Below are 57,671 nucleotides of genomic sequence, written 5' to 3' on the forward strand. Positions count from 1 at the left end.
GACGCGACAGCCGGGCCATCAGCGTGCCCGCCACCGACCCGAACAACCGAAACGGCCCGCCGAAGAAGCCGACGGACCGTCACGAAAGATCGAGGCTAATAGTCCAGCCGCGGGACCGTAAATCGTTCGACTCTGGCTCACATCCGGTGGTGACGCACGGCGACGATAGTCACGCGCAGCGATACGCCCATTCGACTCGTCGTTCAGGGCTCCGCGACTCTGGACGTGTGGGTGGAGAGGCAGCTGGCCCGGGTAGGCATCCACCGGCTCGACCAGCACTCTCGGTCGCCACCGAATGCAGGCCAGAGCCAGTTCGATTGACATACCCGACCTGATCGCCCTCCTGAGCAGCAACGACTCCACCGTCCGGGAATGGGCGGCGATGGCCCTGGCGAGCCTGGAGATCGAAGGCGCGGTCGAGCGCCTACCGTGCCTGCCTGGAACGGGCGACACCGCCGGACTGGAGCGAGCCCGCCCGACATCCGCTGGGCCCTGACCGAACTCGGCGCACGCAGCCCTGTCGCCCCTCCGCTCACAGCACGCCTCCGAGCGACCGCTACAGATGACGTCCCCGGCTGCCCTCGGCCCACTTCACCGAGATCATCAACGACCTCGCCGACCACACCCAGGTGATCCTCTACTCCCAGTTCTGGCAGGTGTACGCCAGCCGCACGTACGTCATCTCCGGCACCGATCTGGACTGGGAACCCGCATGGACCGCGCCCTGGGAGCACCTGGTCGAAGAGTCCCGCACCTGGCCCCTGCTGGGTGCCTCCGCCCCCGCCTGAATCGACCGTACCGACCTGTCCCCGGCGAGGTGGCCGATGCCGTTCCGGCACCCGCGGAGACCAGCTGCGGCTACGTAATCGAGCACTGCGACTTCGTGAAGGACGGGACCCCGCCCATGACCCCATCGCTCTCGAACACTTTGTTCCGATCATGGTCAATCCCGGTCACTCCGAGGAACGGGCGGGGAACAGCGAAGAACGAAAGAGGCAACGGGCAACACCGCCAAACCCCGATTCTCCAGACGAGGGTCGTGCCAGACTCAGTTTCGGACGCGAAGCGAAACGACGCCGTTACAGCAGGTGTTCACCGCCGGGTTTCGCGTCGATCGGTGATCGTCTGATGACGGCTCCCGTGAGGGCGGACGGCTCTCGCGGTCACTGTTCAAGGGGAGGTTGATGATGAGCACGACTTTACGTTTTGGCCCGGAACTTCGCCGTTTACGAGTGGAAGCGGGGCTGACTCTTACCGAGTTCTCCGTGGCGCTCAACTACGACAAGGGACACCTCAGCAAGGTCGAACGCGGAGAGCGTTCCCCGTCCCCCGAACTGGCCCGGCGGTGTGACGCCTTCCTCGGCGCGGACGGCGAGCTGCAGCGCCTGGTCGCCCGCCCCGAAGCAGACTCGGACTCGAGCTCCGCCGAGTCCCCCGCCGGTCCGAGCCGCTGGCTCGTCGGGCGTCGGGCAGTCCTCTCGGCGGGTACGGGAGTGCTGATCGACCTCGGCCTGAAACTCGGCGGTCAGGCGTTGTCCTCCGCCGACGACCCCCTCCTGGGCTCCTACCGCATGCAGTTCGACCAGCTGCGGAAGCTCGGCCAGTCCACCGCTCCCAAGGTCCTGCTGCCCCTGCTGGAGACACAGACCCGCATGGTCGCCGGGCTCGCCTCCGGCGCCCGGTCCGCCTCCCAGGCCCCCGCGTTTCTGCTCGCCTCACGGTTCGCGGAGTTCACCGGCTGGATGGCCCAGGAGGCCGGGGACAGCGACGCGGCACTCGGCTGGACAGGCGAGGCCGTCGAACTGGCGCGCGCCGGGGGTGACCCATACCTCAGTTCCTACGCACTGGTAAGGCGCGCCCTGGTCACCATGTACGGCGGTGACGCCGCCGGCACCGTCGCCCTGGCCCGCCGCGCCCAGAGCAGCGAACTCCCACCGCGCATCAGGGGACTCGCGGCCCAACGAGAGGCCCAAGGGCACGCGCTCGTCGGCAACGAAGTCGAATGCCTCCGCAGCCTCGACAGGGCGCGGGAACTGCTCGCCGCCGACGACGCCCTCAACGGCGCCGAACCCGTGATCGGCACCTCCCACGTGAGCGATCCGGCGGCGATGTCGACCGGCTGGTGTCTGCACGACCTCGGGCGCCCCAAGGCCGCTGCCGAGGTGCTCGACCGGGAGTACCGCCGCCTCCCGCCGCACGCGCTGCGTACCCGCGCCCGGTACGGCTTCCGCAGGTCCCTGGTACATGCCGCCTCCGGGGAGGTAGAGCACGCGTGCGCGATCGCCGGGGAGCTCCTGGGAATGATGCCGGCCGTGCCCTCGGCGACGGTGAACAGCGACGTCCGACGCCTCGCGCGGGAACTGTCCCGGTTCCGGAGCAGCCGCGCCGTACGTGATCTGCAGCCCGCGCTGGCACGCGTACTCGCCCCCGCGCACAGCTGACAGTCGCTCCACGACCGAGACGGACTCGAGCCGCCCGGCTCGCCCCACTACCCGCCCCCTCCGGCCCTCCGGATCCCATGATCCCCGCAGGCCTCTCTGGTTCCCGCCCGACGCGTCGCATCGCGCCTTCCGGCTTCTCCGGGCTGCCCGCAGCCAGTGACGCACAGCCGGTGCCCCTCCATTTATATGCCCTCCCGTGGACGCGCCATGCCGTCACACGGTCGGGACCCCTGACTCGGCGAACCGGAACCCCGGTCCACAGCCCCGTGTCCGTTCATTCGTTTTTCTCTCACGAAGGGAACCTTCATGCCCGACGTCTTCGTCAACTACCGCACAGGGGACGAGGAATCCGCCGCGACCATGATCGCCCGGGAACTCGCCCGGAGGTTCGGCGACGAGCGGATCTTCTTCGCCAGCAATTCGATTGATCCCGGACGCCGTTTCCCGGCGGAACTGGTCAGGGCGGTGGAGGAGTGCGAGGCGCTCCTCGCCGTGATCGGCCCGCGCTGGGCGGAGGTACGGGGGACCGACGGCCGCCCCGCGCTCGAAGCCGAACAGGACTGGACCCGTCGCGAGATCCAGACCGCGCTCGACCGCGGGATCCTGGTGATTCCCGTGCTCGTCGGAAAGGCCACGCGGATCGACCGCACCGTCCTTCCTGACGATCTGCTGGAGCTGGCGGACTTCCAGTACAGGCGGTTCGACCACCGCAACGCCGAGTCGGACCTGACGACGCTCGGGGACACCCTCGCCCGGCTGCTGCCCGAGCTGAGCAGGGCGGACCGCGAAAGCCGTGCGGCAAGGGAGCGGACGGAGGCGAAGTCACGCGAGAAGTCGGCCCGGGACACCGGGCACATCAGGATGCGGACGCGTGACGTCGAACAGCGCGTGCGCGGCGGCATCGGAAACCTCAACGGAGACATGTTCGGCACCTTCGTCAACGAGCCGCAGGGGCCCGTGAACACCGGCCGGGGCCACCAGTACAACGCACCTCACTTCGAGGGCGACAACACCGGGGTCCAGTTCACCGCCGGCGACAACAGCGGTACGGTCCACCAGCGCTTCGAGCGCGAGCGCCGGCGCTCGGACGACGGGCGATGACCGAGCAGGACCGCGTCACCGTCAACGATCCGCGCGGCCCGGTGAACAACGGCGAGGGGCCCCAGTACGTCTTCTACGGCGCCGCCACAGACTGGATGACCCGCAAAGGGGTCGAGTCCCTCCGGATCGCCCGCGAGGACCGGGTGCGCCTGGCCAACCGGTTCGTTCCCCCCAGGGGCTACCGCATCGCCGCCGACCACCTGGAGAAACCGGGGTCGGTGGTGCTGCTGGAGGGCCCGCCCGGCAGCGGCCGCCGTGCCGCGGCGATCATGCTGCTGCACGGGTTCGGTGAGGACAGGAGCGCCGACGAGGAAAGGGTCCGGGTCGAGGAGCTTCCCGCCACGGCCAAGGACGAGAACAGGAACGACAAGCCACTCACCCCCGGTGAGGGGGACCGCTTCCTTCTCGACCTCTCCGGGATCACCGACGAAGAGGAGTACACCAGGGCTCAGCACCATCTGGCCGTGCACCGGTCGAAGGTCCAGGAGGCGGGGGCCCACATGGTCGTCGTCCTGCCGTCGGTCATGGAGCACGCCCATGCGCCGGACTTCGAACCGCACAGGGTGAAGCTGGAGCGCCCCCGGGGCGTCACTGTCGTCACCCGGTACCTCCGCATGGACCGGATGGCCTTCCACCCTGCGGATCTGAGGAGCGCCGACCTCCAGCGCCTGTGTGACCGCTCCCCCATGCGGGAACTGGCGCGACTCGCGGGGCTGGTGAAGGCCGCCCGCGACAGTGGCCGATTCGGATCCGACTTCGCGGGATGGCTCGACCAGGCGATACACGCGGTGACCGACCGTGCCGGTGAGGTGGGTCAGCAGATGGTCGCGGTCCGCACCGCGCCCGAGCGGGCCCTGCTGCTCGCGGCGGCAGTGTTCGAGGGAGCTCGCGCCGACACCGTTTACGAGGCATGGCAAGGCCTGTTGAAGGAGGTGGGGCACAAGGAGGAGGTGACCTCCGAGTTCGCGCAGGCGGACTTCGGGGAGCGGTTGAAAGCGCTCGGGATCGAACGGGCCCCGGACGGGCGACTCCGCTTCGAGCGGCTGGCCTACGCCGACGCGGTGCGGACGTACTTCTGGGCGAACTTCCCCGGGGTGCGCAACGGCCTCAGGGACTGGATCGGCTCTGCCGCCGAGCTGGACGGCCTGACCACCGACGACCAGGTGGACGTCGTCGTCCGCTTCGGCGAGCGGTCCCTGGCCGTCCGGCGGCCCGACGACCTCTTCGGCCTCGTGGTGCGCTGGGCGAACGACGCGGCCAGGGCGTCCGGCGATCCGCGAGCCGCGACAGCTCTCGAACTCGGTCTCCGCCACGAGGAGTTCGGGGGTTGGTTCCGCAGGCGGATATACGAGTGCGTCACGAGGTCCGGCTCCTTGTCTGACGGCCTGGCCTGTGTCCTGACAACCGCCTGTCACCAGAGCCTCGGCGCGACGCACCCAGATCAAGCAGTGGTGCGCCTCCACCACCTCGCCGTACGGAGGGAGGGGGCAGCGCACGGGGCCCGGAAAGCGCTTCTCGACCTCACCGGCCGTGACCGTCGGCTCTACCGGCTGCTGATCGACCGCCTGCGGGACCGGGCCCGTCAGGAACAACCCGGGGCACATTCCCATCTCCACCTGCTCGCAGAGCTGTTGAGGAGCGACCGAGCGCCGGACCCACCCCGCTGGCCGGACCTGTTCCTGGGCTGGAAGACGGTGTTCTCGCAATCGCCGACGGAACTCTGGAACCCGCTGGTGAACAGCTGGCTGGACGCCGTGGCGGACGACCGCACGCAAGAGATGGCGCTGACCGTGATGGTCAGGGCGACGCACGGCCGCACGGCCGCCCTCCACCGCCTCTACGTCATCGCCTGCGGCTGGGCACGGTCTGCGCGCCACCCATCCCGGGCGGCCGTCGCCGCCCTCTTCTGGCGGCACATCGAGAGGTTCTTGAAAACGGAGGGGCTGGACGAGGCTGCCGACGAGATCAGGCGGGCCTTTGGCCTGGGTCCCGACGAGAGCCCGGAGGACGAGCCTTCGGGCGAGGGGAACACCGCCGGCCCCTGGCCGCCCCGCTCACCGTCCCCCGAGGGCCCGCCGTTCACCGACCCGGACGCGGCCCCTGGTGCGAGCACGTTCACACCGAGGACGGCAGGGGGCAGCGCAAACGCCGAGGACCGGGGTCGAGGTCGGTGGGAGACGGGCGAGGAAGATACTCCGTCTCCGCACTTCTGGGACCTGTCTCACAGCCCGCACCGGCCCGCCGAACCTGGCCCATGGGACGAGGACGACGAGAACAGGATCTGATCCGGTAGACGGTCGGCTCTCCGAGGCTCCCCTTCGCCGCACACCGCGGCAGGGGAGCGTCCACCCGCCCCCAGTCCCCTTGCGCACAGCCACGAGAAACGGCGATGCAAAGACAGAGGTCCGAGGAGCAGGATTCCCGGCACGGGAAACAGCAGGGGGCCGGCTCCCTGAAGGCCGGTCCCCCCGTCCTCCGCGAACACAACGAAGGGCCTGACTTGCAGTAACGCTGCGATCACACGTTGAAGCGGAACTCCACGACATCGCCGTCCTGCATGACGTACTCCTTGCCCTCCATGCGGGCCTTGCCCTTCGAGCGGGCCTCGGCGACCGAGCCGGTCTCGACGAGGTCGGCGAAGGAGATGACCTCGGCCTTGATGAAGCCCTTCTGGAAGTCGGTGTGGATGACACCGGCCGCCTCGGGGGCCGTCGCGCCCTGCTTGATCGTCCAGGCGCGGGATTCCTTCGGGCCTGCCGTCAGGTAGGTCTGGAGGCCGAGGGTGGCGAAGCCGACGCGGGCGAGGGTGGCCAGGCCGGGCTCCTCGGCGCCGACGGACTGGAGGAGCTCCATGGCGTCCTCCTCGTCCAGCTCGGCCAGGTCCTGCTCCAGCTTGGCGTTGAGGAAGATCGCCTCCGCCGGGGCGACCAGCGCGCTCTGCTCCGCCTTGAAGGCGTCGTCCGTCAGCTCGTCCTCGTCCACGTTGAAGACGTAGAGGAACGGCTTGGCGGTGAGGAGGTGGAGGTCGTGGAGGAGCTCCGCCTTCTCCGAGCCCTGGACGATGCCCTGCGAGAAGAGGGTGTCGCCCTTCTCCAGGATCGCCTGGGCGGCCTCGACCGCGGCGACCTTGGGCGCCACGTCCTTCTTGATGCGCACCTCCTTCTGGAGGCGCGGGAGGACCTTCTCGATCGTCTGGAGGTCCGCGAGGATCAGCTCCGTGTTGATCGTCTCGATGTCGTCCTTCGGCGAGACCTTGCCGTCGACGTGCACGACGTTCTCGTCCTTGAAGGCGCGGATGACCTGGCAGATCGCATCCGACTCACGGATGTTCGCCAGGAACTTGTTGCCGAGACCCTCACCCTCGCTCGCGCCGCGCACGATGCCCGCGATGTCGACGAAGTCGACCGTCGCCGGGAGGATGCGCTGGGAGCTGAAGATCTCCGCGAGCTTGGTCAGGCGGGCGTCGGGGACACCGACGACGCCGACGTTGGGCTCGATCGTGGCGAACGGGTAGTTGGCCGCCAGCACGTCGTTCTTGGTCAGGGCGTTGAACAGGGTCGACTTGCCGACATTCGGCAGACCGACGATTCCGATCGTGAGCGACACGGTGGCGACTTCCTGAAGTGTGGACGGGGGGCCGATCCCCCAGTTTACGGGCGGGCCGAACCGGCCAGTGACGCCGACCTTCGGTCGTTCTCGGGCGCAAGGTCACCCAAAGGGCGTGTCCCGGACCCGGTTCCCGCCCTCTCCCGACCTACGTTGGTGGAGTGGAGCAGCACAGGACAAGTCAGCCGCAAGGCCGCCGACGGCCGCAAACCCCCGTCACGCCGCCCGTCACGCCACCGGCCGCGCTCGTGGAGGGCGCGACCGTGTACCGCGTGACCGGCCGGACCCGGCGGGGTCCCGGTGGCGCCCGTGTCCAGCGTGCCGGAGCACCCGGAGTGCCGGGGGGACCTTCCGCGCGACGGCCCGTGCCGCCCGTCGTCCTCGCCCTGCGGCGCCTCCCCCAGCCCCGCCTCACCGGGCTGGGCGCCGGGCTCTTCGCCTCCGCCGTCATGCTGACGCTCGGCTTCCTCGACCTGCTGCTCCTCGACGGCTCCCCCGTCGTCTACGGGCTGCTGTTCCTGCCGGTCAGCGCTCTGACCGCGCTCTGGGTGCGTACCGCCGACCTGGTCACCGCGCCCATCGGCGTGCCCATCGCCTTCGCCGTCGGCGTCGTCCCCATCGCGGGCGGCACGGGCGGCTTCGGCGGCCAGGCCATGGCCGTCGTGACCGCCCTCGCCGTGCACGCCGGCTGGCTCTACGGCGGCACCCTCGTCGCCGGGCTCATCGCGAGCGTCCGGAAGGTGCGGGAGATGGGCCGGCGCCAGCACCTCGCCCGGTCGTCCGCCGCCGGTGCCGGTGGGGCGGCCGGTACTGCCGGGGCGCCTTCCGTGGCCGGTGAGGCCCCGGGCGGCCGTGGTGGCCCGGGCGGAGCCCCCGCCCGCCGCCGCCCCGTCGCCTAGCCGGTACGCACGCCGGGACCGTCCGTGAGGCCGGTCCCGTACGGCTCCCTAGACCGCCCCCGCCGCCATCCCCGCCCCCACGATCCCCGCGTTGTTCTGGAGTTCCGCCGGGACGATCTCCGCGCGGATGCCCTCGATGAGCGGCAGGAACCTGTCCGCCTTCCGGCTCACGCCGCCGCCGATGATGAACAGCTCAGGCGAGAACAGCATCTCCACGTGCGCGAGGTACTTCCGGACCCGGCGGGTCGCCCAGTGTTCCCAGCTGAGGTCCTCGTCCTCCTTGGCCTTCGTCGACGCCCTGGTCTCGGCGTCGTGGCCCTTGAGCTCCAGATGGCCCAGTTCCGTGTTCGGGACGAGGCGGCCGTCGACGAAGACGGCCGAGCCGATGCCCGTGCCGAGGGTCAGCATGATCACGGTGCCCTTGCGGCCCCGGCCCGCGCCGAAGGTCATCTCGGCGATCCCGGCGGCGTCGGCGTCGTTCAGGACCGTCACGGGGAGGCCGCCCAGGCGGGTGCCGATGAGCGCGCCGGCGTCCACGCCGATCCACGACTTGTCGACGTTCGCGGCCGTACGGATGGTGGAGCCGGTCACCACCCCGGGGAAGGTCACCCCCACGGGTCCGGTCCAGCCGAAGTGCTCCACGACCTCCGCGACGCAGCCCGCCACACCGTCGGGTGTGGCGGGCTGCGGGGTCAGCACCTTGTGGCGCTCCTCGGCCAGCGCCCCGCGCTCCAGGTCCACGGGAGCGCCCTTGATGCCCGAGCCGCCGATGTCCACTCCGAAGACGTTCATGGAATCCACGGTACGGGCTGGGGCGCGGTGCTACTGCTCGACTACTCCTGGACGCGCGCGCCCGTGCCGAGCTTCTCGGCGACGGCCCGCAGGTCCTTGTTGCGGAGCTCCTTGGGCAGCGAGAAGGTGAGGGACTCGTCGGCCGTCTTGACGATCTCCACGTCCGCGTAGCCGCGCTCGGAGAGCCACTCCAGGACCTCCTGCACCAGGATGTCCGGGACGGAGGCGCCGGAGGAGAGGCCGACGCTGGTGACGCCCTCCAGCCAGGCCTCGTCGATCTCGCTGGCGAAGTCGACCAGGTACGCGGCGGGGACGCCGGCCTGCTTGGCGACCTCGACCATGCGGATCGAGTTGGAGGAGTTCCTGGAGCCGACGACGATCACCAGCTCGGCCTGGCCGGCCAGCTCCTTGATCGCGATCTGGCGGTTCTGCGTGGCGTAGCAGATGTCGTCGGACGGCGGGGAGATCAGCTGCGGGAACTTCTCCTTCAGCGCGTCGACCGTCTCCATCGTCTCGTCGACCGAGAGCGTGGTCTGGGAGAGCCAGACGACCCGGGAGGGGTCGCGGACCTCGATCTTGGCCACGTCGTCCGGGCCGTCGACGAGCTGGATGTGGTCGGGGGCCTCGCCGGACGTGCCGATGACCTCCTCGTGGCCCTCGTGGCCGATGAGGAGGATGTCGAAGTCCTCGTTGGCGAAGCGGACGGCTTCCTTGTGGACCTTGGTGACCAGCGGGCAGGTGGCGTCGATGGTCGCGAGCCGGCCCTGACGGGCCTCCTCGTGGACGGCCGGGGCGACGCCGTGCGCGGAGAACATCACGATGTTGCCCGGCGGCACCTCGGTCGCCTGGTCGACGAAGATCGCGCCCTTCCGCTCCAGGGTCTGGACGACGTACTTGTTGTGGACGATCTCGTGCCGGACGTAGATCGGCGCCCCGTACTGCTCCAGGGCCTTCTCCACCGCGATCACGGCACGGTCCACGCCCGCGCAGTAGCCGCGGGGAGCGGCGAGCAGGACACGCTTCGGGCGGTTCGTCGCGGAGGCGGAATCGGGCGTCGGCGCGGGCGTTGCAGTCATGCGTCCCATCGTAAGGCCGCGTCGGTGAGCGGTTTGATCGGCACCGTGGCCGAAACTGTGGCCATGGCCGAGGAATCGCAGGTGGCGGCACACGGGGAAGACGCGGAACACACGGGGCTCCGCCGGAACCTCGGGTTCCGAGATCTGGTCGTCTACGGACTGCTCTTCATCGCTCCCATGGCCCCCGTCGGCGTCTTCGGCACGCTCGACGCGAAGTCCGGCGGCGCGGTCGCGCTGGTGTACGTCGTGGCCACGGTCGCCATGGCGTTCACGGCGTTCAGTTACGCGCAGATGGTGCGGGTCGCACCGCAAGCCGGCTCCGTCTTCACGTACGCGCGCAAGGGCCTCGGAGAAGGGCCGGGATTCATCGCCGGATGGATGGCGATGCTCGACTACCTGCTCATCCCGGCCGTCGCCTATCTCTTCGCGGGCATCGCGATGGAGGCACTGGTCCCGGAGGTGGACCGGTGGGTGTGGACCGGGATCGCCGTGGTCGTCACCACCCTGCTCAACCTCTGGGGCGTACGGGCCGCGGCCCGGGTCGGCTTCACGGTGCTCGCGATGGAGATCGTCGTCCTGCTGGTCTTCGTCGTCTCGGCCGTCGTGGTCCTCGTCCAGGACGGGACGCGGCGCGACTGGTGGTCGCCGCTCACCGGCGACGCCTCCTTCTCGCTCGCCGCCGTGGTGGGCGCGGTGTCGGTGGCGGTCCTCTCCTACCTGGGCTTCGACGCGATCGCCTCCTTCGCCGAGGAGGTGACGGGCGGCTCGGCGAAGGTGGCGCGGGCGGTGCTGTTCTGCCTGGCCCTCGCGGGCGTCCTCTTCGTCGCCCAGTCCTGGCTGGTGGCGCTCCTCGAACCGGTCTCCTCGGCCGAGCTCGCGGCGGACCCCGGGAAGCAGGGCTCGGCCTTCTACGACGCCGTGGACATCTCGGTGGGCGACTGGCTGCACGACCTGGTCGCCGTCTCCAAGGCGATCGGCGCGGCCTTCGCGGCGCTCGCGGGGCAGGCGGCCGGCGCCCGGCTGCTCTTCGCGATGGGCCGCGACCGGCGCCTGCCGCACCTGCTCTCCCGGACGGACGGGGGCGTGCCGCGGGTGGCTCTGCTGGTGGCGGCGACGGTGACGATGATCGCGGCCGTGTGGGCGGCCCGCCGGGACGACGGCCTCGACCACCTGGTGTCGGTGGTCGACGTGGGCGCCCTGACGGCCTTCGTCCTGCTGCACGCGAGCGTGGTGGGCTGGTTCGCCGTGAAGCGGGCCGAGGGGCCGCCGGACAAGCTGAAGCACATCGTCCTGCCGGTGATCGGCGCGGCGATCCTGATCGCGGTGATCGTGGAGGCCTCGGTCGCCGCGCAGGTGGTGGGTGTGGTGTGGCTGGGGGTGGGCCTGATCGTCCTGGCCGTGCAGGGGACGACGCGAGCGCCCGCGCGACGCTGAGCTGGTTGTGGCTGGGCTGGGCTGGGCTGGCCGTGGCGGGCTCGCCCGGGCCGGGGTGGCGCGCGGTCCTGACGTTGTCGTACGGCGCGGTTACGCTCGGTCCATGGCTTTGACTACGTCCGCCGAAGCACCGCTTCCCGTCGGTGAGGTCTCCCGGCTGATCGGGGGGTGGATCGACCGGCTCGGGGCGATCTGGGTCGAGGGGCAGATCACCCAGCTGTCCCGCCGCCCGGGCGCCGGAGTCGTCTTCCTGACGCTGCGGGATCCCTCGTACGACATCTCCATCGGCGTCACCTGCTACCGCCAGGTCTTCGACGCCGTCGCGGACGTGGTGTCGGAGGGCGCGCGGGTCGTCGTGCGCGCCAAGCCCGAGTGGTACGCGCCGCGCGGGCAGCTGTCGCTGCGGGCGGTGGAGATCAAGCCGGTCGGGATCGGCGAGCTGCTCGCCCGGCTCGAGCAGCTGAAGCGGAGCCTGGCGTCTGAGGGGCTCTTCGCGCTGGACCGGAAGAAGCCGCTGCCGTTCCTGCCGCACCGGATCGGGCTCGTCTGCGGCCGTGCGTCGGCGGCGGAGCGGGACGTCCTGGAGAACGCGCGGCGGCGCTGGCCGGCCGTCGCCTTCGAGGTGCGGAACGTGGCGGTGCAGGGCGTGAAGGCCGTGCCACAGGTCGTCCAGGCGGTCCAGGAGCTCGACGCCCACGAGGACGTCGACGTGATCATCGTCGCCCGGGGCGGCGGCAGCGTCGAGGACCTGCTGCCGTTCTCGGACGAGCAGCTCGTCCGGGCCGTCGCCGAGTGCCGTACGCCGGTGGTCTCGGCGATCGGGCACGAGCCGGACGCGCCCCTCCTCGACCTGGTGGCCGATCTGCGCGCCTCGACGCCGACGGACGCGGCCAAGAAGGTCGTCCCGGACGTCGGCGAGGAGCTGGACCGGGTGCGGGGGCTGCGGGACCGGGCCCTGCGGACCGTACGGGGGCTCCTCGACCGGGAGGAGCGCGGACTCGCGCACGCGCTCGCGCGGCCCGTCATGGAGCATCCGCAGCGCATGGTCGAGGTCCGCGAGGACGAGCTCGTCGCGCTGCTCGCGCGGAGCCGGCGCGTCCTCGGGCATCTCCTGGACCGGGCGGACTCCGAGCTGTCGCACACGCGGGCGCGGGTCCGGGCGCTGTCGCCCGCCGCGACGATGGAGCGGGGGTACGCGGTGATCCAGCGGGCGGACGGCACGGTGGTCCGCTCCCCCGAGGAGGTCGCGGAGGGCGAGGAGCTGCGGGCCCGGGTCGCCGAGGGCGAGTTCGCGGTGCGCCGCGTGGCCGACCCGGCCTGAGCGGGACCTCGAACCGGCGCGGGCCGGTTCGCCGAAGACATGAGTGGGAACCGGACACGGAGGGTGGAGCGGCAGATGGCAGCGGCAACGGGTACGGACGAGGCGGCGCTCGGGTACGAGCAGGCGCGCGACGAGCTGATCGAGGTCGTGCGGCGGCTCGAAGCGGGCGGGACGTCCCTGGAGGAGTCCCTCGCGCTCTGGGAGCGCGGCGAGGAGCTGGCGAAGGTCTGCCGGCGCCGCCTGGAGGGGGCGCGGGCCCGGCTGGACGCCTCGCTCGCGGCGGAGCGCGCGGCGGAGGAGACGGACACGGCGGGCGGCGACGGGGACGAGTAGCCGCGTCCCGGCCGGGACGAGCGGCGGTGGTTCCGGCCCCCCGGCTCGCGCTGTCGCACCGGCTCCGGCCCGGGACCCGTGACCCTGCGCCGGTCTCTCTCCCCCCGGCCCCGTCCCCGTTCCCGTCGTGGGTCCCGCCTCAGCCCCGTCGCGGTCCCGCCCCGGGCCGGTCGTGGTCCCGCCCCCGGCCCCGTCGTGGTCCGGCGTAGACTCCCAAGTGAAGCGGATCACTATCCGGATGGATTAGTTGAAGTTTCACCAATCATCGGCGTACTGTCGAGGACATCGCTTGAAGCTCTACGAGCGAGCCCCCGTTTTGCAGTCCGGAAGGTACGCAGCATGTCTCTCGCCCTTGACGCCGCCGCTCAGGATCTCCTTTTCCGTGAGGCCCGCACCGCCAACACGTTCTCCGACGAGCCGGTGACCGACGAGCAGATCCAGGCGATCTACGACCTGGTGAAGTACGGCCCGACCGCCTTCAACCAGACCCCGCTGCGCATCACCCTGGTCCGCTCCCCCGAGGCCCGCGAGCGCCTGGTCAAGCACATGTCCGAGGGCAACCGGCCCAAGACCGCCACGGCGCCGCTCGTCGCGATACTCTCCGCCGACAACGAGTTCCACGAGGAGCTCCCGGCCCTGCTCCCGCACTTCCCGCAGGCCAAGGACATGTTCTTCGCCGAGCGTCCGGTCCGCGAGCAGTCCGCCGTCCTGAACGGCGCCCTCCAGGCCGCGTACTTCATCGTGGGCGTCCGCGCCGCCGGCCTGGCCGCGGGCCCGATGACCGGCCTGGACTTCGCCGGCGTCCAGAAGGAGTTCCTGGACGCCGACCACACCCCGCTGATGGTCGTCAACATCGGCAAGCCGGGCGAGGACGCCTGGTTCCCGCGCGCCCCGCGCCTGTCCTACGACGAGGTCGTCACCACCGTCTGAGCCGACGGCACCCGCCGGACGGCACACGAAAGGCCCCGCACTCCCCGAGTGCGGGGCCTTTCCCGTAGCGCTGTCCGGACCCGCCGCGGAACCCGCTCCGGGCCCGCCGCGGATCGATCGTGTCTCAGACCTTCTTCGACTGGAGCGAGCCCGCCATCTCGGCGAGCCGCTCGAACGAGGCCGTGCCGGTCACCACCGTCGTCGCCCCGCCGTCCACCCGGACGAGGGCGTCGTACTTCGGCCCCTCCCAGCGCTGCCAGACCTGGCCGGCCACCGTCTGCGTCTTCCCGGTGTTCTTCGCCCGGTGGGTGACGTCCGGCACGTACGTGCCCGGCGCCGCCGTCGACTGGTGGATCGCCACGTACTGGGTGTCCGGGGAGAGGAAACCGAGCTGCCAGGCGTTGGAGTTCTCGCGCTTGTACGAGACGACCGTCGCCTTCCAGCCCTCGCCGAGGCCCTCGGGGGCCAGCACCGGATACGGTGCCGCCCGCTGAGCCGTCAGGAGCTCGACCCGGTAGTCCTTCGCCTTGACCGGTTCGGCGCTCTCATCGTGCGGAATGAAGAGATACATCACTCCCGCGGCGACCAAGATCACCCCGAGGGACTGGAACATCCCGCGTACCGTCTGCCTGCCTCGCATACCTGCCACGCCCCCCATGGTCGCATCATGGTGTTGTGCTCATACGTGGGCCCCTCTGCTCATTTTGTCGACGTACCGATAGAGTCGCAGCACCCTCTTTTTTCTTCACGGCCGTCGCCGTACAGAAAGGTGCGCTCCGATGACCGAGCACTCCCTGCCGTCCGAGCTGGAGGTCTCGCCCGAGGCCCCCGACCGCAACCTCGCCCTTGAGCTGGTCCGCGTCACGGAGGCCGCCGCCATGGCCGCCGGCCGCTGGGTCGGCCGCGGCGACAAGATCGGCGCGGACGGCGCCGCGGTCAACGCGATGCGGACGCTGATCTCCACCGTCTCGATGAACGGCGTCGTCGTCATCGGGGAGGGCGAGAAGGACGAAGCCCCGATGCTGTTCAACGGCGAGCGGGTCGGCGACGGCACCGGTGCCGAGGTCGACATCGCCGTGGACCCGATCGACGGCACCACGCTCAACGCCAAGGGCATGCCCAACGCGATCGCCGTCCTGGCCGCCGCCGACCGCGGCACCATGTTCGACCCGTCCGCGGTCTTCTACATGGACAAGCTGGTCACCGGCCCCGAGGCCGCCGACTTCGTCGACATCGACGCGCCCGTCTCGGTCAACATCCGCCGGGTCGCCAAGGCCAAGCGCATGTCCCCCGAGGACGTCACGGTCGTGATCCTGGACCGCCCCCGCCACGAGGGCATCGTCAAGGAGATCCGCGAGACCGGCGCCCGGATCAAGTTCATCACGGACGGTGACGTCGCGGGCTCGATCATGGCCGTCCGCGAGAACACCGGCGTGGACCTGCTCCTCGGCATCGGCGGCACGCCCGAGGGCATCATCTCGGCCTGCGCCATAAAGTGCCTGGGCGGTGTCATCCAGGGCAAGCTGTGGCCCAAGGACGAGGCCGAGCGTCAGAAGGCGATCGGCGCGGGTCACGACCTGGACCGCGTGCTGTCCACGAACGACCTGGTCAGCGGCGAGAACGTGTTCTTCGTCGCCACCGGCATCACGGACGGCGAGCTGCTGCGCGGCGTCCGCTACCGCTCGGAGACCGCGACGACCTCGTCGCTGGTGATGCGCTCCAAGTCCGGCACGATCCGCCAGATCGACTCCACGCACCGGCTCTCGAAGCTGCGCGCCTACAGCAAGATCGACTTCGATCGCGCGAACTGACCGGTCCGCGCCCGGAGCGCGGGAGCGTTCCGTGGCCGTCGAGGCCACGGAACGGGACGGTACGAAGAGGGGCGCCCCCATGTGCGGTGGGGGCGCCCCTTCCCGTACGGAACGACGGACGTGTCCGCGCTCCCGTCGGTCCCGTCAGCCCGCCTGCGCGATCCGGTCGGTCGCGGCCGCCTTCCGCAGCTCCACCTCGCGGCGCCGGCGCCGGGCCAGGGCGACACGGCGCTCCGCCGCCGTGAGCCCGCCCCATACGCCGTACGGCTCGGGCTGGAGCAGCGCGTGCTCCCGGCACTCGACCATCACGGGACAGCGCCCGCAGACCCGCTTGGCCGCCGCCTCACGCGCGAGCCGCGCGGCGGTCGGCTCCTTGGAGGGGGCGAAGAACAGTCCCGCCTCGTCCCGGCGGCACACCGCCTCCGCGTGCCAGGGGCCGGCCTCGTCCTCCCGGGCAGGGGCGCGCCGAGGGGGCACGGCGGCGACCTGGAGGGGCTGATGCGGCAGTTGCAGCACGGTCTACTCCTGACGACGGCTTCGCGAGAGCGGCGATGCACCAGCCCTACCCGCTGTGCGCGCGCCTATGCACTGCGTGCCGCCCCGTTCCGCACTGCGGATACCCGACGGCGAATTCCGGTCAGTCCTTGATCGGACACCCGGAAGTCACCGGAAGTCACCGGGAGTTGGCCGGGGTCAGTGGCCGAGATGCTTGCGCAGCCGGTCCTGGAGATCGGTGATCCACTTGCCGCGCTTGGGCCGCGCCTCGACGTTCCCGAAGACCGAGTAGCCGTTGATGACGACGATCGGGGCCTGCGGGTCGACTCCCTCCAGGGTGACGACCTCGAAGTTGCCGAAGATCCCGCTGCCGCTGCCGCGCAGGCTGATGTTCTCCGGGACCCGCACCTCGACGTTGCCGAAGATCGACGTGGCGTTGATGGTGGTCAGACGCTGCGCGAAGATCGCCTCGGTGAGGTCGATCTCGATGTTCCCGAAGAGCGCGAAGGCGTTCGTCCGGCGGCTCACCCGCCAGCGCCCCCGGCGGGTGTTGCTGGAGAAGATCGCGACGAGGTTCTCCGGGGGTCCCTCGGCGCCGTCCTGGCCGTACCCGTAATCCGGCACGGACTCCTGGTGGGTCCGGGCGCCCGGCAGGTCGCGGACGATCGGCTCCAGTTCCCCGACGGTCTTCGCCCGGTACACCGCGTCGATCCGGTCCGAGTGCTCCTCCGGGTCGAGCCGCCCCTCCGCCAGGGCGTCCCTGAGGATGTCCGCGATCCGGTCCCGGTCCGCGTCCGAGGCCCGCAGCGAGCCCTGCGGGTCGGCGAAGACGGTCTCCGCGGGGGCGGTCTCGGCGGGCGAGACCTGCCGCTGCGACTGCGGCTGCTGTTCGGGTTCGGGCTGCTTTTCGAGGTCCACGGAGCCAGCCTAGCGAAACGCGATAGATCGCGACCAGGGGGCGGGGCCGAGGCCTGTGGACGAAGACGCGAACGCGCCACTCCGGCGCGGTCGCGGTCCCAAGTGAGCCTTACCTCACAGGACCGCGCCCCGGCCAGCGTTCTACGCTGGAGGGCGCACTGCCAACGGAGGCGGTGCGCCGTCTTGCCGAGTGAGGAATGGCCCCCATGCCAGAGTTTTCGTACTCCGATCTGCTCCCCCTGGGAGAGGACACCACGCCCTACCGCCTGGTGACCTCCGAAGGTGTCTCCACCTTCGAGGCCGACGGCCGTACGTTCCTCAGGGTCGAGCCGGAGGCGCTGCGCACGCTGGCCGCCGAGGCGATCCACGACATCCAGCACTTCCTGCGCCCGGCCCACCTGGCCCAGCTGCGCCGGATCATCGACGACCCGGAGGCGTCGGGCAACGACAAGTTCGTCGCGCTCGACCTCCTGAAGAACGCGAACATCGCCGCCGCCGGTGTCCTGCCCATGTGCCAGGACACGGGCACCGCGATCGTCATGGGCAAGCGCGGCCAGAACGTGCTGACCCCGGGCCGCGACGAGGAGGCCCTGTCCAAGGGCATCTACGACGCGTACACCAAGCTGAACCTGCGGTACTCGCAGATGGCCCCGGTGACCATGTGGGAGGAGAAGAACACCGGCTCGAACCTGCCCGCGCAGATCGAGCTGTACGCGACCGACGGCGGCGCGTACAAGTTCCTCTTCATGGCCAAGGGCGGCGGCTCCGCCAACAAGTCCTTCCTCTACCAGGAGACGAAGGCCGTCCTCAACGAGGCGAGCATGATGAAGTTCCTGGAGGAGAAGATCCGTTCGCTCGGTACGGCGGCCTGCCCGCCGTACCACCTGGCGATCGTCGTCGGCGGCACCTCCGCCGAGTTCGCGCTCAAGACCGCGAAGTACGCCTCCGCGCACTACCTGGACGAGCTGCCCTCCGAGGGCTCGGCCGAGACGGGCCACGGCTTCCGCGACAAGGAGCTGGAGGAGAAGGTCTTCGAGCTGACGCAGAAGATCGGCATCGGCGCGCAGTTCGGCGGCAAGTACTTCTGCCACGACGTCCGCGTCGTCCGCCTCCCCCGCCACGGCGCCTCGCTGCCCGTCGCCATCGCCGTCTCCTGCTCGGCCGACCGCCAGGCCGTCGCGAAGATCACCGCCGAGGGCGTCTTCCTGGAGCAGCTGGAGACGGACCCGGCGCGCTTCCTGCCGGAGACCACGGACGAGCACCTCTCCGAGGAGAGCGACGTCGTCACCATCGACCTGAACCAGCCGATGGACGACATCCTCGCCGAGCTGACCAAGTACCCGGTCAAGACCCGTCTCTCCCTCAACGGCCCGCTGGTCGTGGCGCGCGACATCGCGCACGCCAAGATCAAGGAGCGCCTGGACGCGGGCGAGGAGATGCCGCAGTACCTGAAGGACCACCCGGTCTACTACGCGGGCCCCGCGAAGACCCCCGAGGGTTACGCCTCCGGTTCCTTCGGCCCGACCACGGCCGGCCGGATGGACTCGTACGTGGAGCAGTTCCAGGCGGCGGGCGGCTCCAAGGTCATGCTGGCCAAGGGCAACCGTTCGGGCCAGGTCACCGCCGCGTGCGGCGCCCACGGGGGCTTCTACCTCGGCTCGATCGGCGGCCCGGCCGCGCGTCTCGCGCAGGACTGCATCAAGAAGGTCGAGGTCGTCGAGTACGAGGAGCTCGGCATGGAGGCGGTCTGGAAGATCGAGGTCGAGGACTTCCCGGCGTTCATCGTGGTGGACGACAAGGGCAACGACTTCTTCACTTCGCAGGAACCGGCTCAGCCGACCTTCACCACCATCCCGGTTCGGGGCCCCGGTCTCGCCTGAGACGCCCCCTGAGCCCACCCAGAGCCCCCGGCCAGCGTCGGGGGCTCTCCCCTTGCCTCTGACGGCGCGAACCGCGTACAGGCGCCGGGCGCAACCGTGCCGACGGCAGGGCGATCACGCCCGCGAGCCTCGGTCTACCCGACTACGCGAATATTCGCGTGACCGCGTAGATCCTCGGCGCGCGCGTCCGTAACGTCTTGCCCGAGGGCCCCAACAGGGGCCAGACACAAGGGGGTTTCAGCATGGCCCGCGAGGAACTGACCCGGCTCACCGGCAACGGAAACGGCAACTGCGGAAAGGACGACTGCCCCAACGTCTACCGGACCGCATCCGGCTCGTTCGTGGTCCAGGGCGACGTGTCCGACGCCTTCACGCCGCCGAACGGCGAAGGGCTCGTCGAGATCCCCGAGCACATCCTGAGGGAGGCCATTCGTGCTCTTGGCTGGTGAATCGTGGGCGGCGCGATTTGAGGGCTTCCAGCAGGAAGCGTGGCGTCTCGAAACTCTCCCTCAATACCTCATGCCGCAAGAGCTCGAGGAAATCGAGGCGTGGCGCAATGGTGCCCGCGTAAACCCTCACACGGTGGCGAACGAATACACCGACCGGCTTCGCCGGCAGGTTGCCGAGGGGCGCACGCAGGGACGCGTACACGTCGTCACGCGACCGCTCTCCGAGTACCTCAGATTCGAGTTCCACCAGTACTACGCGGCTCACGCCCTGGCAGGGGAACAGATTCGCATTCTCGATGTAACCAACCGGGCCAACCCCCTAGAAGGCGTCCAAGACTTTTGGATGTTCGACTGCGTTGAGGTGGTACTCATGAACTACCACCTCGATGGCAGGCAGATCAGCCGCGAGGTTTTCGAGGGGGACGTTTCCCCGTTCATCGAGTACCAGCGAATCGCGGTAGCCGAATCAGTCCCGTTCCAGGAGTACGTGAAGGGCATTGACGTTTGAGCCCGAGAGGCTAGGTCAGTCAAGGTCAGACCTAGCAGAAGCACTTCGTAGCGCGCGGAAGCGAGCCGGGAAGACTCAAACCTGGCTCGCCCGCCGCTGCAACATGTCACAAACCAAGATCAGCAACATCGAGGGCGGCAAGCTTACGCCCGCCATGGTTGACATCGAGCTGATCCTAGAGGCACTCGAAGCTACCGGCCCGGAGGCCGATAGGCTTCTCGCTCTAGCCCGTTCAGCAAACACCGAGTGGCAAGACCACTGGTCCTCTCGCCGTCGAGGCTTGGACAAGAAGCAGAATGAGCTGGCAAAGCTCGAAGCAGTCTCGACCGAGTTCCGATTCTTCCTGCTCTCGATGATTACCGGCCTGCTGGCCACGCCCGAGTATGTGCGCGCCAGCATCGCCGACGTTCCCGGAGACCAGGCTAAGACCATTGCCAGAAAGCTAGAGCGGCAACAGGTTCTCTACGACTCCACGAAGTCGTTCACGTTCATCCTCACTGAGCAGGCGGCGAGATGGCCGCTACTTCCCCCCATGGCGATGGCGATGCAGCTTGACCGGCTTGTGTCCGTCTCACGCCTTCCGAACGTCCGGCTAGGCGTAATCCCGTTGAGTGGACATGTGCCCGAAAGGCCGCTCAACACATTCACGGTCTACGACAGGCGGCTAGCCACCGTGGAAACAGGCACGGGCGCGTTGATCCTTCGAGACCACCGCGACGTTACGGCCTACCGAGAAGACTTCAGTCGATACGAGGGATACGCACTCTTCGGTGACGGCTGCCGGGAACTCCTCGCCGAGTGGTCGGCATCGTTTACCCGACCACGCCAATAATCCTCGCCTCTCACGACAGCTCTTCGGCACCCTGACACGACAGTCATGGAGCCGAGGGGCAATCGATGCTTGAAGGAAAGCCGCACGCTGAAACGGGGAACAGACCGGCGCCCCAGAACGAGTTGGAGCCGTTCGGCGTCGAAGGGTGCATGACGTGCGCCGCTCTCGCCGCTTCCCGTGGGATGGCCCGGGAAGCTGGCGTGGCTCAGGCCGTGGCGGGCGCGAATCGAGAGATCAGCAACCACCCCCACTACTTCGTGGGGAAGGGTCGAAGACTCCCGGCGACGGCCGTGTGGGGGGTGGTGGTGTGAGCACCCAACAGCGAAACCCGGAACCCCCTATCGATCTCCCCATAGACGCATGGCTGTACGAAGCACACCCCGTGGCGGGCTGTCGTGAATGCGCTTCAGCTATGCGGGAGTTAGAGCGGGCAAAGCAGGGCGGCGATGCGTCGAAGCGTTTTGAAGCCTCCCGCAAAGTACGTGCTCACCCGCACCGGGAGAGCCAGTGACAACGGCCCCCGATCGCCCGAAGAAGCGGGCGGGGCGGACTGGCTACGCCAACTTCGGGCGCCCGGGGCTAGTCGCCTGGCTGACCGATATCTCCACGGTCTGCGCAACGTGCTTCGGCCACCGTGTCGCGTGGTGTGGCGACTGCCTGGGCTTCAAGGGATGCGACGCGTGCAACCACGCAGGAAAGGTTTCATGTCCGCAGTGCGTAACCGAAAGGTAAGGCCCGTCGGATGGTGAAGCCTCCTCGGCGGAAGCTTGTCAGCGCCTGCTGGCTGATCTGCACGCGTGCCGTGAAGGTCGTCTGCGGATCAGTAACCGTCGTGATCAAGGGTCGAAATCCCGATGACAGCTGGCCTGGTTACGCACAGAGCCCCCGGTTCTCTCGGGGGTTCTGTACTCCGAAGGGCTTGAAGCCCACGCAGCCCCTTCACTCTAACGACGCATGCAGCACGCGGAAAGCTTGCTAGTAGTTCTACCGTTCACTCCAGGGCGCAGCAAACCTGGAGGGCGAACCGTGGTCGGGGTTATCGAGGAAATCAGTGCTCAGGACTACGCAATCAGGGCAGTTAGGGTGATCAGCGCCGACGCGCTTTGGACGAGGACGCTGCAAGGCTCAGAGCTAAGCGTGGCGGAGATCGGCGAGCTTGCCTACATGGCACGGAGTGAGATCCTTGAGGGCTGGCTCCATGTGGCCGATAGTGAAGTGGTGAAGCCTCTTCAGGATGTGATTAACACTCACATCGAAGAAGTGAAAGCCAGAGTGTCAACGATCCTGCCGCAGGGCACCGAACGTCAAGATACGGATCAGCGCCTCGCCACTCCTGAGGCTTTCCTCCAGGCCCTCACGGAAGCGTTCTCCGACCTCATGGAGAGCCGCCACAGGGAAGCTGAAATTCTGACAGCGAAGATCAAAAATATCGAATCTGGCAACTGGGTGCCGGGTGACTTGACTCCACCGAGCCTTTGCAACTTGATCTTTGCGGCATCCGCCGCAGCAGCCATCACGGGTGATTTCCCAATGGGTAGCTATCTCCTAGCCCTTTGGACGATGATGGGTTGCGCCGCCGAAACTGCATCTTAGGCCGTTCCGTCCCACGTTCTGATCAGGATGGGACCCTTCGAGTCGTACACGCACATATCGAGCGCGCGGCCGAGAACGTCGCCCCCTTCGAGCCCCGTCCGTCTGTCGTTCCCCCGTGGCAGATGGGCGGGGCTTCTTCACGCCCGGTACGGGAATGCGAAAAGGCCCCCGCTCCCCTTTCGGGGGCGGGGGCATAAGCGCAGCCGGCCTAGTAGGACCAAAGCCAATCAATCAATGTCCCTCGATCGTTGCTTGAGGACTCTGTCTACAGCGGCACCCCTGGCGGTTGCAAGAAGACCGTTTAAACGCTGCCCTGCCACCGAAGAAATGCCAGGGCAGCCCATGACGAGACATGAAAATGCCCCCGCCGCGTAATCGCAGCGGGGGCATTTATACACCCGACTCGGGATCTACTTTCGCGTGTAGGGAATTCGCGCCGGGAAGGTGTATTCAGAAACGGGCTCCGTCCACACGTACCCTTCGGGAACGTGAAGCCCGGTCTCCTCGGCGATCTCCGCCAGCTCAGGCATTTTGCAGGTTACGCGCCGACTTTCGTCTTCGGCGATTCCGACAGTTACCGTCATCCCGTGCCGTTGCAGAAATACGCGCTTCTGCTCATCATCCTTAGCGGCCCATTCCTCGGCATAGGATCGGCCGGTTTCCCTCCACGCAGGGGCAGACTCGGCGGCCTTGATCTCCCCTCTCAGACGCTCCACTTTGGCGGACTGAAATTCGTGCTGAATCCAGTACCGTTCGATCTGAACGTCAGTCTTGTATCGTCCGGCCCGGTAATCCGACTCCAGCCTGTCGAGCGTGGCCCCGGATTCGGCAAGCTCGGTCTTGGCTTGACTGATGGAGTTCTTCACCCGCTCCATGACAGGAAGTGAACCAAGGGTCACATTCACGAACTGATCAACGGCCATATCCAGAAGGTCCCGCCGAATACGGCTGGGATAGGGACACGTACCCATGTTCACGTTGTTGCAACTGTAGTAGTGGTGTACTCGCCCGTTGGTCTTGACCTTCTTGTTCGACGACATGCGACCCTTGCAGTTATTGCAGATGGCCACACCCCCTAGCATGGACCGCGACGGCGTCGCCCGTCGCACGGGACGGTCACTCTTGAGGGCGGCCACAAACTCCGACCACTCCGCAAAATCCATCAGGGGACGATCGGTGATCTGGACATGCTCACCATTCTCGTCGACGACGTTCTCACCCTTGTGGGTATAGATGCCGGCGACGGTCGGATTCATGATGATGGCTCGAATGGCATTGGCGGTCCATGCAATTCCCCTCGACTCTTCTTCCTTAACGATCCGAAGGTGGTCCCGCCACGTAGGAACTCCGCGCTTGTTCAGATCAAGCGCGATCTTGTAGGCCGTCCAGTCGCCCTTCAGTCGCCCGATGATTTCCCGGAACAGCTCCGCATAGGTCTCGTCCTGTACGAGCTTCTTTCCGCCGTCCTCCTGGCGCTCGAAGTGGTAGCCGTACGGCTCCACGCCGCCGATCCACACCCCCTTCGCCTTCCGTGCAGCCGACCCGGAGAGCGCGCGGGCACGGATGGTGTCCAGCTCGCCTTCGGCGAAGGCCGCGATGATTTGGGCGAACATCTTCCCCATCGGGGTGGACATGTCGATGCCCTCGGTCACGGACACGATGGCCTTGCCGTGCTTCTGGCACCACTCGAAGACCTCGGCGAAGTGCCCGGCCTTCCGGCTGAGGCGGTCGAGCTTCCACACGGCCAACACGTCCCAGTCGTCGGCGCGTTCGTTGAACCAGGGGCCGAGGCCGGGGCGCTTGAAGGGGTGCATCGCTCCAGACACGTCCAGATCTTCAGCCCATCCCACCACCCGCCCGTCGACGGCGGGCCCCACCGCCCAGTGGTCGACGGCATTGCGCTGCTTCTCGGGACTCGTCGTGTCGTCCTTCAGGATCGACAGTCGGACGGCGCCCAGGACCCTCGGGTTAGAGATCATGCGTCGGATCGTATGAGAGTCCCTATGAAATGAACAAGCCGAACGACTTCTTCCAGAACCCGACCCCCGAGCCGACGTTCACTCACATCCCGGTGCGGGGTCCCGGTCTCGGCCCTGTACTCCCGAAGCTGCCGCGAAGTGGCAAGTAGCTCTCTGTAGCCGATCTGACGGCCTGTTGTCCTGGTTTCCGGCATTCTGACCCTGACTCTGTTGTACTCGCGTCACCTTGGTCGCGTTGTGGTGATCAAGGAGAGGAGCGGGGACGTGCGTCGGGAGTGGGAACCGGAGGATCTGATCGAGGTCTGGACGCTGCTGGAGGAGGACCAGGAGCGGCTTCGGAACAAGTCGGGAGCCAACCGGCTGGGCTTCGCGCTGCTGCTGAAGTTCTTCGAGGTGGAGGCGCTTTCCGGAGGATGCGGCGGAAGTCCCGTCGGCGGCGGTGTCGTACGTGGCCCAGCAGGTGAAGGTGCCGGCCAAGGAGTGGGGCGCCTACGACTGGTCGGGGCGGGCGATCAAGCGGCACCGGATGGAGGTCCGGGCAGCGTTCGGGTTCCGCGAGTGCACGCAGGAGGACCAGGTCCAGCTCGCGCAGTGGTTGGCGGCGGAGCTGTGCCCGGTGGAACTGAACCGGGACCGGCTGGCTGAGGCGGTGGTCGCGCGGTGCCGCAACGATCGTCTGGAGCCGCCGGCACCAGCGAGGGTGACGCGGCTGGTCGCCTCGGCGGTGAACACCTTCGAGGAGGGGTTCTGCGCGACAACGGTGGAGCGGTTGTCCGCTGCCTCGCGGTCCCGGCTGGATGACCTGGTGGCCGTGGACGACGGGTATGAGGGCAGCGTGGGCGGGGGCCGAACGTTCTTCACCGAGCTGAAGGCGGACCCCGGCGCGCTGGGCTTGGACAGCCTGCTGACGGAGGTGAACAAGCTGCAGCGGGTCCGGCAGCTGGAGCTGCCGCCGGAGTTGTTCGGGGAGTGCTCGGAGAGGCTGGTGTCGGCGTGGCGGGCGCGAGCGGCGAAGGAGTACCCGTCCGACCTTGTCGCGGCGCCGGGCCCGGTGCGGTACACGCTGCTGGCGGCGCTGTGCCACGTGCGCGAGAGCGAGATCACCGACTCGCTGGTCGACCTGTTCATTCAACTGGTGCAGAAGATCAATACGCGGGCCGAGAAGAAGGTTGAGGGCGAGTTCGTCAGGGAGCTGAAGAAGGTCCGCGGCAAGGAGGCGATGATGCTGCGGGTCGCCGAGGCCGCTTTGGCCGAGCCGTCCGGCACGGTTCGCAAGGTGATCTTCCCGGTGGTCGGCGGGGAAAAGACGCTCAAGGCGCTGGCGGCCGAGGCGGCGGCGAACGAGGCCAAGTACAAGGCGCGGATCCGCACCGTGCTGCGATCCTCGTACTCGGCGCACTGGCGGCGGATGCTCTCGCCGCTGTTGTCGGCCTGGGAGCTGAAGAGCAACAACACCGCTTACCGGCCGGTGATGGACGCGATCGATCTGCTCAAGCGCTACCTGGACCAGCCGATCAAGGACGGGGCGTTCTTCGACGCGGAGGAGAGGGTGCCGCTGGAGGGGGTGGTGCCCGAAGCAGTGGCGGGCCGCAGTGGTGGACGACAAGGGCCGGGTCGAGCGCATCCCCTACGAGCTGTGCGTGCTGGTCAGCCTGCGGGACGCGCTGCGCAGGCGGGAGGTCTGGGTGGCCGGGGCGAACCGCTGGCGTAATCCGGAGGACGATCTGCCGCCGGACTTCGAGGACAACCGGGACGTGCACTACTCGGCGATCCGTCAGCCGCAGGACCCGCAGGAGTTCATCGCCGCCCTGCAGAGGCGGCTGCGCGACGCTCTCACGGGCTTCGACACCGCGTTGGAGCTGGGGACCACGGGCGGGGTGGAGATCACCAAGCGGCACGGCGAGCCGTGGATCAAGGTGTCCCCGCTGGCCAAGCAGGAGGAGCCGGAGAACCTGGTCGCCCTGAAGGCCGAGATCCAGCGCCGTTGGGGGACGATCGACCTGATCGACATCCTCAAGGAAGCCGAGTTTGCCACCGGATTCACCTCCGAGTTCGCCTCGGTAGCCTCGCGCGAGGCGGTCCCACGTGACGTCCTGCGGCGCCGGCTGCTCCTGGTGCTGTTCGCGCTGGGCACCAACATGGGCATCAAGCGGGTGGTGGCCACCGGCAAGCACGGCGAGTCCGAGGCGGTCCTGCGCCGGATCCGGCACTTGTTCGTGAACCGGACCAACATGAGGTCCGCGCTGGTCAAGCTCGTCAACAACACCTTCGCTGCCAGGGACGAGGGCTGGTGGGGCGCGGGTACCGCCTGCGCCTCCGACAGTCGCAAGTTCGGCGCCTGGTCCAGCAACTTCATGACCGAGTGGCACCAGCGCTATCGGGGCCCCGGCGTGATGATCTACTGGCATGTTGAGCGCAAGTCGGTGTGCATCTACTCCCAGCTCAAGCACTGCTCGGCGTCCGAGGTCGCCTCGATGATCGAGGGTGTGCTACGGCACTGCACCGACATGGAGGTCGACCGGCAGTACACCGACACCCACGGCGCCTCCATCGTCGGGTTCGCGTTCGCGCACATGCTCGGTTTCAGCCTGCTCCCCAGGCTGAAGAACGTCGGCTCGGCTCGGCTGTACCGCCCCGCCGCCGGCGAGGACGAGCAGTGGCCCCAGCTGGGCCCGGTGCTGTCCACCAAGACGATTGACTGGGAGCTGATCCGCCAGCAGTACGACCAGATCGTCAAATACACCACCGCCCTGCGCCTGGGCACCGCGGAGGCCGAGCAGGTCCTGCGCCGGTTCACCCGCGGCGGGCCCAAGCACCCCACTTACCGGGCCATCGAAGAGCTGGGGCGGGCCGTGCGCACGGCCTTCATCTGCGACTACCTCGCCGACGCCGACCTGCGCCGGGAAATCGACGAAGGACTGCAGGTCGTCGAGAACTGGAACAGCGCGAACCACGACCTGTTTTACGGCAAGGACGGCGAACTGACCGGCAAGGACAAGGAGAGCCAGGAGATCTCGATGCTCGCTCTCCACCTCCTCCAATCGGCCCTGGTCCACGTCAACACGCTCCTGGTCCAAGAAGTCCTTGCCGAGCCGAAGTGGGCGAACAAGCTCACCGATGCAGACCGGCGCGGCCTCTCACCGCTGTTCTGGACACACGTCAACCCCTACGGCAGGTTCGAGCTGGACATGAGCCGCCACCTGCACCTCGGCCCGCTCCTCCCGCACCAGCGCACCCCGCAGGACCACTCCGCGCGAACCGAGGATGCGACGGCACCTTGATCCTTTCGTTCCCTGCCTGTTCAATCAGCGCAAGTCTCAGCTGTCTCCAGAGGGGCGACTATGCAGTTCAAGTCCGAAGCGGATGCCGGAAGCGCCGAACGGGACGAGTGGTCCTATTCGCCGGCCGTCGGCGTCGGACCGCTCCGGTTCGGTATGACCGTCGACGAAGTGGTCGAGGCGGTTGAGATGCTCGGCCAGTCGAGCGTCAGCGAGTTGGCGCGGGACCATGCGATCTTTTCGCCGACGTGGAAGATCGAGGTCCACCGTCGGGGCGTGGCCCCTTCTCCGCCTGCCGTCACGGCATATGTGAGTCAAGCTGTAGGGCTGTTCTGCGTGGCTGCCGACGCCGTGCACGGTCCCCAGGTCGCGTACGACGGACTCACGCTTGTCGGAAGAGACCTGTCGGAGCTGGAGTGCGACGCCATCGCGTATGCCGAGGCAGTGGACGGGCACTTTCGCTACACGCCCGAGGGCTACGCAGGACCGGATGATCCGGGGGTCGTGATGCGCGGGCAACTCGTCGGGCAAGTCCTTCGATCGCGTCCCCTGTTCATGGTGACGCGCGACGGCGCCAATACCGAATGGGACTCGCTGCCGCGCGAGGAGTACCGCAACGGCCAGTTCCACGCCTGACGTGTTGTGACTCATGAGGCGGAGCAGCGCGGCACGATTCCGCAGTGGGAGCTGAGGCAGGTCGACGGTGCCGCTCGCGGATCTCGTCAAGGCGCCGGTGGCCACCGCGTCAGGGCCCTGACCGAGGCTGTCGGGTGTGTCCGCTTGGGGAACCCTCAACGAACTATCGTGATCTTGCCCGGCCGAGAGGATCCACCTGGGCTGACGGTGTCTCATTTAGGGTGTCCGGTGATCTGTGCGGTGAGCGGGGGCTTACCGTACGCTCCGGGCATGAGTGAACGCGTCGGCTACGCGAGATGCAGTCTGGACAAGCAGGACCTCACCGCCCAGCACGAGATCCTGATCAGCCTGGACGTCCCGGAGGACCGGATCTACCTGGACCACGGGCTGACCGGAACCAACCGCGACCGGCCCGGCCTGGCCCAGGCCCTCGCGGCGGTCCGCGCCGGCGACACCCTCGTCGTTCCCAAGCTCGACCGCCTTGCGCGCTCGGTACCCGACGCCCGCGACATCGGCGACTCCCTCACCGCCCGCGGCGTCAAGCTCTCGCTCGGTGGCACCCTCTACGACCCCGCCGACCCGATGGGCAAGATGTTCTTCAACATCCTGGCCACCTTCGCCGAATTCGAGGTCGATCTCCTGCGCATGCGCACCCGTGAAGGCATGGCGGTGGCGCGGGCCAAGGGCAAACTCAAGGGGAAGCAGCCCAAGCTCACCGCCCGCCAGCAGAGCCACCTGGTCCAGCAGCACCAGTCCGGCGAGCACACCATCGCCGACCTCGCCGAGCTCTTCTCCGTCAGCCGCGCCACGGTCTACCGCGTCCTTCAACGCCACCAGAACGCAGCCACGCCGTCGACTCCCGGCGGGCAGTGACGTGCTGCCCTACATCTATCAGGTCACCAAGTACGACCCTGCCGATCGCGACCAGCACGGCCACTACGCCGGCACCGAGGACACGACCAGCGACCACGGGCCGGTCGAAGCCGCCTACCTACAGGCCGTCGCCGCCTTCGCCGAGGACAGCGGCGTCGACCAGCTGGCCATCCGCGAGCCGCAGCTCGCAGGCTTCGCCCACTTCGGCCTGGAGCCACCGGTCGAAGGCCACGGCCTGGCCGGCCTCTTCCCCGCTGGCCCCGCCGGGTTCCACGACGGCGCACTGGTGCCGATCGACGTCAGCTTGGAACTCGTCCGGGCGATGCTCCGCGACAACGGCGCCTGGTGCCGGCTTGAGGTCGATGGAGAGTTCACGGTGCACGTCGGCTGGGACCAGTACCTCTACCTCGGCAGCAGCCGGCCCTGCGAAGCCGCGCTGACCCGCACCCGAGCACTCGGCCTGTTCACGCAACGCCTGGACGTATCGCCGTACGACTTCACCCCCGACGACCCCGCATACGTGCAGCGCCCGGCTGACGCCGACTTCTGGGCCCGCGTTGGCTGGACCGTCAGCGCCCACCGCGCCACGTTCCTGGAGGAGACCTTCGCCTTCAACGCCACCCGGTGGCACCGCCTGAGCCGCGACAACATCAAGACCGTGCGCTCCCAGCTGAACCCACGCGCACAGTTGACCGTCTGGCCGGACCTGCTCACCGACGTCGACACGGCCGTGGCTGCCCTGCCCGACGAAGGGCTAGTGGAGATCATCTGGGAGAAGGAAGACGGGCAGATCACCAGCACGGTCGTGGACGAGACCCAGTTCGAGGACGTGACCTCCCAGCTTGCCAGCGCGCGTGCTGCCGGCGTCGTATCCATGTACGCGGGTGAAGATCTTCCGCTGTTCACCGCTGTGCTGCCCGACAGCGACGGGGTACTCCGCGCGCGCTGGCAGACCGACCCGACACCCAGCGACCGGGACTGGGCGTTCCTGAAGACCCTGCGCCGCGGCCAGGTCGTCACCGGCTCGGTGACGACCATCGCCAGCTTCGGCGTCACCTTCGTGGACATCGGCGGCTTCACCGCGATGATCAACATTCCGGAACTCTCCTGGCGTCCCTTCAACCACCCGTCCGACGTCGTCAGCGTCGGCCAGGAGGTGACAGCTGAGGTCCTCGACGTCGACATGGTCAGGGAGCGAGTGCCGCTGTCGCTTCGAGCAGTGCAGGAAGACCCATGGCCGCAGGTAGCACAGAGGATTGGCCAGGTGGTCACAGGGCCGGTCACCAAGATCGTGCCGTTCGGTGTCTTCGTCCGCATCGAAGACCGAGAGGACGGCCTCGGGGGACTCGTGCACACCGACGAACTGGATCAATCGCCACAGGACGTCATCGAGGTCGGCGACGCTCTCACCGTGAAGATCATGGATGTCGATCTCGTACGGCGCCGCATTGCCCTGTCGCAGAGGCAGGCCGACCGGTGACGACGTGGATGCGGTGCTTCTGGGACGAGGAAGCCATCTGGTTCTACTTCGAGGTCGACGCCAGCGGCTGGGTGACCCGACAGGTCGAACTCCAGGGTTCCGAGCTGACTCCGATTGCGGCTGCGTCCCTGGACGAATGGCAGCGTGCCCAGCAGGCAGGGGGTCTGACCGAGCACGAAAGGACGTTCGGGGTTACCGCTGGGCTCCCGGTCTCACAGTGGGAGGGGCACGAACCCGATCAACTGACCGCGCAAGAATTCGAGGCGGTCTGGGATGCCGCCCGTCGTGCGATCACAGCCCGCCACCCGGTTGACCAGGGGCAGAACGCTGAGGCCCTGGCAGCAGTACGTCAGGTCGACTACTGAGAGCTACTTGTCACTTCGTGGCAGCTTCGGGAGTACAGGGCCGTCTCGGCTGATCACCCGACGCTCGGCGTCCGCCCCTCGGTCCTCCGGACCGGGGGGCTTCGTCGTCCGCTCAGAAAGTGGCTACCGACCGGTAGCCAACTCGTTGCCTACTGTCCAGTATTGAGCGCGAGCATGCCAAAGTCCTGAGCCGGTCGACCAAGGAGCCCCCCATGCCCGCCACGCCCTTCCGCAGGCGCGCCGCCGCCGGAACCACCGCCACGCTCGCACTGACCGCCTTCCTCGTCGTCGGCCCCGCGCCCACCGCCTCCGCCGCCGACCCGGACAGCCACAGCACGTCGACCGCGGCCTTCAAGGACGTCGACTACCGGACCTGGCTCCGTGACGTGGCGACCGTCGTCGCCGAGGCCCGCCCGTACGTCGAGGAGCGGTCCGGGAACGCCGGCCGCGAGAAGCAGGCGATCGTCCTGGACATCGACAACAGCTCCCTGGAGACGGACTTCCACCCGTTCTGGGAGCTGCCCACCCCGGCGATCGCCGAGGTGCGCGACCTCGTCCGGGACGCCCACGACCGCGGGGTGGACGTCTTCTTCGTCACCGCCCGGCCGGGCATCATCCACTCCCTCACCGACTGGAACCTGCGGAAGGCCGGCTACCCGGTCGACGGGCTGTACGTGCGCTCGCTGCCCGACCTGTTCGCCGAGGTCAGCGCGTACAAGACGGAGAAGCGCGCGGAGATCGAGGCCAAGGGCTACACGATCATCGCGAACATCGGCAACAACACCACCGACCTGGTCGGCGGCCACGCCGAGCGCACGTTCAAGCTCCCGGACTACGGCGGCAAGCTCTCCTGACCGAGAGGTCACCCCTGGGGACGTCCTGCCGGCGAGCCCGGCCCGACCGGCAGGACCGACCGGACAGGACCGGCAGGACCGGCAGGACCGGCAGGACCGGCAGGACACCCTCTAACGGGTGATGTGGAACTCCATCCGTGAGTAGTCCCCGTCCGGGGTCGAACGGATGGTGCCGCGCGCGTCCTTGAAGTCACCGGTCCCGCCGGTGACGGCGATGTCGAAGGCGGCGAGTTCCTCGTTGTCCAGGTCGGCTGTCAGCAGGGTCTGCCCCGTGATCTGTCCACCGGGGCCGCCGTTCAGCACGAAGGTGCCCACGCACAGGATGTCGCCGGGGTCCCCGGTGCGTACGACGGTGCAGGCCACGCCGTCCCGGCCGACCTTGTCGCCGCCCTTGGACTTGTAGAGGTCGTCGGCGAAGGCGAAGGCGGCGCCGACCTTGGCCGGCGGCCCGCTCTCGTCGCCCTGTGCGGGGACCTCCTTGGCGTAGACCGTGAACTCGAACCCGTCGGCGGCGGATGCCGGGACGGCGGCGACGGCGGAGAAGGCGCCGGCCGCGACCGCGGTGACCCCGAGCACGCCGATCCTCCTGAAGCTACGGAACATGTCCTGCCTCCTGCGGGGAGCCCCCCGGGGATCTTCGGACCTGCTTCACATTGTGCGACGCCGGACCCGGGTACGCCCGTCCGGTGGACCTCGGGCCCGCCATTACGCTGACGCCCATGAGACACCCGATACGGCCCCTGGCCCCGGTCGCCGCGGCCCTGGCGGCCGGGCTGCTGCTCGCCGGCTGCGGCGGGGCCGAGCCGATGCCCGAGGTCGCACAGGGCGCACGGCCCACGGCGGCACCCGCGGCGAAGGCACCCGCGGCCGCCGCGTCGCACCTGACCGTCGGCGGTCCCGGAACGGCCTGCGCGCTGCCCGTCGCTTTCGGGCTGGCGGAGAAGTGGACGCCGAAGTCGATCGAGGACCCCGAGAACCCGGAGTTCGCGGCGCTCACCCGCCAGGGCCCGGCCACCGTTCGCTGCGAGGTGGACGCCAAGCCGGCCGGTCACGTGGGCTATCTGCGGGTGTGGACGGCCGGGAAGCGGCCGGCCAGGGCGGCGCTCGAAGGGTTCGTGAAGGCCGAGCAGAACACCTCCGAGGTCACGTACAAGGAGAGCGGGTCCGGCGCGGGGCCCGTCACCGAGGTGACGTACACCGTCTACGACACACTGATGGAGGAGTCGAAGGAGGAGCGTGCCTTCGCCGTCGCGACCCCGAAGGGGACGGTGATCGTGCACCTCGGCGGGCTGGACACCGCGGAGCACCGGGCGATGATCCCCGCCTACGAGCTGGCCCGGACCACGCTCAAGGCGCTCTGACCCCGCTCCGACGCTCCGAGGCCGCAGGCGCACCGGGCACGGCCGTGGCCCCCGTCCGATCCCGGACGGGGGCCACGGCGTTCCTCACCGGCGTGCGGACTAAGCGAACCTCTGGTTCGCCGAGCCGTCGCAGGCCTGGAGCCGGATCGGCTGCCGCGCCGCGCCCTGGGTGAGGCAGAGCCCCGTCGCGTCGGCGGGACGGAGCGTGGCGCCGTCGCGGACGAACTTCTGGTTGGCGCCGCCGTGGCAGTTCCAGATGATGAGGGACCTGCCCGCCTGGTAGCCGGACGCGGGGACGTCCAGGCAGCGGTCCTGGGTGAGCTGGGTGTGGACGGTCCGACGGGTGGAGTCGTACCACCAGCCCTGGTTGCGGCCGCCGTGGCAGTCCCAGCCGAGGACGCCGGTCTCGTCGGCCGAGGAGGCCGCCTCGACGTCCAGGCAGTCGCCGGTCGCCTGGTTCTTCAGCGGCTTGAACGCGTCGTCCCAGGCCAGCGGGAAGAGGGTCGGCGTGCCCGAGGAGTTCACGTCGGCGCAACCGGCTTCGCGCGAGCCGGAGTTGTAGATCTGGGTGAGGCAGGACGCGAAGGCGGCGTGCCCGCGCGCGTTGGGGTGGAAGGACTGCCGCACCGAGTTCTCGTCCGGGGTGCCCGGCTTGGAGAGGTCGATGTAGAGGCCCCGGGCCCAGGTGTCCTCCATGCAGACCTCGTGGCCGTGGAAGAGCCGCGAGTTGTCGAGGAAGACGGCCCCGGTGGAGGCGGCGGCGGCGCGCATCCCGCGTTCGAAGGCGGGGACGGCGGTGTTGCGGCCCCAGACGGTGTCGGAGTCGTAGCCGAGTCCGCCGCAGATCAGCTTGCCGGGGAAGTCCGGGTTGTCGTGGAAGTCGGGGCCGATGGGGCTGGGGTAGCCCATGACGACGAGTTTGTAGTCGCCGTCGGCGTATCCGGCGTCGCGCATGACGGTCTTGAGGTCGCGCACGGTCTGCTCGACCTTGGGGACGAGTGCGTCGACGCGGGACTGCCAGCCGGGGGCGTACTTGGGCTCGCAGGTGCCCTGGAGCAGCAGGTAGCGCTGGACGCAGTCGGTCATGACGGGCCCGAACTGCAGGTCGTCGTTGGCGCCGGCGACGAGCAGGACCATCTTGATGCGGGTGTTGCGCGCCTTGACGGCCAGGTTGTCGCTCTGGACGAGCTCGTCGGCGTACTGCTTCGAGCCGCCGATCCGGATGTTGCCGGTGTAGGCGCCGGAGCAGGACACGTTGAACGTGAGGTCCGCGGGGATCCCGGTGCGGTGGATGGCGGCGTCGGGCGAGCGGTGGCACCAGTTGGTGGGGCCGTTGGTGGGCGGCTCGTACGTGCCGACGCCCTCGCCGGAGATCTCGCTGTCGCCGAGGGAGATCAGCCCGGTCTTGCGCTGGGCGAGCGGGCGCTCCTCGGGGCTGCCGTAGATCCTGGTGGCCTCGGCGGCCCGGACCGCCTCCAGCTCGGGCGGGAGCGGTACGGCGGCGGTGACCGTCGCGGTGCCGGTGACGGTGCCGGTGGCGGCCGCGCCGGCGGGAGCGGCCGCGGTCATCGTGCCGAGAGCGGCGGCGGCCGCGGCTACGGCGGCGACGGGCCAGCGGAGTCTGTACCTGGTGCGCCTCATTGCGCCTCCTGGAAGTGGGGTTACCCACGGTTTTTACTGGCCGGTACGCGTGATGGGAATACATCGAACAAGACAAGTGCTCATCTTTTTCGGGGGGGTTCGGGGCGCCCTCCGACGGGCATGGCGTGGGAGGTTGGAGTACATGAACGACACAGACCAGGCGGACGGCTACCGGATCGAGCACGACTCCATGGGCGAGGTGCGGGTCCCCGCGCACGCCAAATGGCGGGCCCAGACCCAGCGGGCGGTGGAGAACTTCCCGGTCTCCGGGCAGCGCCTGGAGCGCGCCCACATCGAGGCCCTGGCCCGGATCAAGGCCGCCGCCGCCCAGGTCAACGCCGAGCTCGGAGTGATCGAGAAGGACCGCGCGGAGGCCATCGCCTCGGCCGCGGCCGAGGTCGCCGAGGGCCGCTGGGACGAGCACTTCCCGGTGGACGTCTTCCAGACCGGCTCCGGCACCTCGTCCAACATGAACACCAACGAGGTGATCGCCACCCTCGCCACCGAACGGCTCCCCGAGGGGCGCGAGGTCCACCCCAACGACCATGTGAACGCCTCGCAGTCCTCCAACGACGTCTTCCCCTCCTCCATCCACATCGCGGCCACCGGCGCCGTCACCCGCGACCTGATCCCCGCCCTCGATCATCTGGCCGCCTCCCTTGAGCGAAAATCGGCCGAATTCGCGACGGTGGTGAAGTCCGGCCGCACCCACCTGATGGACGCCACCCCGGTCACCCTCGGCCAGGAGTTCGGCGGCTACGCGGCGCAGGTCAGGTACGGCGTCGAGCGACTGCGCTCCGCACTCCCCCGGCTCGCCGAACTCCCCCTCGGCGGTACGGCGGTGGGCACCGGCATCAACACCCCGGCCGGCTTCTCCGCGGCCGTCATCGCCGAGGTCGCCCGCGCGACCGGCCTGCCGCTGACCGAGGCCCGCGACCACTTCGAGGCCCAGGGCGCCCGCGACGCCCTGGTGGAGACGTCCGGGCAGCTCCGTACCGTCGCCGTCTCCCTCACCAAGATCGCCAACGATCTGCGCTGGATGGCCAGCGGACCGCGCACCGGCCTCGCCGAGATCAACCTCCCCGACCTCCAGCCCGGCTCGTCGATCATGCCGGGCAAGGTGAACCCGGTGATCCCCGAGGCGGTCCTGATGGTCGCCGCCCAGGTGACCGGAAACGACACCACGGTGGCGGTGGCGGGCGCGGCCGGGAACTTCGAGCTCAACGTCATGCTGCCGGTGATGGCCAAGAACCTCCTGGAGTCCGTACGGCTGCTCTCCAACGCCTCCCGGCTGCTCGCCGACCGCACGGTGGACGGGATCACCGCCAACGTCGAGCGGGCCCGCGAGTACGCCGAGTCCTCGCCGTCCGTGGTCACCCCGCTGAACAAGTACATCGGCTACGAGGAGGCCGCCAAGGTCGCCAAGAAGTCCCTCGCCCAGCGGAAGACCATCCGCGAGGTGGTGCTCGAGTCCGGCTACGTGGAGCGCGGCGACCTGACGGTCGAGCAGCTGGACGAGGCGCTGGACGTCCTGCGCATGACGCACCCGTGACCCGGCCGGCGGACGCGCCCCCGGCCGGCCCGGGGACGCGCCCGCCGCACCGCCCCGGGACGCCCCCGCCGGGGCGCCCGCAAGTGACCGGCCGGTAGTGACGGCCGGTAGCCGACTCATCCGTGATCTCCGCCGCAGCGGTCGTGGGAGCGCGCCCCTAAGATCTGCGCATGACAGGATCGGGCGGCTCCCAGCACTGGGCGCCTGGGGATCACATCCTCTGGCGCTATCGCGGCAACGGCACCGGAGAGGTGCACATCTGCCGACCCGTGACGGTCGTCCAGGACACGCCGGATCTCCTCGCCGTCTGGATGGCCCCCGGCACGGAGTGCGTCCGCCCCGTGCTCGCCGACGGCACGCCCGTGCACGAGGAGCCGCTCGCCACTCGCTACACCGCCCCGCGCACCACGGAACGCGCGCGGTGGGCCGGCAGCGGAGTCCTGAAGCTGGCGAGACCCGGCGAGCCGTGGTCGGTGTGGCTGTTCTGGGAACGGGGCTGGCGCTTCCGCAGCTGGTACGTGAACCTGGAGGAGCCGCGGGTCCGGTGGTCCGGCGGCTTCGACTCCGAGGACCATTTCCTCGACATCTCCGTCTACCCCGACCGCAGCTGGCTGTGGCGCGACGAGGACGAGTTCGCGCAGGCCCAGCGGTCCGGCCTGATGAGCCCGGAACAGGCCGCCCTGGTACGCGCGGCGGGGCGGCGGGCGGTCGAGCGGATCAAGGAGTGGGGGGCGCCGTTCGCGGACGGCTGGGAGGACTGGCGGCCCGATCCCGCGTGGCGGGTGCCGGAACTGCCGGCCGACTGGGACCGCACTCCCGCGCACACGGCACCGTGAGACCCTTGATGCGCCCCCGGGGTTCAAACGTAGGATCGTCCTCCGCACGGCAGAGGCGGACCGGACAGTACGTCAGACCGGCCGGACAGCACGTCAACGAGCGAACACAGCGCAGGACCTGACCAGAAGTCATCCACGAGGGGGAGAGCAGTGCCGGACGTCTGCCCGGGTGTTCCCACCCCCGCTGGTGCCGCAATCCGCAGAGCCTCCACATCCGCTGCATACAAGGGGTTTATCCCTGCCGAAGGCGCGGCATCGGCGAGAAGAGCGAGTGCATCGCACCACCGGCCCGGACGGACGGAATCCCACGCGTGACGGAGCATCCCACCTCCCACGAAGGCCGGCAGCCCCTGGCTGCCCGGTCGCAGGAACGCGCGCGCCCTCGCCAGGAGGCGGCCGCCGGCCTGCCCTCCGACGTGCCCGGCACCGCGGGCGGACCGGCGGGCCCGACGGCACCCGGTGCCGACGCACCCCCGCCGCCGCCTCCCACGGCCCCCGGCGGCCCCGGCACCATGGCCGTGGCCGTGACCCCGCAGCATCCCGGCGGGAGCAGGGGCGGTGACCCCGTCGCGCGCCGCGAGGGCGAGCGGCTGCGCTTCGTCGGGGCGGCGACCCGGCGCATCGCGCGCGGCATCGACCTGGACGAGATCGTGCTGGGCCTGTGCCGGGCGACGGTCCCGACCTTCTCCGACGAGATCCTGGTCTACCTCCGTGACCCGCTGCCGGTGGGCGACGAGCGCCCGGTGGCGCCGTTCGTGCTGCGGCTGCGCCGCACGGACCGGCTCCGGTTAAGCGAACTGGAGGGAGAGGAACTCGTCCTCGTACCCGACCCGGATCCGACCCCCGCGGCCGAACTCTGCGAGGTGCGGTCCGGCGGGGCGCTGGCCGAGGTGCTGCGCGGGGTGCGGCCGGTGTTCGGCGACTCCGCCGCCGCCAAGACCGCGCTGTCCGAGCTGCTCGGCGCGGACCATCCGCTGCCCGGCGGGCTGCGCGCGGTCCTGGCCCCGCTGCGCGGCCGGCGCCGGGTGATCGGCGCGGCCGTGTTCCTGCGCCGCCCGGAGCGGGCCGGCTTCGAGCCGAACGACCTGCTGGTCGCGGCGCAGCTGGCCACGCACACCGCGCTCGGCATCGACAAGGCCGTCCTGTACGGCCGTGAGGCGTACATCGCGGACGAGCTGCAGCGGACGATGCTGCCGGACTCGCTGCCCCAGCCGACCGGCGTCAAGCTCGCCTCGCGCTATCTGCCGGCGGCCGAGACGGCCCGGGTGGGCGGCGACTGGTACGACGCGATCCCGCTGCCCGGCAGCCGGGTCGCCCTGGTCGTCGGCGACGTGATGGGCCACTCGATGACCTCGGCGGCGATCATGGGCCAGCTGCGCACCACCGCGCAGACGCTGGCCGGGCTCGACCTGCCGCCGCAGGAGGTCCTGCACCATCTGGACGAGCAGGCGCAGCGGCTCGGTGAGAACCGGATGGCGACCTGTATGTACGCGGTGTACGACCCGGTCTCGCACCGGATCACGGTGGCCAACGCGGGCCATCCGCCGCCGATACTCCTCCACCTGGGCGGCCGCGCCGAGGTGCTGCGGGTCCCGCCGGGCGCGCCCATCGGCGTGGGCGGGGTGGACTTCGAGGCGGTCGAGCTGGACGCTCCGGCCGGTGCCACCCTGCTGCTCTACACGGACGGTCTGGTCGAGTCCCGGCTGCGGGACGTCTGGACCGGCATCGAGCAGCTGCGGGAGCGCCTCGCGGCGACCGCGCAGCTGACCGGTCCGGACCACTCGCCGCCGCTGGAGGCGCTCTGCGACGACATCCTGGACATGCTGGGGCCGGGCGACCGGGACGACGACATCGCGCTGCTCGCGGCCCGTTTCGACGGGATCGCGCCGAGCGACGTGGCGTACTGGTTCCTGGAACCGGAGGACGCGGCCCCTGGCCGGGCCCGGCGGCTCGCCCGGCGGGCGCTGGCCCGCTGGGACCTGGAGGAGCTGACGGACTCGGTCGAGCTGCTGATCAGCGAGGTCGTGACGAACGCGGTGCGGTACGCGGAGCGGCCGGTGACCCTGCGGCTGCTGCGGACGGACGTGCTGCGCTGCGAGGTCGGCGACGACTCCCCGCAGCTGCCCCGGCAGCGGCGGGCGCGCGACACCGACGAGGGCGGGCGCGGGCTCTTCCTGGTGAACCGGCTGGCGAGGCGGTGGGGGGCGACGCGTCTCTCGGGCGGCAAGGTGGTCTGGTTCGAGCTGGCCACCCGTAGCTGAGCGCCGCCGCCCTCGCGGGCGTGTGCGGGGCAGCGGTTGCCGACCTCCCGTCGGCGGAGTTGACTTCTGTGGTGGACGCGGCGATCTGACCAGTTCCCCCACCGACGGGAGGACGCTCGTGACCTACACGACGAACAACGCCGGGAACCCGGTCGAGAGCGACGAACACTCGCTCACGGTCGGCCCCGACGGCCCCATCCTGCTCCAGGACCACTATCTGATCGAGAAGATGGCCCAGTTCAACCGTGAACGGGTCCCCGAGCGTGTGGTGCACGCCAAGGGCTCGGGAGCGTACGGCTTCTTCGAGGTGACGAACGACGTCAGTCAGTTCACCCGGGCGGTGCTCTTCCAGCCGGGTGCGCGGACGGAGATGCTGGCCCGTTTCTCCACGGTGGCGGGCGAGCAGGGCTCTCCCGACACCTGGCGGGACCCGCGCGGTTTCGCCCTGAAGTTCTACACCGACCAGGGAAACTACGATCTCGTCGGCAACAACACCCCGGTCTTCTTCGTCCGGGACACGATCAAGTTCCAGGACTTCATCCGCTCGCAGAAGCGCCATCCGGTGACGGGGCTGCGCGACCACGACATGCAGTGGGACTTCTGGACGCTGTCCCCGGAGTCCGCGCACCAGGTGACCTGGCTGATGGGCGACCGCGGCGTCCCGAAGACGTACCGGCACATGAACGGCTACGGCTCCCACACCTATATGTGGATCAACGCCGCCGGTGAGCGTTTCTGGGTGAAGTACCACTTCACGACCGACCAGGGCATCGAGTTCCTCACCCAGTCGGAGGCCGACGAGCTCGCCGGTAGCGACGCGGACGTGCACCGCCGCGACCTGTACGAGTCGATCCGGTCCGGCGACGCCCCCTCGTGGACCCTCAAGGTCCAGGTGATGCCCTTCGAGGCGGCGGCGGACTACCGCTTCAACCCCTTCGACCTGACCAAGGTGTGGCCGCACGGCGACTTCCCGCTGACCGAGGTCGGGCGGATGACCCTGGACAGGAACCCCGAGGACTTCTTCGTCCACATCGAGCAGGCCGCCTTCGAGCCCTCGAACATGGTGCCGGGCATCGGCCCGTCGCCGGACAAGATGCTCCTCGGCCGGCTGTTCTCGTACCCGGACACCCACCGGTACCGGATCGGCCCGAACTACGCGCAGCTGCCGCCGAACCGGCCCCGCTCCCCCGTCCACTCGTACGCGAAGGACGGAGCGATGCGGTACGAGAGTTCGGCGACGGCCCGGCCGTACGCGCCGAACTCCTACGGCGGTCCCGCGGCCGACTACGGGCGCTTCGGCGATCCGGCCGGCTGGGAGGCCACGGGTGAGCTGGTGCGCGAGGCCTACCGGCTCCACGCGGAGGACGACGACTGGGGGCAGCCGGGCACGCTGGTCCGCGAGGTCCTGGACGACGCCGCCCGCGACCGGCTGGTGTCGAACGTCGCCGGCCATCTGAGGGCCGGGGTGAGCGCACCGGTCCTGGAGCGCGCGCTCCAGTACTGGCGGAACGTGGACACGGATCTGGGTGACCGGATCGCGAAGGAGTTCGCCGGCTGAGCCGCCCCGAGCGGGCCTCCCGCACGTGACGAAGGCCGGACCCCCGTGGGGTCCGGCCTTCGTGGTGTCGCTACCGCTGCGGGCGGCCGGTGCCGGCGTTCTCCGGGTCGGTGCCCGGGTCCGGCGGCTCGATCGACGTCGGCGGGGTCGGCTCGTCGGTGACCGGCGGCTCGCTCGTGGGCTCCGGCGGCGTGGTGACCGGGTCGCGCGTCGGCTCCGGCGGCGTGGTGGCCGTCGGGGCCGGCGGGGGCGTCGAGTCCGGGGACGAGGTCGTCGGCGCCTCGGTGGGCTCCTCGGGGGCCTCGGTGCTCCGGCTGGGCGTCGGGTCCGGGGCGAACGTCGCCGAGTCGCCGGTCTCCAGGTCGAAGGAGGCGTCGGAGCCGCCGTCGAGGGCGCCGTTGGTGTAGTCGCCCCATATCTGGGCCGGCGTACGGCCACCGTTGGCGCGGCCGGGGTTGATGGTGTCGGTCAGGGTGACCTGGTTGCCCTTGGTGTCCTCGCCGAAGAGTCCGACGGCGGTGACGAGTTCGGGGGTGTAGCCCACGAACCAGGCGGAACGGTTGTTCTCGGAGGTGCCGGTCTTGCCCGCGGCCTCGTAGTCACCGGCGGCGCGGAAGCCGGAACCGTTCTGCACGACGCCCGTCATGGCCTTGGTGACGGTGTCGGCGGCCTCGCGGCTGATGACCTGGTCACCGGTCCCCTTGGCGGGGGAGACCGTACGGTCCCGGTGCGCGGCGGCCTTCACTAGGGTCGGCGTGACCTTCTTGCCGTGGTTGTCGAGGGTGGCGTAGACGCCGGCCATGTCCATGGTGGAGGCGCCCATGGTGCCGAGGGACATGGCGGGGGTCTGGCCGAAGTCCGCGCCGTCCTTCATGCCGAGGTCCAGGGCGGTCTTCTTGGTCTTGGCGACGCCGACGTCCACGATCATCTGGGCGTAGACGGAGTTGATGGAGCTGTTGGTGGCCTTCTGCACGGTGACGGGGCCGTAGCTCCGGTCGTCCTCGTTCTCGGGCGAGAAGGGGATGTCGCTGCCGACGACCTTGCGCTTGCTGGTGCCGTCGTAGATCGTGCCGAGGCCGATCTGCCGTCCGTCCTGGGTGACCGTCCGGTTGTCGAGCGCGGAGGCGAGGACGATCGGCTTGAAGGTCGAGGCGGGCTGGTAGTCGCGGCGGGTCGCGTTGGACATCCAGTGCTCGGTGGCGCCGACGCCGCCGTACATCGCGACGACCGCGCCGGTCTTCGGGTCGACGGAGGTGGCGCCGGCCTGGACGGTGGCGTCCTTCTTGTCGCCCTTGCGGTCGAGCTTGGCCTCCAGCTGCCGGTCGACGGCCTTGACGAGGTCCTTCTGCCGCTTCTCGTCGATGTTGAGGGTGATCGTCCAGCCGCCGGCCTTGATGTCCTCCTCGCTGAGGCCCTGGCGCATCAGCTCCTGGTTGGCGGCCTCGACGATGTATCCGGTCTGGCCCTCCATGCCGGGGGCGGGCTTGGGCTTGTGCGGGACGGGGAACTTCAGTCCGGCGCGCTCGTCGGCCGAGAGCCAGCCCTCGCCGACCATGTTGTCGAGGACGTAGTTCCAGCGCTCCTCGACGAGCTTGCGGCCGGTGGCGCTCGCGGAGGTCCAGTCGTACTGGTTGGGCGCCTGGAGCAGCGAGGCGAGGTAGGCGCCCTGGGCGGTGGTGAGCTGGGTGGCGTCGACGCCGTAGTACGAGCGGGCGGCGGCCTGGATGCCGTAGGCGCTGCGCCCGTAGTAGCTGGTGTTCATGTACCCGGCGAGGATGTCGCTCTTGCTCATCTGCCGGTCGACCTTGATGGCGATGACCATTTCCTTGAGCTTGCGCGTCGCGGTCTGGTCCTGGCTCAGGTAGAAGTTCTTGACGTACTGCTGGGTGATGGTCGAACCACCCTGCTTGCCCTTGCCGGTGACGGTGGACCAGGCGGCGCGGGTGGTGCCCTTGATGTCGACGCCGTTGTCCTTGTAGAAGCTCTTGTTCTCCGCGGCGACGAAGGCCTTCTGGACCTGCTGGGGGATCCTCTCCAGGCCGACGATCTCACGGTTGATCTTGCCGGTGCGGGCGAGGATCTTGCCGTTGGAGTACTTGTAGATGTTGCTCTGCATGGTCGCCTCGGCGTTGGCCGTCGGCACGGGGACCATGACGTAGACGGTGTACAGGGCGCCCATGGCGAGCAGGCAGCACACGAAGAAGGTGCCCAGGAGCTTCTTCCAGGAGAAGAAGCGGCGCAGGCCGCGTTTCTTCGCCTTGCTCTTGTCCGGTCGGCCCATGTGTCCTGTCGCTCCGCTCGTCGTGTGTCCCGGCGCGTCTCGGTCCGTGTCCCGCCCGCGCCGGGTCGGCTCAGCTAGCCAGCTAACACCGACGATGCAGACAAACGACAACCGATCACGCCTTTTCCGGACGTGAGAATCAGCACCCATGCCCAGAGGAACCGACGCTCGGACGGGGCGGATGGTTGCGCGAGGGAGTCGTTCCGCTTCGGGGAGTTGCCTGGCGTCGCGTCCGGCGCGGCTCCCGCCGGCCCGGATCCGCAGCTATACATCGTGCGTATACACCCCGTGTACAGTGAGACGCATGTCCATCGGTCACACCCTCCTGGGACTCCTGGAGTCCGGCCCGCGCCACGGCTACGACCTCAAGCGCGCCTTCGACGAGAAGTTCGGCCACGACCGGCCGCTGCACTACGGCCAGGTCTACTCGACCATGTCCCGGCTCCTGAAGAACGGCCTCGTGGTCGTCGACGGCATCGAGGCGGGCGGCGGCCCCGAGCGGAAGCGGTACGCCATCACCGACGCCGGCATCACCGACGTCGCCCAGTGGCTCGCCACGCCCGAGAAGCCGGAGCCGTACCTCCAGTCCACGCTCTACACCAAGGTCGTCCTGGCCCTGCTCACCGGCCGCGGCGCCGCCGACCTCCTCGACACCCAGCGCGCCGAGCACCTGCGCCTGATGCGCGAGCTCACCCGGCGCAAGAAGGACGGCGACCTCGCCGACCAGCTCATCTGCGACCACGCCCTCTTCCATCTGGAGGCGGACCTGCGCTGGCTGGAACTGACCGCCGCCCGCCTCGACCGGCTCGCCGAGGAGATCCGCCGATGAGTCACACACCGCTCCTGAAGGCCACCGGCCTCGACAAGGCCTACGGCCCCACCCCGGCACTCGCCGGCGCCTCCTTCGCGCTCCGCGCGGGCGAGGTCGTCGCCGTCATGGGCCCCTCCGGCTCCGGCAAGTCGACCCTGCTGCACTGCCTGGCCGGCATCGTGCGCCCCGACGCGGGCACCATCACCTACGACGGACGCGAACTCACCGCGCTCTCCGACACCGCGCGCAGCTCCCTGCGCCGTACCGACTTCGGCTTCGTCTTCCAGTTCGGCCAGCTCGTCCCCGAGCTGACCTGCGTCGAGAACGTCGCCCTCCCGCTCCGCCTCAACGGCGAGAAGCGGAAGACCGCCGAGGCCAGGGCCATCGAGTGGATGGCCCGCCTGGAGGTCGACGACACCGCCGCCAAGCGCCCCGGCGAGATATCCGGCGGCCAGGGCCAGCGCGTCGCCGTCGCCCGCGCGCTCGTCACCGCCCCGCGGGTGATCTTCGCCGACGAACCGACCGGCGCGCTCGACTCCCTCAACGGCGAACGCGTCATGCGCCTGCTCACCGACGCCTCCCGGGACACCGGCGCCGCCGTCGTCCTCGTCACCCACGAGGCCCGCGTCGCCGCCTACTCGGACCGCGAGATCGTCGTCCGCGACGGTGCCGTACGGGACGCGGAGTGGGTGGCATGACGCTCCGCACCTGGGCCCGCGACCTGGCGCTCGGCGCCCGGTTCGCGGTCACCGGCGGCCGCACCGGCCGGCTCCGCACCCTCCTGACCGCGACCGGCGTCGGCCTCGGGGTGACGCTGCTGCTGCTCGCCGCCGCGCTGCCCAACATGCTCTTCCAGCGGGAGGTACGGGAATCCCTCCGCGCCGTCGACGCCAGCGAGACGATCACCTCCCCCCGGCCCGACTCCTTCCTCCACCTCGGACGGGCCACGGAATACCGGGGCGATGTCGTCAGCGGCCTCCTCGTGCGGCCCGAGGGGGACAGGCCCCCGGTCCCGCCGGGCGCGAAGGCGTTCCCCGCGCGCGGCAAGATGTTCGTCTCCCCCGCGCTCCGCGACCTGCTCGACTCCCCCGACGGCGCCCTCCTCAAGGAACGGCTGCCCTACAAGGTCGCCGGGACGATCGGCGAGGCCGGCCTCATCGGTCCGGCCGAGCTGCGGTACGTCGCCCACGTCGGCTTCCTCACCACCGACAACTTCGACGGGCGCGGTGTGCGCTACGGCTGGTCGGTGCCCGAGGAACCGATGAACGCGTTCCTGATCCTCCTCGTCCTCGTGGCGTCCGTCGTCCTGCTCGTCCCGGTGCTCGTCTTCATCGCGACCGCCGTCCGCTTCGGCGGCGAGCAGCGCGACCGGCGGCTCGCCGCGCTCCGGCTCGTCGGCGCCGACACGGCCACGACCCGGCGGATCGCGGCCGGCGAGTCCCTCGCGGGCGCGCTGCTCGGCCTGGTGGTGGGACTCGGACTCTTCGCGGTGGCACGCGAGTTCGCCGGTGCCTTCACCATCTGGGACGTCAACGCCTATCCCTCCGACGTCGTACCGATGCCCGCGCTCGCCGGGCTCGTCCTCGTCACGGTGCCGGTCGCGTCGGTCGTCGTCACCCTCTTCGCGCTGCGCGGGGTGGCGATCGAACCGCTCGGGGTGGTCAGGACCGCGACCCCGCGCCGCCGCCGGCTGTGGTGGCGGCTGCTGTTCGTGGCCGCCGGCGCCGCGCTGCTCGCCCCCGTGATCGGCGGGATCGAGATGACCCAGAGCGGGATCGACAGCACGCGGATCGGCATCGGTGTCGCACTCGCCCTCATCGGCCTCACCACCCTGCTGCCCTGGCTCGTGGAAGCGGTGGTGAAGCGGCTGCACTCGGGTCCCGTGGCCTGGCAGCTCGCGGTCCGCAGGCTCCAGCTGAGCAGTGGGACGGCGGCCCGCGCGGTCAGTGGCATCGTCGTCGCGGCGACCGGGGCGATCGCGCTCCAGATGCTCTTCCAGGCGATGGAGAGCGACTTCACCCAGGGCACCGGAGCGGACTCCTCCCGCGCCCAGATCGCCATCGGCACCCACGCGAAGGACGGCGACGACGCCCGCGCGATGATCGGCCGCTTCGAACGCACCGAGGGCGTCAGCGACGTGATCGGCGTGGTCTCGTCGCACGTGTGGCGGCCCGGACCCCTCAAGAAGGGCGAGGAGTTCGCCCCGATGGCCTCGGTCCGGGTCGGCGACTGCGCGTCCCTCGCGGAGTTCGCCACGCTGCCGTCCTGCCGGGAGGGCGACGTCTTCGTCTTCCTCGCGCACGGGGAGCAGGGCTCGCCGCCCGACACCTGGATCACCCGGACCGCCCGGCCGGGCGCCGCGGTGGCACTCCGCGACCCGTATCCCCATCCGAGCGACCCGAGGGCCCGCGAGAGCGGGCCGGTGCCCCAGTGGCGCATCCCCGCCGACGCCCGGCTCGTGGACTCGCGCCCGGACCCGACCGGCATGTACGAGTACGGGGTCCTCGCCACCCGGTCGGCGATCGACCCGGCCCGGCTCGACGAGCCCGACGCGACGGCGATGGTCCGGCTCGACCCGGCCGTGCCCGACGCCGCCGAGCACGTACGGAACGCGGCGGCGGGCGTCGATCCGACGGCCTGGGTCCGCACCCTCGCGGACACCCAGCAGGACGCCCAGTTCGGCAGTGTCCGCACCGGGATCCTGGTGGGCTCCACCCTGACGATGCTGCTCGTGGCGGCCTCGCTGCTGGTGACCACCCTGGAGCAACTGAGGGACCGCAAGCGGCTGCTCTCCTCGCTCGTCGCCTTCGGCACCCGGCGCTCCACCCTGGGCTGGTCGGTGCTGTGGCAGACGGCGGTGCCGATGCTCCTGGGGCTCGGTCTCGCCGTGGCGGGCGGGCTCGGTCTCGGGGTGGTCCTGCTGTCGATGACCTCGCAGGGGGTCCAGGACTGGTGGGTCTTCCTGCCGGTCGCCGGAATCGGGCTCGCGCTGATCGCGGCGGTGACGCTGCTGAGCATGCCGCCGCTGTGGCGGCTGATGCGTGCGGACGGGCTGCGCACCGAGTAACCCGGCGTTCGCACGTACGAAAAGGGGGTGGGCGCGGGTTCCTGGAGCCGGGGGGTTTCAGGAACCCGCGCCCAGCACCCGTACCGGGAGCTCCCGCATCGCGCCCCTGAGGGCCTCCGCGAGCTCCTCGAACTCGGCGTGCCGGGCGGCACCCGTCCGCATCGCGAGGGCGATCCGCCGGGCGGGGGCCCGCTCGGCGAACCGCCCGGTCCACAGGGCGTTGTTGCGGGCGGTCTCGACCGTGACCGCGGTACGCGGCAGCAGCGTCACACCGAGCCCGCCGGCCACCAGCTGGACCAGGGTGGCGAGTCCCGCCGCGGTGGTGGTGACCTCGGCGCCGCCCGTGCGCCCGGCCTCGCGGCAGATGTCGAGGGCCTGGTCGCGCAGGCAGTGCCCCTCGTCGAGGAGCAGCAGCCGCAGCTCCCTGAGGGCCTCGCGGGGGATGTCGTCCCGCCCGGCCAGCGGATGCCCCTCCGGGGTGACCAGGACGAAGTCCTCGTCGAAGAGGGGGAGTTCGGTGACGCCGGGCACCCCGAGCGGGACGGCGAGGAGCAGCAGGTCGAGCCGTCCGGCCGTGAGCCCCTCCAGGAGCGAGGAGGTCTGCTCCTCGTGGACCTGGAGATCGAGGTCCGGGTAGCGCCGGTGGACCAGGCGCAGGACCGTCGGCAGCAGGTACGGGGCGACGGTCGGGATCACACCGAGCCGCAGGACGCCGGTGAAGGGGGCCCGGACCGCCTCCGCCTCCTCCATCAGCTCCGAGACCGCGTCGAGGACGGCCCGCGCGCGCACCGCCAGCCGCTCCCCCGCGGGCGAGAGCAGCACCTTTCTCGTCGTACGCTCAAGGAGCTGTGCACCGAGTGCCTCTTCGAGTGCCGAAACCGCGCCCGAGAGGGCGGGCTGGCTCATGCCGATGGAGGCCGCCGCATCGCGGAAGTGCAGATGCTCGGCGACCGCCACGAAGGCTCTGAGCTGGGAGAGGCTCGGCTGCTTGCCTCGGTTCGGGCCGTGCGCGGGGCTGTACGGGGATGCCACTGATAACCACCTTCGATCAACCCGACCCACTCTAGCTATTTCACTGATCAATGCACTCCGTGCCATGCTGTGAACACGTCCAACCCCCACGGAAGACCCCAAAAGGGACCCTTCCCCCTTGCAAGGAGAGCGCGTGCTCACTGTCGGTGACAAGTTCCCCACCTACGACCTGACCGCCTGCGTGTCGCTGGAGAGCGGCAAGGAGTTCGAGCAGATCGACCACAAGGCCTACGAGGGCAAGTGGCGCGTGGTGTTCTTCTGGCCGAAGGACTTCACCTTCGTCTGCCCCACCGAGATCGCCGCGTTCGGCAAGCTGAACGACGAGTTCGCGGACCGCGACGCCCAGATCCTCGGCGTCTCCGGCGACTCCGAGTTCGTGCACCACGCCTGGCGCAAGGACCACGCCGACCTGCGTGACCTGCCCTTCCCGATGCTGGCCGACTCCAAGCACGAGCTCATGAGCGACTGCGGCGTCAAGGGCGCGGACGGCTTCGCCCAGCGTGCCGTCTTCATCGTGGACCCGAACAACGAGATCCAGTTCACCATGGTGACCGCCGGCTCCGTCGGCCGTAACCCCAAGGAGGTCCTGCGGGTGCTCGACGCCCTGCAGACCGACGAGCTGTGCCCGTGCAACTGGAACAAGGGCGAGGGCACCCTCGACGCCGCCGCGCTCCTGTCGGGCGAGTGATCTGAGATGGCTCTCGACGAACTGAAGTCCGCCATACCGGACTTCGCCAAGGACCTGAAGCTGAACCTCGGTTCGGTCATCGGCAACAGCGAGCTGCCCCAGCAGCAGCTCTGGGGCACCGTCCTGGCCTGCGCGATCGCCTCGCGCTCGCCGAAGGTCCTCAAGGAGCTGGAGCCCGAGGCGCAGGCCAACCTGAAGCCCGAGGCGTACCAGGCGGCCAAGTCCGCCGCCGCGATCATGGCGATGAACAACGTCTTCTACCGGACCCGGCACCTGCTGTCGGACCCCGAGTACGGGACGATGCGCGCCGGTCTGCGGATGAACGTCATCGGCAACCCGGGCGTCGAGAAGGTCGACTTCGAGCTGTGGTCGCTGGCCGTCTCCGCGATCAACGGCTGCGGCCAGTGCCTGGACTCGCACGAGCAGGTCCTGCGCCAGGCCGGTGTCGACCGCGCCACGATCCAGGAGGCCGTGAAGATCGCCGCGGTGATCCAGGCGGTCGGCGTCACCCTCGACGCGGAAGCGGTTCTCGCCTCCGCCGAGTAGCACGACACGGTACGAGAAGGGCCCCGGGGCGCACGCCCCGGGGCCCTTTCGTCACGGCCGGCCCGTCACTTCTTGAGCGCCGCCATGAGGGCGAGCGCGTCCTGGGCCATCGGGACGTCGATCCCGGAGAGGTCGGGCTGCTCGACGGCTCCCTTGACCGGATTCCCGCTCTCGTCGAAGGGAACCTGCCAGTACAGATGGAACTGGAGCTCGGCCTGGCCGTCGAGGACCCAGAGCGCCCCGCCCTGCCCGCCGACGTCGTCGAACCAGGCCTGCTCGCCGATGCCGTCGATCTTCCGCAGGAGGCCGGACTGCCGGGCCCTTGCCTCGAACTCGTGAGCGGGGTCGATCACCTTGTGCAGCGTGTACGTCACGTCGACCGTCTGAGTGGCGTCCTGCGGGCCGAAGGCGGCCGAGCAGGAGGCCTCGCCGATCGCCGTCTCGTCCAGGACGGCTCCGTATCCGTCCACGTTCCGCTCGCCCAGGATCCCGCCCAGCGCCCTGAACTTCGCGAGCTTGCAGAGTTCCTGCTCGGCCACGGTCGCGTACCCGCCGAGGTCCGGACCCGGCTCCTCCCGCTGCCCGTACGCGTACAGCCCGCCGGCCCACACCGCCGATGCCACCACCGCGCCGCCGAGCGCCCACAGCCAGGGGCGGCGGGCGCGGGGCGGGCGGGGACCCCGCTCCTCCGAGAGCACCTCGGCGGGCTCGTACAGCACCCCGCCCTCGAGCTCCGGCTCGGATATCACGAGCCCGCCCTGGCGTCCACGGTGACGGCCTTGGCGTCCGCCGAGCCCGGGGCCGGGGTCGGCGCCACCTCGAACGCGGTCGCCCCGCGCGGCTCCGGCGCGCTGCGCAGCGCCTGTTCCGTGCTGTACGCGCGCAGGTAGCCGACGACCGTGTTGACCACGGCGACCAGCGGGACCGCGACCACGGCGCCGCCGATGCCGGCGGTCAGACCACCGGCCGCGACCGCGAGGACGACGGCGAGCGGGTGGACCCGTACGGCACGGCCCAGGATGAAGGGCTGGAGGACATGGCCCTCGATCTGCTGTACGGCGAGGACGACGACCAGCACCATGAGGGCGGTGAAGGGCCCGTTGGTCACGAGCGCGACGACGACCGCGAGGGCGCCGGAGACGACGGCGCCGACGAGCGGGATGAAGGCGAACAGGAAGATGAAGACGGCCAGCGGCACCGCCATCGGCACATCGAGGAACCAGAGGCCGAGGCCGATGAAGACGGCGTCGATGAGGGCGACCAGCACCGTGCCCCGCACATAGGCGGTGAGGGTGCGCCAGGCGCGCGGCCCCGCGCCGGCGACGCCCGGCCGGGCCTGGGCGGGGACCAGCTTGAGCGTCCACTCCCAGACCTGCTTCCCGTCGTAGAGCAGGAAGAGCGTGGAGAACATGGCGAGCAGGATGCCGGTCATCGCCTCGACGACCACGGTCACGCCCTGGAGTCCGGCGGAGGTGATCTGCTCGGCGTTGGCGCCGATGGTGTCGCTGAGGTTCTTGGCGATGTCGTTGATCTGCTGCTCGGTCACATGGAACGGGCTGTCGAGCAGCCAGCGCTTGAGCTCCTCGATGCCGTCCTTGACCCGGTCCGACAGGGTGTCGATGTTGTCCATGACCTGCCAGACCACGAACCAGCCGACCAGACCCATCACGACGAAGCCGGAGACGGCGGTGACGGCGGTGGCGAGTCCGCGGGGCAGACCCTTCCTGCGCAGCAGCGCCACGGTGGGCTGGAGCAGTGCGGTGACGAGGAGCGCGGCGACGAAGGCGAGGACGACCAGCTGGACGGAGCTGATCACCTTCATCAGCACCCAGACCGTGCCGGCGAAGACGAGCAGGCGCCAGCTCGCCTCGGCGGCGACGCGCATGCCCCAGGGGATCGCGGCGACGGGGTCCGGGCGGGCGGCGACGGCCGGTGCGTACGAGGGGGGCGCGGGGACGGAGCGGCCGGGATCTGCGGCCGCGACGGCGTCCGCCTCCGGGAGGGGGGCGGCGGTGTCCGGGTCCACCTCGGGCGGCGCGGGCGCGGCCGTGTCCCGGCGCGGCCCGTCGGCCGGACGCTCCCCGGGGCCCTCGTAGGGCGTGAGGACCTGCTCCTCGCGCTCCGCCTCGGCCCTGCGCTCGTCGAGGCGTTCGCCTATGCGGCTCAGGCTCTCACCCAGCCGGCCCAGCCACCCTGGCACTCTGGACATCGCTTCCCTTATCCCCCGCTCGCTCTTCCCCACCGGCTCCCCCGGAGACCGCGGACCTTCGAAACTACACGCAAGAAGCCCCTCACCGTAGGACGGTGAGGGGCTCTTGAAGGTTGAGCACGCCGTACTAGTACCAGCGGTTGGCCTGCCAGAACGACCAGGCACCACACGGGCTGCCGTAGCGGCTGTCCATGTAGTTGAGGCCCCACTTGATCTGGGTGGCCGGGTTGGTCTGCCAGTCGGCGCCGGCCGAGGACATCTTGCTCCCCGGGAGGGCCTGGACGAGGCCGTAGGCGCCCGAAGACTGGTTGACCGCCAGGTAGTTCCAGGTGGACTCGTGGTTCACGATGTTGCTGAAGCACTGGAACTGCGAGGCCGGGACCATCTGGCGAGCCATCGCCTTGACCTCGGCGACGGAGTACGAGCCCTTCGCGCTGAAGGACGAGGCGTCACGGACCGCGGAGCGGCTGGCGCGCTCGGCCTCCGCCTCCTTGCGCTCCTTCTCGGCCTTGGCCGCCTTGTCGGCCGCCTCCTTCTTGGCCTCGGCGTCCTTGGCCGCGCGAAGACGAGCCGATTCCTCGGCGGACTTCTTCGCGACCGAGTCGGCAGCGGCGGCCTGGACATCGGCCTGCTCCGAGAGGGACGAGACCTGTACCTGGGCCTGCTCGCCCACGGGAATGTCCGCGAGCAGCGTCGTGTCGGCCGCGGTGGCCTCGAAGTTGTCGTCCGAGGACTGAGCGGCATTACCTGACGCAACGCCCATGACGGCGCCGACGGTGGTGACCGCAGTGGCCGAAGCCACCGCGAATCCCCGGACCGAGATCCGGCTCACACGGTTTCCTTCCAGCACGCCCGCACAGGTGACCACGCGGGCGAAATCGTGCCCCTGGCGCTGGTCTCCGACGTACGGGGTCACAGAAGACACGGGCCCGTGGTGCTGTGGGCGGCATACGGCGGACGACTGTTGAGTTGTGTGGTGCTTGTGCGCCTGAGGGTGCACGGGTGCCGTATGCGGGGCCTGACGGAAGCAAGACTTTGCCGGACAGCCACACCGCAAGGCAATTCTCCGATGCGTGTGAAAGCTCACACCTCTGCAGGGGCAGGTGTTTTCGGAGTTGGAGGGGACATGGAGGCGCCGCCCGGCTAAGCTCCTTCGCTCTGCCGGGCGGCGCCAACTTCCGTACACGCACGGACGCGTACGAAACGGGTCAGATCTGACCGTCCTCCAGCATCTCCGTCACGAGCGCCGCGATCTGCGAACGCTCGGAGCGGGTGAGGGTCATGTGGGCGAAGAGCGGATGCCCCTTCAGTTTCTCGACCACGGCGACGACTCCGTCGTACCGGCCGACCCGGAGGTTGTCCCGCTGGGCGACATCATGGGTCAGAACGACCCGCGAATTCGTTCCGATACGGGACAGAACGGTCAACAGGACGTTCCGCTCCAGGGACTGGGCCTCGTCCACGATGACGAACGCGTCGTGGAGCGAGCGGCCCCGGATGTGGGTGAGCGGCAGGACCTCCAGCATCCCGCGGCCGAGCACCTCCTCGATCACCTCGCGGCTCGCGACCGAGGACAGCGTGTCGAAGACCGCCTGCGCCCAGGGGCTCATCTTCTCGGACTCGCTGCCCGGCAGGTAGCCGAGCTCCTGGCCGCCGACCGCGTACAGCGGACGGAAGACCATCACCTTCTGGTGCTGACGGCGCTCCAGGACCGCCTCCAGGCCCGCGCAGAGCGCGAGCGCGGACTTGCCGGTGCCGGCCCGGCCGCCCATGGAGATGATGCCGACGTCCGGGTCGAGGAGCAGATCGAGCGCGATCCGCTGCTCGGCGCTGCGGCCGCGGAGCCCGAAGGCCTCCCGGTCGCCGCGGACCAGCCGTACGTTCCCCTCGGCGGTGACCCTGCCGAGCGCCTTGCCGCGCTCGGACTGGAGCACCAGGCCGGTGTGGACCGGAAGCCCGGCGGCCTCCGGCACGTACAGCGACTCCTGCTCGAAGAGCAGGTCCACCTGCTCGCCGGAGAGCGCCAGCTCGGACATCCCGGTCCAGCCGTTGGCGTCCGTGATGGCCAGCTCGGCGCGGTACTCCTCGGCGAGGAGTCCGACCGAGGAGGCCTTGATGCGCAGCGGCAGGTCCTTGGAGACGACCGTGACGTCGTACCCCTCCGCCTGGAGGTTGCGCGCGACCGCCAGGATCCGTGAGTCGTTGTCCCCCAACCTGTAGCCGGCGGGCAGGATGCCGGGGTCCGAATGGTTGAGCTCGACACGCAGGGTGCCGCCCAGGTCCCCGACGGGGAGCGGGGCGTCGAGGCGTCCGTACCGGACCCGGAAGTCGTCCAGGAGGCGCAGGGCCTGCCGGGCGAAGTACCCGAGTTCGGGATGGTGCCGCTTGGCCTCCAGCTCCGTGACCACGACGATCGGGAGCACTACCTCGTGCTCCTCGAAGCGGGACACGGCGTTGGGGTCGGCCAGCAGGACGCTGGTGTCGAGAACATAGGTGCGCCGGTCGGAAAGGCGGCGCTTCGTGCTTGTCACCACGGAAGGACAGACCCCCTCGGAAGACCCCTGTGAGGTCGGGGTGCGACGGAACCGGTGTCGCTGCGGAATGGGACCGGGCTCAGGCCGCCATGCGCGGGCCGAACCACGGCCCTCCGCTTCTCCCGTGCGCGTCCCGCACGGTCGTCCTGGTGCAAGGGGCCTCCCGGGTGGCGGTCTCCGTGCCGCTCACTTCACCAGGGATATGCCCTCGAACAGGGCCGACCATGCCATGGCATATGACGACGTGTTCATGAACACGAGGTGATCGGTTCCGACCGGCTCTCCGGGGCGCTCCGGGGCACCCCCGGGGGGGGCTCAGGTTCCGTAACGCCGGTGCCGGGCGGCGTAGTCGCGCAGCGCCCGCAGGAAGTCGACCTTGCGAAAGGCCGGCCAGTGCACTTCACAGAAGTAGTACTCGGAATGGGCGCTCTGCCACAGCATGAATCCGGACAGCCGCTGCTCGCCGCTGGTGCGGATCACCAGGTCCGGGTCGGGCTGACCGCGCGTGTAGAGGTGCTCCGAGATGTGCTCGACGTCGACGATCTCGGCGAGCTCCTCGAAGCTCGTCCCCCGCTCCGCGTGCTCCAGGAGCAGCGAGCGGACCGCGTCCGCGATCTCCTGCCGGCCGCCGTAGCCCACGGCCACGTTCACGAGTATCCCCGTGTTGGCGTGGGTGGCCTGCTCGGCCTCCTTGAGCACGGACTGCGTGCGGGCGGGCAGCAGGTCCATGGTGCCGACGTGGTTGACCCGCCAGCGGCCGTCGGCGGCCAGCGCACGCACGGCGTTCTCGATGATGCCGAGCAGCGGGACCAGCTGCTCCTCGGGGCGGTTCAGGTTGTCCGTGGAGAGCATCCAGAGCGTGACGACCTCGACGTCGGTCTCGGCGCACCAGCCGAGCAGCTCCTGGATCTTGTCCGCGCCCGCCTTGTGCCCCTGCTCGGGAGTCCCGCCGGACGCCTTGGCCCAGCGACGGTTCCCGTCGAGGATGACCCCGATGTGCTTGGGCACCTGGGCGTGGTCGAGGCGGCCTTCCACCCGGCGTGCGTAGAGCCCGTACACCAGGTCGCGCAGGTTCACTGTTCTTTACCTCTCCATGCAGCGGCAGGTCCGCCGTACCGCGGCGGTCCGCAAGCCGCCACACTACTGCGCACGGGCGACGGGCTCCCAGCCCGGGACTGTCACAAGTCCGTGATAAGCAGAGATACGTGACTGATTCCCCCGTGTACCGCGCCTCCGCGGACCGTTACGACACCATGGAGTACCGCCGCTCGGGTCGCAGCGGCCTCAAGCTCCCCGCGATCTCCCTCGGCCTCTGGCACAACTTCGGCGACGACCGCGCGCTCGACAACCAGCGCGCGATCCTGCGCCGCGCCTTCGACCTCGGTGTGACCCACTTCGACCTGGCCAACAACTACGGACCGCCGCCCGGCTCCGCCGAGCTGAACTTCGGCAAGCTCTTCGCCCAGGACTTCGCGCCCTACCGGGACGAGCTGATCGTCTCCACCAAGGCCGGCTACGAGATGCACCCCGGCCCGTACGGCGAGTGGGGCTCCCGCAAGTACCTGATGTCCTCGCTCGACGCCTCCCTGAAGCGGATGGGCCTCGACTACGTCGACATCTTCTACTCGCACCGCTTCGACCCGCACACCCCGCTGGAGGAGACGATGGGGGCCCTGGCCTCCGCCGTCCAGCAGGGCAAGGCGCTGTACGTCGGTGTCTCCTCGTACAACAGCGAGCAGACCGCCGAGGCCGCGCGGATCCTCCGGGAGATGGGCGTCCCGGCGCTCATCCACCAGCCCTCGTACTCGATGATCAACCGCTGGACCGAGGACGACGGCCTCCTCGACACCCTCGAGGAAGCCGGCATGGGCTGCATCTCCTTCGTGCCGCTGGCACAGGGGCTGCTCACCAACAAGTACCTGAAGGGCATCCCGGAGGGCTCGCGGGCCACCCAGGGCAAGTCCCTCGACCCGAACCTGCTCTCCGACGAGGTGCTGCGGCGCCTTCGCGGTCTCGCGGACATCGCGGGCCGGCGCGGACAGTCCCTGGCGCAGCTGGCGCTGTCGTGGGTGCTGCGCGACGAGCGGATGACCTCGGCGCTGATCGGCGCGTCCAGCGTCGCCCAGCTGGAGGAGAACGTGGCGGCCCTCGCGGCCGCGCCGCTGACCGCGGAGGAGCTCGTGGAGATCGACTCGTTCGCCGTGGACACCGAGGGTACGAACATCTGGGCCGGCCGGGGCTGACGCCTCCGGAGTGACCGGGGGCAGGCCCCGAGGGGATCCGGGGCGAGTCCTGTGGGGTGGGCCCCGGCATCGGCCGGGGCGGGCCCGGCGGAACCGCGGGGCGGGGCCCGCGGGACCGCGGGAAAGAAAAAACGGGCCGGTCCGTGGGGGGGATACGGACCGGCCCGAGGGGGGGTTTCCACCATAACCCTTCGTTAGTCGTCTCGCGCGCCAGGTACGCCGAACCGACCTCGCCCAATTCGCCGGATCCCAGTCGGGACAAGGGCTGCGGGGGCCTGTGGCGGGTTTGCGCCCCGGCGTGGCGGCGGACTTCCGTCCCTCCGAAGAGGGACCGGCCGGACGGGGCGCGGTTGACGGCGCCGGGCCGGGGCCGAACCCGGAGCGGCCCGGAGGCGCGGGTTCAGGGAAGGGCCGTGAACGCGCCGAGGAGCAGTCCGAGCAGCCCGCCCGCGAGCATGAACGGGCCGAAGGGGATCGCCGAGGAGCGGCCGGCCCGCCGCAGCAGCACGAGACCGAGGCCGTACACCGCGCCCAGCAGGAAACCCGCGAAGGCCCCGGCGAAGAGCACACCCCAGCCGTACCAGCCCAGGGCCGCGCCCAGCGGCACCGCCAGCTTGACGTCCCCGAAGCCGAGACCGCTCGGGTTGACCAGGAAGAGCACCAGATAGGCGCCGCCGAGCGCGAGCGCGCCGAGCACCGCGTGGAGCCAGGACCCCGCGTCGTACGGCAGGAGCTCGGCGCCCGCGAGGAGCAGCGGCACGGCGGCGGCGAGCGGCAGGGTGAGCCCGTCCGGAAGCCGGTGCACGCGCGCGTCGACACTGGCGAGGAGGACGGCGAAGGGCACGCCCAGCAGCCAGACCGCCAGCTCGGGCCGGGGCCCGCCGGTGGCGGCGGCGAGCGCGGCGCAGGCGAGGGCGGTGAGCAGCGGGGCGGTGAGCGGGCTCCCGGTCGTCGCGCAGTCCCGCCGCCCAGGACCGCCGAGCCAGCCGCGCGCGGGCCCCACGAGCGCGTGCCCGGCGGGGCAGCGGTCCCGCCACGGCTCCTCGGGGTCCACCGAGAGCCGGTACGCGGCACGCGGCACGAGCAGCCCCACGGCGGCGCCCCAGAGGGCGGCGAGGGCGATCATCGTGACGTACACGGACCAGACCCTAGGGTCCTTCGGCCGCT

Annotated in this window: 50 protein-coding genes; 33 read left to right on the forward strand and 17 right to left on the reverse strand. The window is 69.7% G+C overall.

The window, feature by feature from the left end; all coding sequences use genetic code 11:
• Positions 1-629: 629 nt before the first annotated feature.
• From ACH4MY_RS32665 to ACH4MY_RS32680, 4 genes are all read left to right on the forward strand, one after another.
• Positions 630-788, forward strand: a complete 159-nt coding sequence (locus ACH4MY_RS32665; RefSeq protein ID WP_398007658.1) for a hypothetical protein — start codon at positions 630-632, stop codon at positions 786-788.
• A 399-nt stretch (positions 789-1,187) separates the two neighbouring features.
• A complete protein-coding gene (locus tag ACH4MY_RS32670) occupies positions 1,188-2,441 on the forward strand; it encodes a helix-turn-helix domain-containing protein (protein ID WP_398007905.1) in 1,254 nt (417 codons plus the stop codon).
• A gap of 306 nt (positions 2,442-2,747) precedes the next feature.
• Entirely contained in the window at positions 2,748-3,542 is a 795-nt protein-coding gene (locus tag ACH4MY_RS32675; RefSeq protein WP_398007660.1) for a toll/interleukin-1 receptor domain-containing protein, read from the forward strand.
• Positions 3,539-5,827: a hypothetical protein gene (locus ACH4MY_RS32680; RefSeq protein ID WP_398007662.1), complete on the forward strand. Its 2,289-nt coding sequence runs from the start codon at positions 3,539-3,541 to the stop codon at positions 5,825-5,827. The genes ACH4MY_RS32675 and ACH4MY_RS32680 overlap by 4 nt, the downstream gene beginning before the upstream one ends.
• Positions 5,828-6,059: 232 nt before the next feature.
• Here ACH4MY_RS32680 and ychF read toward each other — a convergent pair whose 3' ends face one another.
• Positions 6,060-7,148, reverse strand: a complete 1,089-nt coding sequence (gene ychF, locus ACH4MY_RS32685) for a redox-regulated ATPase YchF (protein WP_398007664.1) — start codon at positions 7,146-7,148, stop codon at positions 6,060-6,062.
• 365 nt (positions 7,149-7,513) lie between these two features.
• On the opposite strand from ychF, the gene ACH4MY_RS32690 reads away from it, so the two are divergent.
• Positions 7,514-8,047 (forward strand): DUF6542 domain-containing protein, encoded by a 534-nt coding sequence (locus ACH4MY_RS32690; protein ID WP_398007666.1) that lies wholly within the window; start codon positions 7,514-7,516, stop codon positions 8,045-8,047.
• Between the two features lie 48 nt (positions 8,048-8,095).
• Here the strand turns inward: ACH4MY_RS32690 and ppgK are convergent, their stop codons facing one another.
• Both ppgK and ACH4MY_RS32700 read right to left on the reverse strand, forming a co-directional pair.
• The gene (ppgK, locus tag ACH4MY_RS32695; protein WP_398007668.1) at positions 8,096-8,839 is read right to left on the reverse strand and encodes a polyphosphate--glucose phosphotransferase; all 744 of its coding nucleotides are present in this window, start codon (positions 8,837-8,839) and stop codon (positions 8,096-8,098) included.
• 41 nt (positions 8,840-8,880) lie between these two features.
• Positions 8,881-9,924: a 4-hydroxy-3-methylbut-2-enyl diphosphate reductase gene (locus ACH4MY_RS32700; protein ID WP_398007670.1), complete on the reverse strand. Its 1,044-nt coding sequence runs from the start codon at positions 9,922-9,924 to the stop codon at positions 8,881-8,883.
• A gap of 54 nt (positions 9,925-9,978) precedes the next feature.
• Here ACH4MY_RS32700 and ACH4MY_RS32705 point away from each other — a divergent pair, with 54 nt between their 5' ends.
• The 4 genes from ACH4MY_RS32705 (at position 9,979) to ACH4MY_RS32720 (ending at position 13,933) form a co-directional block, all read left to right on the forward strand.
• A complete protein-coding gene (locus tag ACH4MY_RS32705; RefSeq protein WP_398007907.1) occupies positions 9,979-11,349 on the forward strand; it encodes an APC family permease in 1,371 nt (456 codons plus the stop codon).
• A gap of 103 nt (positions 11,350-11,452) precedes the next feature.
• Positions 11,453-12,670 (forward strand): exodeoxyribonuclease VII large subunit, encoded by a 1,218-nt coding sequence (xseA, locus tag ACH4MY_RS32710; RefSeq protein WP_398007671.1) that lies wholly within the window; start codon positions 11,453-11,455, stop codon positions 12,668-12,670.
• Between the two features lie 75 nt (positions 12,671-12,745).
• The gene (locus ACH4MY_RS32715) at positions 12,746-13,003 is read left to right on the forward strand and encodes an exodeoxyribonuclease VII small subunit (RefSeq protein ID WP_398007672.1); all 258 of its coding nucleotides are present in this window, start codon (positions 12,746-12,748) and stop codon (positions 13,001-13,003) included.
• A gap of 339 nt (positions 13,004-13,342) precedes the next feature.
• Complete coding sequence (locus ACH4MY_RS32720; RefSeq protein ID WP_398007674.1) at positions 13,343-13,933, forward strand: malonic semialdehyde reductase; 591 nt, start codon at positions 13,343-13,345, stop codon at positions 13,931-13,933.
• Positions 13,934-14,057: 124 nt separating this feature from the next.
• Here ACH4MY_RS32720 and ACH4MY_RS32725 read toward each other — a convergent pair whose 3' ends face one another.
• Positions 14,058-14,591, reverse strand: a complete 534-nt coding sequence (locus tag ACH4MY_RS32725) for a DUF4245 domain-containing protein (protein WP_398007676.1) — start codon at positions 14,589-14,591, stop codon at positions 14,058-14,060.
• Between the two features lie 121 nt (positions 14,592-14,712).
• On the opposite strand from ACH4MY_RS32725, the gene glpX reads away from it, so the two are divergent.
• Positions 14,713-15,744 carry a class II fructose-bisphosphatase gene (gene glpX / locus ACH4MY_RS32730; protein WP_398007677.1) on the forward strand — a complete coding sequence of 344 codons (1,032 nt, stop codon included), beginning with the start codon at positions 14,713-14,715 and terminating at the stop codon, positions 15,742-15,744.
• Positions 15,745-15,888: 144 nt separating this feature from the next.
• On the opposite strand, the gene ACH4MY_RS32735 is transcribed toward glpX, so the two are convergent.
• A complete protein-coding gene (locus tag ACH4MY_RS32735) occupies positions 15,889-16,260 on the reverse strand; it encodes a WhiB family transcriptional regulator (protein ID WP_398007678.1) in 372 nt (123 codons plus the stop codon).
• A 177-nt stretch (positions 16,261-16,437) separates the two neighbouring features.
• Positions 16,438-17,157, reverse strand: coding sequence for a DUF1707 domain-containing protein (locus tag ACH4MY_RS32740; protein ID WP_398007679.1), 720 nt, complete (start codon positions 17,155-17,157; stop codon positions 16,438-16,440).
• 206 nt (positions 17,158-17,363) lie between these two features.
• Between ACH4MY_RS32740 and ACH4MY_RS32745 the strand changes: the two genes are divergently transcribed.
• From ACH4MY_RS32745 to ACH4MY_RS32765, 5 genes are all read left to right on the forward strand, one after another.
• A complete protein-coding gene (locus ACH4MY_RS32745; RefSeq protein WP_398007681.1) occupies positions 17,364-19,037 on the forward strand; it encodes a fumarate hydratase in 1,674 nt (557 codons plus the stop codon).
• 242 nt (positions 19,038-19,279) lie between these two features.
• Complete coding sequence (locus ACH4MY_RS32750) at positions 19,280-19,486, forward strand: hypothetical protein (RefSeq protein ID WP_398007683.1); 207 nt, start codon at positions 19,280-19,282, stop codon at positions 19,484-19,486.
• Entirely contained in the window at positions 19,470-19,994 is a 525-nt protein-coding gene (locus tag ACH4MY_RS32755) for a DUF6879 family protein (protein ID WP_398007684.1), read from the forward strand. The genes ACH4MY_RS32750 and ACH4MY_RS32755 overlap by 17 nt, the downstream gene beginning before the upstream one ends.
• Positions 19,984-20,826 carry a helix-turn-helix domain-containing protein gene (locus ACH4MY_RS32760; protein WP_398007686.1) on the forward strand — a complete coding sequence of 281 codons (843 nt, stop codon included), beginning with the start codon at positions 19,984-19,986 and terminating at the stop codon, positions 20,824-20,826. Before ACH4MY_RS32755 ends, ACH4MY_RS32760 begins: the two co-directional genes overlap by 11 nt.
• A gap of 954 nt (positions 20,827-21,780) precedes the next feature.
• Positions 21,781-22,419 (forward strand): hypothetical protein, encoded by a 639-nt coding sequence (locus ACH4MY_RS32765; RefSeq protein WP_398007688.1) that lies wholly within the window; start codon positions 21,781-21,783, stop codon positions 22,417-22,419.
• Positions 22,420-22,829: 410 nt separating this feature from the next.
• Here the strand turns inward: ACH4MY_RS32765 and ACH4MY_RS32770 are convergent, their stop codons facing one another.
• Positions 22,830-24,398 (reverse strand): recombinase family protein, encoded by a 1,569-nt coding sequence (locus tag ACH4MY_RS32770; protein ID WP_398007690.1) that lies wholly within the window; start codon positions 24,396-24,398, stop codon positions 22,830-22,832.
• Between the two features lie 448 nt (positions 24,399-24,846).
• On the opposite strand from ACH4MY_RS32770, the gene ACH4MY_RS32775 reads away from it, so the two are divergent.
• The 7 genes from ACH4MY_RS32775 (at position 24,847) to ACH4MY_RS32805 (ending at position 31,884) form a co-directional block, all read left to right on the forward strand.
• Positions 24,847-26,109: a DUF4158 domain-containing protein gene (locus ACH4MY_RS32775; protein ID WP_398007692.1), complete on the forward strand. Its 1,263-nt coding sequence runs from the start codon at positions 24,847-24,849 to the stop codon at positions 26,107-26,109.
• Positions 25,991-27,679, forward strand: coding sequence for a Tn3 family transposase (locus ACH4MY_RS32780; protein ID WP_398007694.1), 1,689 nt, complete (start codon positions 25,991-25,993; stop codon positions 27,677-27,679). Before ACH4MY_RS32775 ends, ACH4MY_RS32780 begins: the two co-directional genes overlap by 119 nt.
• A gap of 60 nt (positions 27,680-27,739) precedes the next feature.
• Positions 27,740-28,312: a hypothetical protein gene (locus tag ACH4MY_RS32785; protein WP_398007696.1), complete on the forward strand. Its 573-nt coding sequence runs from the start codon at positions 27,740-27,742 to the stop codon at positions 28,310-28,312.
• Positions 28,313-28,582: 270 nt separating this feature from the next.
• Positions 28,583-29,185, forward strand: a complete 603-nt coding sequence (locus ACH4MY_RS32790; RefSeq protein WP_398007697.1) for a recombinase family protein — start codon at positions 28,583-28,585, stop codon at positions 29,183-29,185.
• 1 nt (position 29,186) lies between these two features.
• Positions 29,187-30,665 (forward strand): S1 RNA-binding domain-containing protein, encoded by a 1,479-nt coding sequence (locus tag ACH4MY_RS32795; protein ID WP_398007699.1) that lies wholly within the window; start codon positions 29,187-29,189, stop codon positions 30,663-30,665.
• Between the two features lie 8 nt (positions 30,666-30,673).
• Entirely contained in the window at positions 30,674-31,030 is a 357-nt protein-coding gene (locus tag ACH4MY_RS32800) for a hypothetical protein (protein WP_398007909.1), read from the forward strand.
• A 212-nt stretch (positions 31,031-31,242) separates the two neighbouring features.
• Positions 31,243-31,884 carry an HAD family acid phosphatase gene (locus tag ACH4MY_RS32805; protein WP_398007701.1) on the forward strand — a complete coding sequence of 214 codons (642 nt, stop codon included), beginning with the start codon at positions 31,243-31,245 and terminating at the stop codon, positions 31,882-31,884.
• Between the two features lie 111 nt (positions 31,885-31,995).
• On the opposite strand, the gene ACH4MY_RS32810 is transcribed toward ACH4MY_RS32805, so the two are convergent.
• Complete coding sequence (locus ACH4MY_RS32810) at positions 31,996-32,487, reverse strand: hypothetical protein (RefSeq protein WP_398007703.1); 492 nt, start codon at positions 32,485-32,487, stop codon at positions 31,996-31,998.
• A gap of 116 nt (positions 32,488-32,603) precedes the next feature.
• Between ACH4MY_RS32810 and ACH4MY_RS32815 the strand changes: the two genes are divergently transcribed.
• Positions 32,604-33,245 (forward strand): lipoprotein, encoded by a 642-nt coding sequence (locus tag ACH4MY_RS32815; protein WP_398007705.1) that lies wholly within the window; start codon positions 32,604-32,606, stop codon positions 33,243-33,245.
• Positions 33,246-33,344: 99 nt separating this feature from the next.
• Here the strand turns inward: ACH4MY_RS32815 and ACH4MY_RS32820 are convergent, their stop codons facing one another.
• The gene (locus ACH4MY_RS32820; RefSeq protein WP_398007707.1) at positions 33,345-34,886 is read right to left on the reverse strand and encodes a ricin-type beta-trefoil lectin domain protein; all 1,542 of its coding nucleotides are present in this window, start codon (positions 34,884-34,886) and stop codon (positions 33,345-33,347) included.
• 142 nt (positions 34,887-35,028) lie between these two features.
• On the opposite strand from ACH4MY_RS32820, the gene ACH4MY_RS32825 reads away from it, so the two are divergent.
• The 4 genes from ACH4MY_RS32825 to ACH4MY_RS32840 all read left to right on the forward strand — a co-directional run bounded on the left by ACH4MY_RS32825 (position 35,029) and on the right by ACH4MY_RS32840 (position 41,093).
• Positions 35,029-36,438: a class II fumarate hydratase gene (locus tag ACH4MY_RS32825; RefSeq protein WP_398007709.1), complete on the forward strand. Its 1,410-nt coding sequence runs from the start codon at positions 35,029-35,031 to the stop codon at positions 36,436-36,438.
• Positions 36,439-36,608: 170 nt separating this feature from the next.
• Entirely contained in the window at positions 36,609-37,274 is a 666-nt protein-coding gene (locus ACH4MY_RS32830; RefSeq protein WP_398007710.1) for a DUF402 domain-containing protein, read from the forward strand.
• Positions 37,275-37,585: 311 nt separating this feature from the next.
• Entirely contained in the window at positions 37,586-39,535 is a 1,950-nt protein-coding gene (locus ACH4MY_RS32835; protein ID WP_398007712.1) for a SpoIIE family protein phosphatase, read from the forward strand.
• A 118-nt stretch (positions 39,536-39,653) separates the two neighbouring features.
• Positions 39,654-41,093, forward strand: coding sequence for a catalase (locus ACH4MY_RS32840; protein ID WP_398007714.1), 1,440 nt, complete (start codon positions 39,654-39,656; stop codon positions 41,091-41,093).
• A gap of 70 nt (positions 41,094-41,163) precedes the next feature.
• Here ACH4MY_RS32840 and ACH4MY_RS32845 read toward each other — a convergent pair whose 3' ends face one another.
• Complete coding sequence (locus ACH4MY_RS32845; protein ID WP_398007716.1) at positions 41,164-43,374, reverse strand: transglycosylase domain-containing protein; 2,211 nt, start codon at positions 43,372-43,374, stop codon at positions 41,164-41,166.
• 304 nt (positions 43,375-43,678) lie between these two features.
• Here ACH4MY_RS32845 and ACH4MY_RS32850 point away from each other — a divergent pair, with 304 nt between their 5' ends.
• The 3 genes from ACH4MY_RS32850 to ACH4MY_RS32860 are packed head-to-tail and all read left to right on the forward strand — an operon-like array spanning position 43,679 to position 47,252.
• Complete coding sequence (locus ACH4MY_RS32850; RefSeq protein ID WP_189834038.1) at positions 43,679-44,203, forward strand: PadR family transcriptional regulator; 525 nt, start codon at positions 43,679-43,681, stop codon at positions 44,201-44,203.
• The gene (locus tag ACH4MY_RS32855) at positions 44,200-44,883 is read left to right on the forward strand and encodes an ABC transporter ATP-binding protein (RefSeq protein WP_398007718.1); all 684 of its coding nucleotides are present in this window, start codon (positions 44,200-44,202) and stop codon (positions 44,881-44,883) included. The genes ACH4MY_RS32850 and ACH4MY_RS32855 overlap by 4 nt, the downstream gene beginning before the upstream one ends.
• A complete protein-coding gene (locus ACH4MY_RS32860; RefSeq protein ID WP_398007720.1) occupies positions 44,880-47,252 on the forward strand; it encodes an FtsX-like permease family protein in 2,373 nt (790 codons plus the stop codon). Before ACH4MY_RS32855 ends, ACH4MY_RS32860 begins: the two co-directional genes overlap by 4 nt.
• Positions 47,253-47,309: 57 nt before the next feature.
• On the opposite strand, the gene ACH4MY_RS32865 is transcribed toward ACH4MY_RS32860, so the two are convergent.
• Positions 47,310-48,284, reverse strand: a complete 975-nt coding sequence (locus ACH4MY_RS32865) for a LysR substrate-binding domain-containing protein (protein WP_398007722.1) — start codon at positions 48,282-48,284, stop codon at positions 47,310-47,312.
• Positions 48,285-48,417: 133 nt separating this feature from the next.
• Between ACH4MY_RS32865 and ACH4MY_RS32870 the strand changes: the two genes are divergently transcribed.
• Together ACH4MY_RS32870 and ACH4MY_RS32875 are read left to right on the forward strand one after the other, a co-directional pair.
• Entirely contained in the window at positions 48,418-48,972 is a 555-nt protein-coding gene (locus ACH4MY_RS32870; protein WP_351899544.1) for a peroxiredoxin, read from the forward strand.
• 6 nt (positions 48,973-48,978) lie between these two features.
• Positions 48,979-49,518, forward strand: coding sequence for an alkyl hydroperoxide reductase (locus tag ACH4MY_RS32875; protein WP_015035886.1), 540 nt, complete (start codon positions 48,979-48,981; stop codon positions 49,516-49,518).
• Between the two features lie 65 nt (positions 49,519-49,583).
• Here the strand turns inward: ACH4MY_RS32875 and ACH4MY_RS32880 are convergent, their stop codons facing one another.
• From ACH4MY_RS32880 to ACH4MY_RS32900, 5 genes are all read right to left on the reverse strand, one after another.
• Positions 49,584-50,267, reverse strand: a complete 684-nt coding sequence (locus ACH4MY_RS32880; protein WP_398007724.1) for a hypothetical protein — start codon at positions 50,265-50,267, stop codon at positions 49,584-49,586.
• Positions 50,264-51,727, reverse strand: coding sequence for an AI-2E family transporter (locus ACH4MY_RS32885; protein ID WP_398007726.1), 1,464 nt, complete (start codon positions 51,725-51,727; stop codon positions 50,264-50,266). The genes ACH4MY_RS32880 and ACH4MY_RS32885 overlap by 4 nt, the downstream gene beginning before the upstream one ends.
• A gap of 127 nt (positions 51,728-51,854) precedes the next feature.
• Positions 51,855-52,559 (reverse strand): transglycosylase SLT domain-containing protein, encoded by a 705-nt coding sequence (locus ACH4MY_RS32890; protein ID WP_398007728.1) that lies wholly within the window; start codon positions 52,557-52,559, stop codon positions 51,855-51,857.
• Between the two features lie 376 nt (positions 52,560-52,935).
• Complete coding sequence (locus tag ACH4MY_RS32895; RefSeq protein ID WP_398007729.1) at positions 52,936-54,261, reverse strand: PhoH family protein; 1,326 nt, start codon at positions 54,259-54,261, stop codon at positions 52,936-52,938.
• 315 nt (positions 54,262-54,576) lie between these two features.
• Positions 54,577-55,338 carry an isoprenyl transferase gene (locus tag ACH4MY_RS32900; protein WP_329621406.1) on the reverse strand — a complete coding sequence of 254 codons (762 nt, stop codon included), beginning with the start codon at positions 55,336-55,338 and terminating at the stop codon, positions 54,577-54,579.
• Positions 55,339-55,466: 128 nt separating this feature from the next.
• On the opposite strand from ACH4MY_RS32900, the gene mgrA reads away from it, so the two are divergent.
• Entirely contained in the window at positions 55,467-56,504 is a 1,038-nt protein-coding gene (gene mgrA, locus ACH4MY_RS32905) for an L-glyceraldehyde 3-phosphate reductase (RefSeq protein ID WP_398007731.1), read from the forward strand.
• 400 nt (positions 56,505-56,904) lie between these two features.
• Here the strand turns inward: mgrA and ACH4MY_RS32910 are convergent, their stop codons facing one another.
• Positions 56,905-57,642, reverse strand: a complete 738-nt coding sequence (locus tag ACH4MY_RS32910) for a prepilin peptidase (protein ID WP_398007733.1) — start codon at positions 57,640-57,642, stop codon at positions 56,905-56,907.
• Positions 57,643-57,671 lie beyond the last annotated feature (29 nt).

It is taken from the genome of Streptomyces sp. NPDC017246, assembly GCF_044331325.1.
Taxonomy (GTDB): Bacteria; Actinomycetota; Actinomycetes; order Streptomycetales; family Streptomycetaceae; genus Streptomyces.

Bases quoted from the DNA above. Each gene is read 5' to 3' on its own strand.
- ACH4MY_RS32670 (WP_398007905.1), top strand. From the start codon at position 1,188: ATGAGCACGACTTTACGTTTTGGCCCGGAACTTCGCCGTTTACGAGTG.
- ACH4MY_RS32675 (WP_398007660.1), top strand. From the start codon at position 2,748: ATGCCCGACGTCTTCGTCAACTACCGCACAGGGGACGAGGAATCCGCC.
- ACH4MY_RS32680 (WP_398007662.1), top strand. From the start codon at position 3,539: ATGACCGAGCAGGACCGCGTCACCGTCAACGATCCGCGCGGCCCGGTG.
- ppgK (WP_398007668.1), bottom strand. From the start codon at position 8,839: ATGAACGTCTTCGGAGTGGACATCGGCGGCTCGGGCATCAAGGGCGCT.
- ACH4MY_RS32700 (WP_398007670.1), bottom strand. From the start codon at position 9,924: ATGGGACGCATGACTGCAACGCCCGCGCCGACGCCCGATTCCGCCTCC.
- ACH4MY_RS32705 (WP_398007907.1), top strand. From the start codon at position 9,979: ATGGCCGAGGAATCGCAGGTGGCGGCACACGGGGAAGACGCGGAACAC.
- xseA (WP_398007671.1), top strand. From the start codon at position 11,453: ATGGCTTTGACTACGTCCGCCGAAGCACCGCTTCCCGTCGGTGAGGTC.
- ACH4MY_RS32715 (WP_398007672.1), top strand. From the start codon at position 12,746: ATGGCAGCGGCAACGGGTACGGACGAGGCGGCGCTCGGGTACGAGCAG.
- ACH4MY_RS32720 (WP_398007674.1), top strand. From the start codon at position 13,343: ATGTCTCTCGCCCTTGACGCCGCCGCTCAGGATCTCCTTTTCCGTGAG.
- ACH4MY_RS32725 (WP_398007676.1), bottom strand. From the start codon at position 14,591: ATGGGGGGCGTGGCAGGTATGCGAGGCAGGCAGACGGTACGCGGGATG.
- glpX (WP_398007677.1), top strand. From the start codon at position 14,713: ATGACCGAGCACTCCCTGCCGTCCGAGCTGGAGGTCTCGCCCGAGGCC.
- ACH4MY_RS32745 (WP_398007681.1), top strand. From the start codon at position 17,364: ATGCCAGAGTTTTCGTACTCCGATCTGCTCCCCCTGGGAGAGGACACC.
- ACH4MY_RS32750 (WP_398007683.1), top strand. From the start codon at position 19,280: ATGGCCCGCGAGGAACTGACCCGGCTCACCGGCAACGGAAACGGCAAC.
- ACH4MY_RS32765 (WP_398007688.1), top strand. From the start codon at position 21,781: ATGCAGCACGCGGAAAGCTTGCTAGTAGTTCTACCGTTCACTCCAGGG.
- ACH4MY_RS32770 (WP_398007690.1), bottom strand. From the start codon at position 24,398: ATGATCTCTAACCCGAGGGTCCTGGGCGCCGTCCGACTGTCGATCCTG.
- ACH4MY_RS32785 (WP_398007696.1), top strand. From the start codon at position 27,740: ATGCAGTTCAAGTCCGAAGCGGATGCCGGAAGCGCCGAACGGGACGAG.
- ACH4MY_RS32790 (WP_398007697.1), top strand. From the start codon at position 28,583: ATGAGTGAACGCGTCGGCTACGCGAGATGCAGTCTGGACAAGCAGGAC.
- ACH4MY_RS32800 (WP_398007909.1), top strand. From the start codon at position 30,674: ATGCGGTGCTTCTGGGACGAGGAAGCCATCTGGTTCTACTTCGAGGTC.
- ACH4MY_RS32805 (WP_398007701.1), top strand. From the start codon at position 31,243: ATGCCCGCCACGCCCTTCCGCAGGCGCGCCGCCGCCGGAACCACCGCC.
- ACH4MY_RS32810 (WP_398007703.1), bottom strand. From the start codon at position 32,487: ATGTTCCGTAGCTTCAGGAGGATCGGCGTGCTCGGGGTCACCGCGGTC.
- ACH4MY_RS32815 (WP_398007705.1), top strand. From the start codon at position 32,604: ATGAGACACCCGATACGGCCCCTGGCCCCGGTCGCCGCGGCCCTGGCG.
- ACH4MY_RS32820 (WP_398007707.1), bottom strand. From the start codon at position 34,886: ATGAGGCGCACCAGGTACAGACTCCGCTGGCCCGTCGCCGCCGTAGCC.
- ACH4MY_RS32825 (WP_398007709.1), top strand. From the start codon at position 35,029: ATGAACGACACAGACCAGGCGGACGGCTACCGGATCGAGCACGACTCC.
- ACH4MY_RS32830 (WP_398007710.1), top strand. From the start codon at position 36,609: ATGACAGGATCGGGCGGCTCCCAGCACTGGGCGCCTGGGGATCACATC.
- ACH4MY_RS32845 (WP_398007716.1), bottom strand. From the start codon at position 43,374: ATGGGCCGACCGGACAAGAGCAAGGCGAAGAAACGCGGCCTGCGCCGC.
- ACH4MY_RS32850 (WP_189834038.1), top strand. From the start codon at position 43,679: ATGTCCATCGGTCACACCCTCCTGGGACTCCTGGAGTCCGGCCCGCGC.
- ACH4MY_RS32855 (WP_398007718.1), top strand. From the start codon at position 44,200: ATGAGTCACACACCGCTCCTGAAGGCCACCGGCCTCGACAAGGCCTAC.
- ACH4MY_RS32860 (WP_398007720.1), top strand. From the start codon at position 44,880: ATGACGCTCCGCACCTGGGCCCGCGACCTGGCGCTCGGCGCCCGGTTC.
- ACH4MY_RS32875 (WP_015035886.1), top strand. From the start codon at position 48,979: ATGGCTCTCGACGAACTGAAGTCCGCCATACCGGACTTCGCCAAGGAC.
- ACH4MY_RS32885 (WP_398007726.1), bottom strand. From the start codon at position 51,727: ATGTCCAGAGTGCCAGGGTGGCTGGGCCGGCTGGGTGAGAGCCTGAGC.